Raw genomic sequence first — 56871 nt, forward strand, 5'->3', positions numbered from 1 at the left:
AGCAGACCGATGCGTTCCTCGACACCGCCATCGACGATCCCTGGTATCCGGTGTAGGCGAGCGTCGCGGCGAGGGATGTGGCCTGCGCTGGTCCGACGTCGACCTGACCGACGGACGGCTGTGGGTGCGGCAGCAGGTCATCTCGGTCGCCGGGCAGCTGCACGTGACCGTGCCGAAGACGCCCGCCGGCCGCCGCCAGGTAGCGCTCGACGCTGGTACCGTCCGAGTGCTCGCCAGGCACCGCAAGGCCATGGCTGGGTACGACTCGGACTTGGTGTTCTGCGCGCCGGACGGCGACCTGCTGATACCCGACCTGGTCACAAGACGGCTCCGTGCCTTGGCGGAACAGGTCGGCCTGCCGCCGGTGCGGCTGCACGGGTTACGGCACGACGCCGCCACGTTGCTGCTGGCCGCTGGTACGGAGATGAAGGTGGTCCAGGAACGACTCGGGCACACCCGCTACGCGACGACGGCGGACTTCTACACGACCGTGCTGCCCAGCCTGGATCGCAATGCGGCTGAGGCCGCCGCGGCGCTGGTACCCCCGTCGCGCGGCGTGAAGGAAGTGTGGAACCACACCGGAACCACACACGTGACGGGCTAGAGACGACGCTGGCCTGGGCGGCGTAAACGCCCAGGCCAGAACGGTTCGGTGAGCGCGCTCGGAGGGATTCGAACCCCCAACCTTCTGATCCGTAGTCAGATGCTCTATCCGTTGAGCTACGAGCGCAGACGCAAGTGTCGATTGTAGCGGGTACGTCTCGACACCGGTCAGCGGATTGTCAGGTCGTCACCGCCGCCGGCGCCTGAGTCGGGGCGTCGGTCGACACCTCGGACGCGCCCGTTGCCGGGAGGTGCTTGAGGGTGACGGCCGCGAGGACGGCCAGGGCCAGGAGGGTGACTGCGCTCACCGCCATCGTGATGCCCATGGCCGTCGTGAACGTCGCCTGCGCGGTCACCAGCAGGGCGCGGCCGGCGGCCTCGGGCAGGGTGTCGGCGACCCAGGCGGCGCCGGCGATGCTCTCCCTCGCGGTGCCGACCATGTCGGCCGGCACCGCGCCGGGGATGCCGTCGGCGAGCAGCGTGCGGTAGATCCCGGCGGCGAGACTGCCGACGCCGGCCAGGCCGAACGCCATGCCGAGCTCCTGGCTCGTCTCGGAGATCGACGACGCCGATCCTGCCTGCTCCGGCGGGGCGGATCCGATCACCAGGCCGACGCCGAGTCCGCCGGGCAGGCCCATCCCGAAGAGCGCCAGGGTGAAGCCGCCGATCACGAGTGCGAGGCCGTTGTCGGCGACACCGGCGACCACGAGGAGGCCGGCCGCGGCGACGACCATGCCGAGCGCCATCACGTACCCCGGACGCATGCGCTGGGCGAGGGCCGGGCCGGTCATGATGCCGCCGAGCATCGCGACGGTCGCGGGCAAGGTCGCCAGTCCGGCGAGCAGTGGTGCGAGGCCCTGGACGAGCTGGAGGTACTGGGTGACGAGCAGGAAGGTGCCGCCCATCACGATCCCGCCGAGGAGCATGACCACGAGCACGGCGCTGAACGAGCGGTGGCGGAACAGGCCCAGGTCGAGCAGCGGGTCGGTCAGCCGGCGCTGCCTGGCCACGAACGCGATCCCCATGACGACGCCCGCCACGATGGTCCCGACCGCGATCGGCTGCACGCCGTCCTTGGCGAGGTCCTTGAGGCCGTAGACGAACGGCAGGATCGCGGCGAGTGACAGCGCCACACTGAGTGGGTCGATGCGGCCCGCGGCCGCATTGCGGGACTCGGGCACCAGTCGGGGAGCCGCGAGCAGCAACACGGCCATCACCGGGACGCCGATGAGGAACACCGAGCCCCACCAGAAGAACGCGAGCAGCGCGCCGCCGATCACCGGGCCGAGCGCGCCACCGACCATGATGCAGCTGAACAGCGCGGCGATCGCCGTGCCGCGTTGCCGCGGATCCGTGAACAGGGTGCTCACGAGGGCGAGTGCCGACGGCATCAGCGTCGCGCCGGCGATCCCGAGCAGCACCCGGGCCGCGATGAGCATGCCGGGGCTGACCGAGAACGCCGCGACGATCGAGGCGACGCCGAACGCCGCCGCGCCGATGAGCAGGACGCGCCGTCGCCCGATCCGGTCGCCGAGCGTGCCCATGGTCACCAGGAACCCGGCGACCATGAAGCCGTAGATGTCGGTGATCCAGAGCTGCTCGACGCCGCTCGCGCCGAGGTGCGCGCTGAGTTCGGGCAGGGCGACGAGGAGGACGCTGAGGTCGAGTGACACCAGCAGGGCCGGGAGCGCGAGCACGGCGAGCCCGAGCCACGCGCGTCCCGCAGATGACACGGTGTCGGGGGCTGCTGACGTGTTCATGGTGGTCATCTCCGTCTCCTCAGTTTCGTGCCGGGGCGTCAGACGCCGGGCGCGGTGGTCGGGAAGTGCTCGCTCATCCAGGCCCGCCAGGCGCTTTCCTCGCGCGTCGCGGTGCCGGTGGTGTCGTCGCCGAACAACGAGAGGTGGACCTCGGTCCATGGGCTCGCGCCGTACGTGGCGATCGATGCGAGCCCGGGTGCGGGCTCGTCGATCCGCAGGAGCAGGTCGCTGCGGTGCACGCCGGGCCGTACCTGCTCCACGACCCCCGCGAGCCGCGGGACCCCTGGCCCGTTCGTGTCGGCCGGCTCACCGGACGACACCCCGTCGAGGCCCAGGGTCGTGAGCAGCTCACGCCAGGCCTGCTGCTGTGTCCCGCTCGCCCGACCGAACGCTCGCAGGGATGCGCCGTGCCACCCGGCGAAGTGCGTGAGGTAGAGCCGCAGGCTCTCCAGCGCCGTCCGCATGCCCTCGGCGAGGCCGTCGAGCTCGTCGTCCCACGTCTCGCCCTCGCCGAACCCGCTCATCACCATGCGCACGGCGCAGGTGCCGCCGTCGCGTGCGCGGACGATCCACTCGGTGGCGAGGGCGCCGGCGTCCCCGCCCGCGCGCCAGGACGTCTCGGTGACGAACCGGTGCGGTGGATCCCAGCCGGTGACCGTCCCCGGCTCGCTGAAGCCCGATCCCATGTCGAACGAGAACGCGCCGCCCTCATGCTCCTCGACGCGCGTCGGGTGCAACCACGCGCTGATGCCGGGACCCGTGGCGATCGCCTCCCAGACCTGTTCTGGCGTGCCGGGCACCTCGACCTCGAGGTCGAGGGCGCAGTGTCGGCGGTCGGGGCTGTTCATGAGGTCTCCTCGTCGGTCTCCGGGGAGGGCACGGGGTGGGCGGCCACGACGAGGCGGTGCGTGCGCCCCGCGGGTGCCGACGCGTCGTGGTAGCGCGCGGTCAGTGCGGTCACGGCCTCGCTGAGCTCGTCGGCGAACGCAGCGCGTTCGGTGGTGGAGCGGAAGCGGATCACGGTGTCGATGGTCAGTGTCGCCAGTCGCTTGTCCTGGCGCTCGGCCCTGCGGGCCATCGCCGCGACCTCGCGGATGATGCGCGCGGCCACGGCGATCAGATAGCGCCCGGACATCCGGTCGGACACGCGACGGGGGTCGCTGGCTGCGTCGCCGAGGGCCGCCGGGGACACGACGTACGACGACGCCGTCGCGACGAGTAGCCGCTCGGTGAGCCCGCCCCAGCGGCGCTCCCGCACCTGCTCGACGAGGCCGTGGGCCTCGAGCGAGCGCAGGTGGTAGTTGATCTTCTGCCGACTCAGCCCGGTGCGCGCGGCCAGCGTGGCGGCGGACCCCGGCTCGACGAGAGCGGCGAGCAGGCGTGCCCGCACGGGGTCGAGCGCCACGACCGCGGCGGCCGGGTCATCGATCACTTCGACATCGAACATGTGCGCAAGCAGACCATTGACAAGAATAGTTGTCAAGGGCTGACCTGCAGGGCAGACCCGCGGTTGTGAGCCGCCTCAGCGGTGAGCGAGGTCGCTCAGCACTGCTCGCCTCGCGCGGTGACGGTCGTGATCTCTGACATGCGCTCGGTGATCTCGGCGGGGTCGTCGAGCTCCCCGTAGGCGAGATCCTGAAGGGTCAGCAGGACGTTGTGCCCGTTTCCGGCCTGCCCCGACGCGATCGCATCGACGACGTCGTCGGGCGATTCCGCCGCGGCGATGTGCAGGCTCCGGGCGGCGGAGGCGTCGCCCGGAGCCGCCGAACCGGTGATATCGGCCAGGTCGCCGCCGTCGCGGTGGTCCCCGAGATAGTCCGCGATCTCCTCGGGGGTGGCCTCGCTCCCGAAGATCCGATCCGCGGTGCTCAGGTCGCTGTCGTTGACGCGGTCGGTGACGACCTGGAGGGCTTGGTCGCGGATCTCCTCGACCTGAGCGTCGTCGAAGGTCAGTGTGACGTCGGAGTCGCCGTCGATCCCGCTGGTGTCGGTACCCGACGCATCCAGGAACCCACGCACGTAGTCGTCGTCGATGCCTCTGAGATGGAGCGCATGTGTCGTGTCGACGACCTCGCCCTGCGCGTCCTCCTCGACCGTGGAGACCTGGGTGACACCGTCGTTCCTGCTGACCTGTGAGTAGTCGATGGTGCCATCGGCGTGCTGGGTGGTCTGCATCTGTGCCTCGGTGTCGAGCTGCTCGGCGGACAGCGAGAACCGACCGAGCCGCGCCTCGAACGCCGACGAGTTGGTCGAGGTCGTCAGGTCGGAGATCGTCTCGTCGGCCGTGCCGTCCGCGCCGCTCGCCGGCAGCTCCCCGGTGACCAGGAACCGTTGGTACGCGTCCCAGCCGGCAGGCGTGGTGACGTCGACGTCGACCGTCCTGAGCCTGCCGTCGGTGAACGACGAGGAGGCGCCGATGCCGATGTACGCCTTGTCGAAGCCGATGCCGACGCCTCCAGACCTGCTGATGACGTCCTCGTCGCCGACGCTGATGCGCATCGTGCCGTCACCCAGAGCCTCGATGCTCGAGCTGACCCGCTCGCCCTCCCGGTAGCCGAGGCTGGTCTGGAGGGCGCCGTACGCGACCGCGAGTCCGCTGCCGGTGTAGTCCTCTTCGCCGAGGGTGATCGCCGCGCCGGGCGGGATCGACCGCGGATCGATCGGGCTGACCGGGTCCTCCCCCGCGTCGGCGATCGCGTCGGCGGTCGTCGGATCGGTCGTGACCGAGTAGGTCATCTCGGTGCCCGAGTAGGAGCTCGGGACGATCCCCAGACTCTTCAGCCGCGCGACGACCTCCGTGTTCATCCGGACGTCGGCGGACACGCTGACCGTGACCTTGGCGGCCCCCGAGCCGTCGAGGGAGCAGGAGCCCTTGCTCGCCGTGTACGTGGTGACCGTGGAGTACGGACCGGCTCCGGTGGAGTTCGAGACCGAGTACGAGCCCGGCCACGGCAGGAGGTAGGCGATCTCCCTGCCGTTGCCGATGGCCGGCCCCTGGGTCGGGTAGGCGGCGCCCTCGATGAGGGGCATGGGGGTCGTGGACGACCAGTAGGCTCGCGCGTTGGCGGCGAGAGCGACGTCGACGACGGCGGCCACGTACTCGGACGCGTTACCGCGCAGCGCGGTGGCGTCGGCCGTGTCGCTGAACCGCACCGTGCTCGCGGAGATCCGGTCGAGCAGCGTCGTTGCCACGGTGTCCGCCTGCGCGGCGAATACCACCGCGCCCCTGGCCGCGTTCGTGATGCGCGGGCCGTCGAGTGGTGAGAGTGAGGTCAGACCCTCGCCCGAGAGTGTGAGGTCGTCGTCGAGGGTGACACCCAGGTGCTCCGCCTCCCGCACCGCGGACCGCAGCATGCCTTGCGCGCTGTCCAGGGCCGCTGCCAGCGCCGAGACGATCTCCCTCGCCGCCGACATGCGGAGCGCGCTGATGCTCAGCGCACTGGTGTTGATCGAGACGGTGGTCAACGCCGCGGGTTGACCCTCACCGGTCCATGCCGCTCCGCCGGCGAGAGGCGACTGGACCTCGTCGGTGACCCTCGTGCAGCCCTCGCCGAAGTGCCGGTGAGCCCCACCGAACGACTCAGCGACCTGGTGCAACGCGGAGACGTCGACGTTCAGCAGGCTCGACACTGTGAGACCCATGCGCCGCCACCTTCAGAGGACGGTGACCGGTGAGTGCCGGAACAGGCCCGCACTCACGGTGTCCGTGGCGTCGTAGGTGTTCGCCGTCTGCACGAGCTTGCCGCCGACGCTCTCGACCGCCGCCGACGCCGTTATGCCGTTCGCACGCCAGTAGGTGAGGCAGAACGTCAGTGATCCGTACGCTGCCAGGCCCTCGATATTCGCCGCACCGACGAGATCCTCACCGTCGGCGAGCCTGCCGTCGACCTTGCGGAGCACCGACGCGCCGATGTCGCCGGCCGCCTTGCCCATCGCCGTGACCGCCGGTGGACGCATGGTGACACTCATGAGGCGTTCCCTTCGCGAGGCACGTGAACGGAGGCCTGCGACGCTCGAGCGGTGACCGCGGTTCCCGCCCGCGGGGGTCACCGCTTCGACAGCACGCGTGGTTCGTCGTCCGGTGCCTGGCGGCGCCTGCGGCGGACGAACGACGTCAGGACCGGCGCGACGCACAGCGCCAGCAGGACGAACAGCAGGGTGAGCGACACCGGCCGCTGGACGAAGATGCCGAAGCTGCCGTGGGAGATGATCATGCTCTGCCGCAGCGTCTCCTCGGCCATCGGGCCGAGGACGAGCGCGATCACGGTCGCCGCGGGCGAGAGCCCGAACCGGCGCATCAGGAAGCCGAGGACTCCGCAGCCGAGCATGATGCCGACCTCGACGATGCTCGCGTTGATGCTGAACGTCCCGAGCACGCACAGCACGACGATGATCGGTGCGAGGTAGCGGAACGGCACCCGTGCGATGCTCGCGAACAGTGGGATGCAGAAGATGTTGACGACGAGCAGCATCACGTTGCCGAGGTACATGCTGCCGATGAGGCCCCAGGCGAACTCCGGGTTCTGTTCCATCAGCAGCGGCCCCGGCTGCAGTCCCCACATGAGGAAGCCCCCGAGCAGGACGGCGGTCGACGCCGAGCCGGGGATGCCCAGGGTCAGCAGCGGCACCATCGCGCCCGCGGTGGCGGCGTTGTTGGCCGACTCGGGTCCCGCGAGCCCGGCCATCGCGCCCTTGCCGAAGCGTTCCGGGGTCTTCGAGACGGCCTTCTCCACGCTGTACGACATCAGCGAGGCGACCGTCGCACCCGCGCCCGGGGTGACGCCGGTGAAGAAGCCGAGGATCGAGCCGCGCACGATCGCCCAGCGCGACTCGACCCAGTCGGCCGCGGTCGGCCAGAAGCCGCGACGGCCCGTCCTGACACCGAAGTACGCGAGATTCTCCCGGTGCCCGCCCTGGTACAGCGTCCACAGCACCTCGCCCACGCCGAACAGGCCGATCGCGACGGGGACGAAGTCGATGCCGTTGATCAGCTCGGACGAGCCGAACGTGTAGCGCTGCGCGCCGCCGCCGATGTCGATGCCGACCGTCGCCAGTGCGAAGCCGAACAGCGCCGAGATGACCCCGCGTACCTTGTTGCCGCTGATCACGACGAGCAGGGTCAGCAGCCCGGCGATCACCACGAGGAAGAGCTCGGGCGGACCGAAGCTCGCCGCCACGCGCGCGGTCGCCGGCGCCGCGACGCTGAGCAGCACTGCCCCGATCGTGCCCGCGACGAACGAGCCCACCGCCGCCACGACGAGTGCGGGTCCCGCACGTCCCGCCTTCGCCAGCGGATAGCCGTCGAACGTGCTCGCGACGGTCGCGGACTCGCCCGGGGTGTTGATGAGCACCGAGGTGATGGTGCCGCCGTACATCGCGCCGTAGTAGACGGCGGCGAGCATGACGATGGCGCCCGTCGGATCGAGCCCGAACGTCAGCGGCAGCAGGATCGCGAGCCCGGCCGACGGCCCGAGCCCGGGCATCACCCCGATGATCATCCCGATGCAGACCCCGGCCGTCAGCAGCAGCAGGTTGACGGGCGACAGGACGCCGGCGATGCCGCCGAGGAGGTTTCCGAAGATGTCCATCCGCTAGGCCTCCAGCAGTACGCGTCCGGTCAGAGCATCGGCAGCAGGCCCTTGGGCAGCCCCACGGAGAGGCCGACCTCGAGCAGCAGGTAGGCGGCGGCGGGCGTGCCGAGGCCGACGACGACGATGCGGACGGGATGTCGCCGGTCGAGCAGCCACAGCACGGTGACCATGAACAGGGCCGTGGCGAGCAGGGCACCGAGGGGCAGCAGGAGCACCACGTACGCGACGCCCGCGGCGACGACCAGCAGCATCGTGCGCACGTCCGTGGCCGTGCCGGCACCGTCTCCCGCGGACGGGTCGTCCTCGGTTGCCTTCTCCTTGGCCGGTCGTCGTTGTGCGCGCAGCGCCCACAACGCCGCCGCGGCGCACGCCACGAACGCGGCGCACCCGATGATGCGGGGGAAGAAGCCGGGACCGATCCGGCCGGCGTGGGTGCGCCACTCCAGGCCGAACGCGAGCACCGTGTAGCCGGCGAACAGCACCGCGAGGGCTCCGAGGAAGAGCGTCGCGGAGGGGATCCGGCTCACTTGATCGCCCCCTCCTCCCGCAGGATCCTGGTGAGCTCCTTGCTCGTGGAGTTCAGGTACGTCGTGAAGTCCTTGCCGTACCGCACGTCCTCGGAGAGGTAGTTCTTCGCGACGTAGTCCTTCCACTCCTTGGTCTCGACCACCTTCTTCATGGTCGCGATCCACCAGTCCTGGACGTCCTTGGGCGTGTCGGGAGGCAGGATCATGCCGCGCGGCATCGAGATGAGGCCCTTCAGGCCGAGTGACGTGGCCGTCGGGACGTCCTTGATCACGCCGTGCGGCTTCTTGCCCGTGTAGAGCAGGGCGTTCGTCTTCTTCGCCTCGACCTGCCCGAGCACCTCACCGACGTTGGAGAACGCCGCGTCGAGCGCGCCGGACAGCAGTGCCGTCTGCAGCTGGCCCTCGTCGTTGAACGGGACGTAGTCGATCTTGTAGCCGGACTGCTTCGCGACCTTGGAGTGCAGGATGAAGTCGACGTTGACCGTGCCGATCCCGCCGACCGCGACGGTGCCCTTCTTCTTGGCGAAGTCGACCCACTGCTGCCAGGTCGTAATGCCCGACTTCGGCCGCGTGGTGAAGAGGTAGTCGTCGGTGGCGAACAGGCCGACGGGGGTGAAGTCGGTCGGCTTCCACCCGGTGTCGGCCTGCAGCGGCGTCGTGAGGAACGAGCCCGACGTCGTCGAGATGTTGTACGGGTCACCGCGCTTGCTGAAGAGGTAGCCCCAGCCCGTCGCGCCGCTCCCGCCCTCGCGGTTCTCGACCTCGATGTCGTGCGGGTACAGCTCGTTCTTCTTGATCAGGTCGACGAGGGTGCGCGCCATGATGTCGTTGCCGCCGCCCGGCCCGAACGCGATGGTCCAGTCGAGGTCCTTGCTCGGATAGTCGCTCGTGTCGGATGCGCTCTGGGCGTCGCATCCGACGAGTGCGGTGACGGCGAGCGCCACCGCGACCACCAGACCCCCGAACTTCCGCAGTCTCACGCTCTTTCGCACGATGAACCTCCTCGTTCTGTGCAGGTGCGTGGGCGGCCCGGAACGGCGCCGGCAGAGTCACCGCCAGGTGAAGTCGGGCCTGCGTTTCGCCAGGAAGGCGCGGACGCCCTCGGCGTAGTCGTCGGTGTCGAACGACGAGTTGCGCAGCTGCGTCGTGGCCTCGTCGTCCTCGGTCTGCCCGGCGCAGATCCTGCGCACGATCTCCTTGGTCGCGCGCACGCTGAACTGGGCGCGCGTGGTGACCAGCCGGGCGAAGTCGTACGTGAGCGCCTCGACCTCGTCGACGCCTGTCACCTCGTCGACGAGGCCGAGTCGCGCGGCGGCGGGGGCATCGAGCTGTTCGCCGGACATCAGGATCCATTTGGCCCGCGACGGACCGACGAGGTCGACCAGCCGCCTGGTCGACTCCAGGCTGTAGACCAGGCCGAGCTTGGCCGGCGTGATCGCGAAGCGCCCCCGGTCGTCGCTGAACCGCATGTCGCAGGCGAGCGCGAGGCCGAGTCCGCCGCCGATGCAGTAGCCGTGGATCATCGCGATCGTCGGCTTGCTCAGGCCCTCGAGCGCCCGTTCCGCGGCGGCGACCCGTTCGTTGTAGTGCCGCGCGCTCTCGGCCTCGGCGCGGACGGCCTGGAACTCGGAGATGTCGGCGCCGGACGCGAACGCCTTCGTGCCCGCGCCACGCAGCACGAGGACCGCGATCGACCGGTCGGCGTCGATCTCCTTCAGCAGGTCGGGCAGCGCCCGGTACATCTCGAGCCTGATGGCATTGCGGCTCTGCTCCCGGTCGATGACGAGCGTCGCCACCTCGCCGTCCCGCTCCAGTCGAAGATCGTTGCTACTCATCAGTTCGTGCTCTCCGGTTGCATGTCGGGGTGCTGGTCGTACGCGGCGCCGGACTCGTACAGTCCGGCGATCTCGTCCGCGGTGAGACCGACCTCGGCGAGCACCGACGACGTGTGCTGGCCGAGCCACGGCGCCGGGCCGCGGACGTCGTACGGGAGGCCGCTGAACTTCGTCGGCGGCGCGATCGTGTGCATCGGGCCGATGATCGGGTGCTCGACCTCGGTGACCATGCCGCGCTCCTTGACGTGCGCGTTGTCGAGCGCCTCCGGGTAGGTGAGGACGGGGCCGCCGGGGACGCCGGCGCGGTCGAGCAGCTCGAGCAGCTCGTCGGTGGCGCGCAGCGACGTGATCGCCTCGATCTCGGCCTGCAGCTCGTCGATGTTGGCCATGCGGTCCTCGAGCGTCGCGAAGCGTTCGTCGGTGAGCCACTCGGGCCGGTCGAGGACGCCGGTCACGAGGCGCTGCCAGAGCCGGTCGTTGTTGGCGCCGATCGTCACGAACCCGTCGAGGGAACGGTAGGCCTGGTACGGCGTCGACCGGCGATGCCTGGTGCCGGTCGGCAGCGGCTCCTCGCCGCTCCCGAAGTACGCACCGGACTCCCACACGGTCCACGCGAGACCGGCGTCGACGAGCGAGACGTCGAGGTACTGGCCCTCGCCCGTCCGCTTACGGTGCAGCTCGGCCGCGAGGATCGAGTAGAGCGCCGTCGAGCCGGCGGCGATGTCGTTGATCGCGATGCCGACCTTCGCGGGACGGCCGTCCGGGTGGCCGGTCATCCGCAGGAAGCCGACCATGCCCTGCGCCATGATGTCGAAACCGGGCCGGTCGCGGAACGGTCCGGTCTGGCCGAACCCGCTGATCGAGCAGTACAGGATGTCGGGCCGCAGGGCGCGTACGTCGTCGTAGTCGATGCCGAGCCGGTCGACGACCCCGGGCCGGAAGTTCTCGATGACCAGGTCGGCGCTCTCGGCGAGCTGGAGGAACGCCACCCTGCCCGCGTCCTGCTTGAGGTCGAGCGACACGCTGCGCTTGCTCCGGTTCGGCATACCGAACGGGTAGCTCTCGCCGTTCACCTTCGGGCTCAGCCGGCGCGAGTCGTCGCCCGTGCCCGGCTGCTCGATCTTGATCACGTCGGCGCCGAGCTCGGCGAGGACCATCGTGCAGTACGGCCCGGAGAGGTAGCGGGTGAGGTCGAGGACCCGGAATCCGTCCAGCGGACGCGTTGCCATATTTCCCACCTTATGGGATAGCATCCTGTAGAACAGGAAGCGTAGACGACGTGCGAACGAAGCGTCAATGGCGCGGCACTGGCTGCGCCGGACGGCGGGAGGCGGCGTGACCCATCCGGACCAGGCACCCGCGAGCGGGGGCGGCGTGCAGTCGATCGACCGTGCCGTGGCGGTGCTGCGGTGCTTCGGCCGCCGCACGCCGGAGCTGGGCATCACCGAGATCTCCCGCACCACCGGCCTGTCGACGAGCACCGTGCACCGGCTGCTCTCGGCGATGCAGCACAACGGACTCGTCCAGCCGGCGCCCGGTCGGCGTTACGCCCTCGGCCCGCTGCTCGTCCAGCTGGCACGCAGCGGTGCGTTCCCCACGTCGGTTCTCGACGCCGCGCGTCCGGTGATGCACGAGCTGCGCGACCGGTTCGACGAGACGATCGCGCTGCACGAGCTGCTGGCGTCGAACGACCGCGCCGTCGTCGACCAGGTGGAGAGCCACCAGGAGCTGCGGCGCACGTACACCAACCTCGGCACGCCCATCCCGCTGCCGCTTGGCGCGCCCGGCAAGGTGCTGCTCGCGTACGCGCCCGACGACGTCCGCGAGGCGATCCTGCGCCGGCCGATCCCCCGGGTCACCCCGACCACGGTCACCGACGTCGACGACCTGCGCGCCCAGCTCGAGTCGGTCAGGTCGGACGGCTACGCGATGTCGTTCGCCGAGCGGACGCCCGGGATCAGGACGGTCGCGTCACCGGTGTTCGACCACACGGGACGGGTCGTGGGGTGCGTCAGCATCTGCGGTCCCGAGATCCGCATGCCGCGCTCGCGGATGGACGAGTTGGCGCCGCAGATCGGCGACGCCGCCGCGCGGATCTCCGCACGGCTCGGAGCGACCGGTCAGGACGGGTCCGCGGCCACCCGGGACACGTAGCTCCCTCGGGTCAGTCCAGGCAGAGGCAGAAGGGGTGTCCCGCCGGGTCGAGGAAGACGCGGAACTTCGTCCCCGGCTGGTGCTCGTGCTTGGTCGCGCCGAGATCGAGCACTGCCGCCTCTGCGGCGTCGAGGTCGTCGACGATCACGTCGACATGCATCTGCTGGGGTACGTCCTGGGCCGGCCACCGGGGCCGGGCGTAGGACTCCACCTGTTGGAAGGAGATGCAGTGACCGTAGTCCGCGCGGACGTCGGCCCAGTCGGAGGAGACGTCGACCTTCCAGTCCAGCAGCGCGCCGTAGAACCGCGCGAGGGCGCCGGGATCGGGACAGTCGATGACCAAGCTCGGGAAGCGTGCGATAGCCATGCCAGGCACCGTACGCGCGATTGCGGACGATCGACGTCCGGATAGCACCGCACGTCGACGAGGGTTCGCGTCAGCGGCGCGAGCGGCCTCCGCCCCGCTGCCAGGGGTGCGGTCCGTCGAGCGGCCGGTACTCGACGCCGAGCGCGTCGAGCCGTTCCAGGTGACCGCCCAGCCGCACGGTGAAGTCGTCGTACGACCGGCGCTCGGCGGCCGACCACACCACCTCGGCGAACGCGCACATCCGGGGGAACGCCATGTACTCGACGTGCCGCGCCGTCGGCAGGTACTCGGTCCAGAGCTGGCACTGCGACCCGAGCACGTGCGCGGCCTCCGCCTCGGTGAGCTCGGCGGGGACGGGCTCGTACCCGTACACGCGCTCGAGGGGAAGGGCGGGGCCGCGGATGGCGCGCGGCTCGCGCGGGTCGTCGGACTGGTAGTGGTCGAGGTACGTGTGCGAGCCGGGCGCCATCACGACGTCGTGCCCGGCCCGGGCGGCGGCGATGCCGCCCTCCTCCCCGCGCCACGACATCACGGTCGCACCGGGGGCGAGGCCGCCCTCGAGGATCTCGTCCCAGCCGACGAGCCGGCGGTCGCGTGCGGCCAGCCAGGTGGCCATCTCACGGATGAACCAGCTCTGCAGCTCCTTCTCGTCCGCGAGTCCGCGCTCCGCGATCAGCTGCTGCGCGCGCTTGCTCTTCTCCCACTGGACCTTCGGGCACTCGTCGCCGCCGACGTGGACGTATGTACCGGGGAAGACGTCGAGCAGCTCCTCGTACACGTCCTGGAAGAACCGCAGCGTCGGCTCCTCTGCGTTGAGGACGTTCTCGTTGACGCCCCACCCGGTATGGACGGGTAGTCGCCTGTCGGGGTGGTTGCCCAGCTCGGGGTACGCGGCGATCGCGGCCTGCGCGTGCCCGGGCAGCTCGACCTCGGGCACGACCGTGACGAACCGGTCGGCGGCGTACGCGACGAGCTCGCGCAGGTCGTCCTGGGAGTAGAAGCCGCCGTGCGGCTGGCTGTCGCCGCGCCGCTCTCGGGGCCAGCGCGTCTCGGCCCGGTGCGCGCCGACCTCGGTGAGCCTCGGGTACCGGTGGGACTCGAACCGCCACCCCTGGTCCTCGGTCAGGTGCAGGTGCAGGACGTTCAGCTTGTGCATCGCGAGCAGGTCGACGAAGCGGAACAGGAACGGCTTCGGCATGAAGTGCCTGCCCACATCGAGGTGGGATCCGCGCCAGCCGAAGCGCGGCTGGTCCACGATCTCGACACAGGGCACCTCCCAGCGGGTGCCGGGCAGCGGCGCCGCGCGGAACGCGGCGGCCGGGAGCAGCTGGCGCAGCGACTGGAGGCCGTAGAACACCCCGGCGGCGCTCCCGCCGGTGATCCGCGCCGCGGTCGGCTCGACGGTCAGCTCGTACGCCTCCGCCCCCAGGCGGCCGTCCGTCGCCAGCACCAGCACGTCGGTGTCGGCCGTCCCCGGAGCGAGCGGCAGTGCAGTGGACGGGCCGAGCACGCGTCGCGCGGTCGCGGCCAGGTCGGCGGGACCGGACACGACGGTGTCACCGAAGGTGAACGTGCCGTCGGTCCACCGCACGCTGGAAGGAACAGGAATGATCACGGAGGGCTCCCGCCCGGTTGGGCCACGACGAAGACCAGGCCCGCACAGTAGAGGGCGCGGGTTGTCACGCGGGGGTCCGGGGGTCGTCCCCCGGGTAGATATCGCGGGCCTGTGGGAAGGTGATCGAAGATCACCGAACACCACAGACCAATCCCGCGGAGGCTCCGGGATTTGAACCCGGGAGAGGGCTGTAAACCCTCAACCCGCTTAGCAGGCGGGCGCCATAGACCAGACTAGGCGAAGCCTCCATGACCCCGATGGGGGTCAGGACGAAAGGCTATCAGCGCGGTCATCCGGGCCGCATGTCCGGGAACTGGACGTAGAGGAGCTGGTCGCCGCGGCGGAGCTCGCCGGCGGCGTTGGCCGGGATCGACTCCTCGCGCGAGCCGCGCACGACGGCGATGACGACCTCGGCGACATCGCGGACACCCCGCCCGATCTCGTCCTCGTTGATCGGCCGCTGGCGCAGGTCGAGGCCGGTGCCGTACGAGATGAGGTCCTCGGCGACCGCCGCGATCGTCGGCTTGCGTGCGGCGAGCCCGACGAGGCGTCCGGCCGCCTCCTGGGACGTGATGACCGAACGTGCGCCGCTCTGCTTGAGCAGCGCAACGTTCTCCTCCTCGCGGACGGACGCGGCGATGAACACCGTCTTGCTCTGCTGCCGGACGGTGAGGGTGATCATGACCGCGCTGTTGTCGTCGTGCACGGTGATGAGCACGGCCCGTGCGCGGTCGAGCTCGACCTGGTGGAGCGTCTCGGAGTGCTCGGCGTTGGCCTGGACCGCGGTGATGCCGAGTGCCTGGGCGGAGGCGACGCCTTCGGGCGTCGGGTCGATCGCGACGATCCGGCTCGGGTCGACGCCGTCGGCGATCAGCGTGCGTGCGGCCGCGCGACCCTTCGTGCCGAACCCGCAGATGATCGTGTGGTTGCGCACTTTCGCCCTCCAGCGAGCGACTCGGTACTGCATGCGGCTGCGTTCCGACAGCGCGCTGATCGTGGTGCCGACCAGCAGGATCAGGAACGCGAAGCGCAGTGGCGTGATGACGAGGATGGTGAGCAGGCGCGCCTGCGGGGTCACCGGCACGATGTCGCCGTACCCGGTGGTCGACAGGCTCACGGTCGCGTAGTAGATCGCGCTCAGGAACGTGATCGGCGTGCCCGAGCTGTCCCGGTAGTCGTCCCTGTCGAAGTAGACGAGCAGTGCGGACACCAGGACGATCAGGACGGCGAGGGCGACCCGCCGGGCGATCTCCACCAGCGGCGGACGTTCGCCGCGCAGCGGCAGACGGAGTTCGGACCGGGCCATGGGCAAAGGCTAGTGGTGCGCCCCCTTGCCTCCGGGGACGTGGTCGCCCGAGCCACCACTTCCTCGGACGTCACGCGAGTCAGCTCAGTCGTGCGGGACGGTCTGGACGTCCAGGTCGCCCTCGGCGTAGCGCTGGCGCAGCACCTTCTTGTCGAACTTGCCGACGCTCGTCTTCGGCACGGCGTCGATGAAGGCGAAGTTGTCCGGCAGCTGCCAGCGGGCGAACCGCTCCTCGATCGACGCGCGGAGGTCGACGGGGTCGGTGTCCGCGCCCTCGCGGAGCACGATGGTCGCGAGCGGACGCTCCTGCCACTTCTCGTCGGGGATGCCGACGACGGCCGCCTCGACGACGTCGGGGTGGGCCATCAGGGCGTTCTCCAGGTCGACCGACGAGATCCACTCCCCACCGGACTTGATGACGTCCTTCGACCGGTCGGTGATGGTGAAGTAGCCGCGCGGGTCGATGGTGCCGACGTCGCCCGTCCGCAGCCAGCCGTCGTGGAACTTCGCCTCGTCGTCCTCCTTGTGGTACCGCGCCGTCACCCACGGGCCGCGCACCTCGAGCTCGCCGACCGACTCGCCGTCGGAGGGCATCGCGACGCCCTCGTCACCGGTCAGTCGGTACTCGACCTCGGGCAGCAGCCGGCCCTGGGTGAGCCGGTAGCGCCACCGCTCCTCGCCCTCGGCTTCTCGCGGCGGGATCGCGACGCTCGCGACGGGCGACGTCTCGGTCATGCCCCAGGCATGCCTGATCGGGATGCCGAACTCGTGGTCGAAGCCCTCCATCAGCGACCGCGGCACCGCGGACCCGCCGCAGGGCACCATCCGCAGCGACGACAGGTCGACGTCGTGGCCGCGGGCGTACTGCAGCAGGTCGTTCCAGATCGTCGGCACGGCGCCCGCGACGGTCGGCCGCTCGGCCTGGATCATCGCGGCGAGCGGCTCGCCCTGCAGGAACCGTTCGGGCATGAGCAGGTCGGCGCCGATCAGCACCGCGGCGTGCGCGAGGCCCCAGGCGTTCGCGTGGAACATCGGGACGACGGGCAGCACCCGGTCGAGCGGGTCGAGGCCGAGCGCGTCGCCGCGGCAGATGGCGCTGGCGTGCAGGAAGGTCGACCGGTGGCTGTAGACGACGCCCTTCGGCCGGCCGGTGGTGCCGCTCGTGTAGCACATGCTCGCGGCCTGACGCTCGTCGACGTCGGGCCACTTGAACACCGGTTCCGCGGCCGCCAGCAGGTCGTCGTACCGGTGCACCTCGACGCCGTCGGCCTGCACCGTGGCGAGGTCGGCGTCGCCGACCACCAGCACGTGCCGCACCGTCTTCAGGTGCGGCAGCAGCTTGCCGAACGGCGCGGCGAGCGTGCTGTCGACGATGACGACCTCGTCCTCCGCGTGGTTGGTGACGTAGGCCATCTGCTCGGGGAACAGCCGGATGTTGATCGGGTGCAGCACCGCGCCCATCGCCGGCACGGCGAAGTACGCCTCGAGGTGCTCCTGGTCGTTCCAGCAGAACGTGCCGACGCGCTGGTCGCCGGTGATGCCGAGTGCGCGCAGGGCGCCCGCCAGGCGCGCGGTGCGTTCACCCAGCTCCGCGTACGTGGCGGACCTGGCGCCGTCACCCGTCCAGGTCAGTACGCGCGACTCGCCGTGCACCACCGAGCCCTGACGCAGGATCATCGCGACGGTCAGCGGGACGTCCATCATCGTGCTCTGCATCGCAGGCTCCCTTGCCCAGACGGCGCTGCCCCTGATGATGCCGCACGCCGGGAGCGTTGTCAGTGCCTCACGACAGACGTTGCGCCTTGCTGAGCACCCGCTGGACGATCACCACCACGGCGAGGAACGCGCCGCTCACGACCTGCTGGAACGACGAGTTGAGCGAGCCGACCTGGTTGATCAGGCTCTGGATCACGCCGAGGAGCAGCACGCCCGCCATGGTCCCGGTGAGGCCTCCCGCGCCGCCGGTCAGCAGGGTGCCGCCGATCACGACGGCCGCGATGACGTCGAGCTCCATGCCCACGCCGAGAATCGTCACCCCGGACGAGAGCCGCGCCGCGTTGAGAGCGCCGGCGAGCCCGGCGAGCAGGCCGGACATGAGGTAGACGAGCACCTTCACCCTCGCGACCGGCACACCCATCAGCGCGGCCGCGTCCTCGCTGCCGCCGATGGCGTAGACGTTCTGCCCGAAGCCGGTGCGCTGGAGCAGCACGATGCCGAGCAGGCAGAGCACGACCGTGACATAGACCGGCACCGTGAGGCCGAACAGCGAGCCCTGGCCGAGTGCGGCGAAGGCGTCGCTCTCCACGAGGTACGTGTCGGCGCCCTCGCCGGAGAGCGCGAGCATCAGTCCGCGCATGCCGAGCAGGCCGGCGAGCGTGACGATGAACGGTGCCATCGACGTTCGCGCGATGACGAGACCCTGGACGAGCCCGATCGTGCCGCACACGGCGAGCGGTAGCAGCACCGCGACGACCACGCCGTACCGCGAGCCGTATGCCGCGAGCACGCCGCCGAGCACGAACGACGACCCGACCGACAGGTCGATGCCGCCGCTGACGATCACGAACGTCATGCCGATCGCGATGATGGCGAGGAACGACGACGAGACGAGGATGTTGGCGGCGTTCTGCGTCGTGGCGAACGAGTCGAAGGCAACGGTGCCGATCAGCACGGTGAGTGCGAGCACCAGCAGGGCGCCGTGGTGCTGGAGCAGCTGGCCCAGTCGTTCGCGGCCGGCGCCCTCGCGGCCCCTACCTCCGGCTCGCTCGTCGAGCTCCAGCGCTGGACTCATGCCGCTCGCCTCCCCCGCGCTGCGTACACCGCCGCGAGGATGATGACCGCCTGCACCATCTGGGTCCACGACTGCGGCAGGTTGTGCTTGATCAGCGTCGCCGCCAGCAGCTGCATCAGCAGCGCACCCATCACGGTGCCGAGCACGCGGATGCGACCGCCGGTCAGCGGCGTGCCGCCGACCACGACCGCCGTGATCGCGGACAGTTCCGTCAGCAGGCCGAGCGACGTCGGGTCGCTCGCCTGCAGCCGCGCCGTCGCGAGCACGCCCGCGCCCGCGGCGAGCATGCCGGAGATGACGTACACGGTGACGAGCACGCGGCGGACGGGCAGGCCGGACAGCTCACTCGCAGCCCGGTTGCCGCCGATGGCGACGACCTGCCGGCCGAACGTCGTGCGCTTCACGACGAACGCGACGAGCGCGGTCAGCGCGGCCGCGATGATCACCACGAGCGGCAGCCCGAGCAGCGACCGGCTGCCGAGGCCGATCAGCGTGGGGTTGCGGAACTCGGTCAGCTGCGGGACGAGGACGTTGGCGAGCCCGCGGATGCCGACGAGCAGCGCCAGTGTTGCGACGATCGGCTGCACGCCGACGTACGCGACGAGCAGGCCGCCGCTCGCGCCGACGACGGCGCCCGCGAGCAGCGCGGCGACGATCGCCGCCGGCGCGCCGTACCCGAGGTAGAGCACGACCATCGCGGACGCCAGCGCCATCACCGACCCGACGGAGAGGTCGATGCCCTCGGTGCCGATGACGAGCGCCATGCCGAGCGACAGGATCACGATCGGCGCGACCTGGATGAGCTGGGTGCGGAAGTTCGCGACGTCGAGGAAGTTCGGCGTGAAGGCGATGTTGAACAGCAGCAGGACGACGACCGCGGCGTAGACGCCGTACTCCTGCATCCACGCGAGGACGCGGGTGCGCCCGTCGAGCGCCGTCGTCGCGGTCGCGTCAGCCATCGGTCCCACCCCCCGCCGCGATCGCCTCCATGATGGCCTCCTCGGTCACCTCGGCGCCGGTGAGCTCGCCGACCACCGCACCCTCCCTGAGCACGATGATGCGGTCGGAGCCCTCGACGAGCTCCTCGAGATCGGAGGAGATGAGCAGCACGCCGAGCCCTTCCTCGGCGAGCTCGTCGATCAGCCCCTGCACCTCGGCCTTGGCGCCGACGTCGATGCCGCGCGTGGGCTCGTCGAGCAGCAGCACCTTCGGGTTCGTCGCGAGCCAGCGGGCGAGCAGGACCTTCTGCTGGTTGCCGCCGGACAGCTCGGAGACCCGCTGGTTCGGCGACGACGCCTTGATCCGCAGCCGGCGCATGAACGTCTCGACGATCCGGTCGAGGCGGCCGTCGGAGACGATCCCCGCCCGGGACAGCCGGGGCAGCGCGGCGAGCGCGATGTTCTCCCGCACCGACAGCGTGGGCACGATGCCCTCGGCCTTGCGGTCCTCCGGCAACAGGCTGACGCCGGCGCGGATCGCCGCGGACGTCGAGCCGCGACGCAGCGGGCGGCCCGCCACGACGACCGTGCCGTCGTCGACCGGCAGCGCGCCGACGATGGCCTTGGCGGTCTCGCTGCGGCCCGCGCCGAGCAGGCCACCGAGGCCGACGACCTCACCCGGCCGCACCGAGACGGACACGTCCTGCAGCACGTGCCGTCGCGTCAGGGCCGATGCCTCGACCAGCGGACGGCCGTCTGCTCCACTGTGCTCGCCGGTGAACTTGGTCGCCCCCTCCGACCGGACGACCGACAGGTCACGGCCGAGCATGACCGCGATCAGCCGCAGCCGGTCGAGGCCGGCGATCGGCCCGGTGTGCGCCACCCGCCCGTCGCGCAGCACGGTGACCCGGTCGCAGACGCGGTACAGCTCCTCGAGCCGGTGGCTCACGTACACCACGGCGATCCCCTGTGCGCGGAGCTCGCCGATGACGCCGAAGAGGGTCTCCACCTCGCGCGGCTCGAGCGCCGACGTCGGCTCGTCCATGATGACGACCCTGGCGTCGGCCGAGACAGCACGCGCGAGCGCCACCATCTGCTGCGCGCCCATGCCGAGCGTGCGCAGCGGCCGGCGGACGTCGGTCCTGATGCCGTACCCGGACAGCACCCGTTCCGCCTCGGCGTTCATCCGCGCGACGTCGATGACCCCCAGGCGGCCGCGTGGCTCCCTGCCCAGCAGCAGGTTGTGCGCCACGCTCATCTGCGGGACGAGGTTGACCTCCTGGTAGATCGTCGAGATGCCGGCGCGCTGCGCCTCGGGCGGGGTGGCGAACGCCACCGCCTGCCCGTGGTGGCGCAGTTCGCCGCCGTCCGGCTGGTACACGCCGGTGAAGACCTTGATCAGCGTCGACTTGCCCGCGCCGTTCTCCCCCACCAGCGCGTGCACCTCGCCGGGTTCGAGGCGGAACGAGACGTCGTCGAGTGCGAGGACCCCGGGGAACCGCTTGGTGATCCCCAGGGCCTCAAGCACCGGCTCGGCCGTCATCAGTAGGCCTGCCCCACGCTCTCCTTCGCGTTCTCCTCGGTGTACTCGCGGTCGCTGATGATGATCTTCTCGGGGATGGCCTCGCCGTCGACGAACTTCTGCGCCGTCTCGAACGCGAGCGGGCCGAACCGCGGGTTCGACTCGATCACCGACGAGAGCCAGCCGTCGACGATGCTCTGGACCGCGGCGCGGGTGCCGTCGACCGACACGATCTTGACGTCGCCCGCCTTCTTGCCCGCGCCCTTGAGCGCGGTAACCGCACCGAGCGCCATCTCGTCGTTCTCGGCGTAGATGCCACCGATGTCCGGGGTCGACTGGATCAGCTGCTCGGTGACCTGCTGGCCCTTCTCCCTGGCGAACTCACCGGTCTGCTCGAAGCCGATCTTCACCCCCGGCGCCTTCTCCTTCATCCGGTCCTTGAACCCCTTCGTCCGGTCGGTCGTGACGTTGTTGCCCGGAGCGCCGAGCAGGATCGCGACCTTGCCCTTGCCGCCGAGCGCCTCGATCATCTGGTCGGCCGCACGCTTGCCCTGCTCGTAGAAGTCCGAGCCGATGAACGTCAGGTAGTCCGCGCACGGGTCCGCGTTGATCTGCCGGTCGATGGTGATGATCGGGATCTTCTTCGCGGATGCCTGCTTCAGCACCGGATCCCAGCCGTCGGAGTTGAGTGGCGCGATGACGAGCAGCTTGGCGCCCTGGGCGATGAGCTGCTGGACGTCGGAGATCTGCTTGGAGAACTGCGACTGCGCGTTGGTCACCCGCAGCTTCTCGATCCCGAGCTTCTTCGCCTCGTCCCTGATCGACTTGGTCTCGGCGATGCGGAACGGGTTCGCCTCCTTCTCCGACTGCGAGAAGCCGACCACGTCCTTCTTCAGGTCGATCTTCTGCCCGCCGAACTTCTCCAGCGTGCACGTCGAGCCGGTCGCGCCCGTGCTCCGAGCGACCTGCTTGCCCTCGGTGCCGTTCGACGTGGGCTCGTTGCCCGCGTTCTCCCCCTTGGCGCACGCGCCGGCGAGGAGGACGACGGCGAACGCCATCGCCGCGACTCCGGACTTCCTCATCATGGTTGGTCTCCCTCGCAGCTCACCGGAGCGCCGTCGATGGCCGACTGGTTCGCTCGTCTCACCTGGTCCACGTGCGGCTTGGTCACCGCGCGGTCGTACGTCATCAACCCGTTCAGCTCCGTCTCGACGTCGGTGGTCTGGGTGTAGATGGCCGCGCTCAGGCCGCGGCAGGATCTCAGCTCCCGCAACCGCTCACCCATCTCGGCGTAGTGCGCGGTGAGCGCGTCGGGGTCAGGCTCGACGGCGTACCCCCAGCCGCCGCCCGACCAGGTGTGGCCGAGCACCGGCAGGCCGAGCCCGCCGTACTCGCCGAGGACGGACGCACGCGTCGCGCTCGGCTCCGCGGGAGTGCCGGGTCCCGGGTAGATGTGGTGGTCGATCACGTCGCCGTTGCCGCCGTCGACCGCGCCGCAGCAGTTGACGCCGCTCATGTTGTCCACGAGACGTGACGGGTCCCAGCCCTTGACCAGGTCCGCGATGCGCGCCTGGTCGTACTGGCCCCAGCCCTCGTTGAACGGCACCCACATCACGATCGAGGGATGGCCGCGGTGCTGGTCGACCATCTCCCGCAGCTCGGCCTCGTACTGCGTCCTGTCGGCGGCCTCCGGTGCACGCGACATCGACGGCATGTCCTGCCACACCAGCAGGCCCAGCCGGTCGGCCCAGTGGTACCAGCGGTCGGACTCGACCTTGACGTGCTTGCGCACCGCGTTGAAGCCCAACCGCTTCGTCTCGGTCAGGTCGTACTTCAGCGCCTCGTCGGTCGGTGCGGTGTAGATGCCGTCCGGCCAGAAGCCCTGGTCGAGCGGTCCGAGCTGGAAGACGGGCTTGCCGTTCAGGGTCATCCGCTTCTCGCCGTCGACGTCCTCGACGGCGACGGTGCGCATCCCGAAGCTCCCGGTGACCCGGTCACCGCTCGCCAGCCGTACCTCGAGGTCGTAGAGGAACGGTCGCTCGGGCGACCAGAGCTTCGGCTCCGGCACGGGGAGGCTGAGCTCGCTGCCGACCCGGCCGGTCGCCCGTCCGACCACCCGGTGGCCGTCGCGCGCCGTCACGACCACCGACTGCCGGCCCGCGTCGGCGGCGTTCACGGACACCCGCAGCGCCTGCTTCGCGACGTCCGGCGTGGTGTCGACCGACGTGACGTGCGCGCGCCTGACCGGCTCCATCCAGACGGTCTGCCAGATGCCGGAGACCGAGGTGTACATGATGCCGCCGGGCGTGAGGCGCTGCTTGCCGACGGCCTGACCGCCCTGGTCGGTCGGGTCGTACACGCCGACCACGAGCTCCTGCCTCCCGTGTCGCTTCAGCGCCTTCGTCACGTCGACGCTGAACCGGTCGTAGCCGCCCTTGTGCACGCCGACGCGTGTGCCGTTGACGTACACAGTCGACTGCCAGTCGACCGCGTCGAGGTGCAGCAGCAGCCGCTGGCCGTGCCACGACGGCGGGACGGTGAACGTCCTGCGGTACCACATCCGGTCCTCGTGCCTGGTGACGCCGGACAGCACCGATTCCACCGGGTACGGAACGACGATGCGCTCGTCGAGGGTGCGGCCGAATGGCGGCGCCTCACCCGCGTCGGCGGCGGCGAACTGCCACCGGCCGTTGAGGTTCTGCCACTGCGTGCGCGCGAGCTGCGGCCGCGGGTACTCGGGCAGCGGCCGGTCCTGGTCCACGTCGTCGGCCCAGCGGGTCGTGATCGTGTAGGTGGAGCCGTTGACCACGTACGCGTGGGTGAACGCGTCGACCGGCGTTCCGTCTGCCGTGGCGACACCGCCCTCGCCGTCGTACGAGGCGCGCACGCCGTTGCCCGCCTGCTTCGGCACGGGGTGCTCGAGCGACAGCGTGACGACGCTGTCGTCCTCCGGGTCGCGCGCGGCCGCCGTGACCGGCCAGGCCGTGCCCCCGACGGTGAGAGCGACGTGCTCGGCGGCGTCCGCGGGCAGCGGTGCGAGCGCGGTGCCGAAGTCGAGTGCGACGGTGTCGCCGGAGGGGGACACGGCGGCGGTCTCGGGGCCTGGCGGGTCGAAGCCGTCAGGAAGCGTGAACGCGCCGGCGGGCACGATCGTCTTCGGCTGGCTGTCGCTCTGCCACCGCATGCGCAGGTGCGAGCCGCCCTCGTGCTCGAAGTACTCGACCTTGACGTCGTACGCGCGGCCGGCCTCGAGCTCGATCGGCTCGCTGACCTTCTCGACGTCCCAGACGTCCTCCCAGTTGTCGATGGCGAGCTCGCCGTCGATCCACAGCCGGAAGCCGTTGTCGCCGATCATCGAGAACGTGTAGGCCTCGGAGTGCTCCGGCCGCAGCCGTCCGGTCCAGCGGACGGCCACGGCGTCGACCTGTCCGGTGAGCGTGCGGAAGGTGCCCTCGAGGTCGGGGAACTCGATGTTCGGGTCGACGACCGACGCCTTCAGCTCGTGGAAGTCGAACGTGCCCGGCGCCGAGCTGACGTAATAGTCGCCGCGCAGGCCACCACGCTCCGCCGCCGGCGCGGCCGATGCGGAGGCGGCGACGCCGAGCTGGACGAGCGTGGCGAGCAGGGCGACGACGAGCAGGAGCGGGGTGCGGCTGCGTGCGGTAGCGACCATGCGGGCCGATCCCTTCTCCGCGAGTCCGCCCCACTCCGGAAACGGACACATCTGAACGCGCAATCGCCACAATGAAGCATCACATCCGACCGAAGTCAATACCGTTCGATCACTTTCGATCAGCCAGCCGATCACGAACGGTCTGGGTCACCGCGTGCACGCCCAGCGGTGGACGCGCCTCGCCCGCGGCTCGCCGACTGACTACGATCGGACTGGCCAGAAGCGGTCCGTTCGGCAGAGGTGGGCGCGTGGGAACCAGGAGTGAGTCCCCCGGCGAGGCCCGACGGCCGGTGTTCGCGGCGGAGCGCAGGCAGCGCATCCTCGAGGTGATGCGGACCAACGGCGCCGTGTCGCTGCGCGAGCTCGCGCACGCGGTGCAGTCCTCCGAGGTCACCGTCCGGCGCGACCTGCGGGTGCTCGAGGGCGAGGGCCTGCTCAACCGGCACCACGGGGGTGCGACCCTGCCGGGCGCGCTGTCGCGGGAGGCCACCTACACGCAGAAGGCACAGGTCGCCGCGGCGGAGAAGGCGGCGATCGCGGAGCTGGCGGCGTCGCTCGTCGAGGACGGCGACGCGATCGTCATCGGCGCCGGCACGACGACGCAGGCGTTCGCCCAGCAACTGCTGCGGCACGGCGAGCTCGCCGTGGTGACCAACTCGCTGCTCGTCGCCGAGGCACTCGGCGGCGCGCCGCGCATCGAGGTGGTCCTCACCGGCGGCACGGTGCGGGGCGCCATCCACGCGCTCGTCGGCAGTGCCGCGGAGCGCTCGCTCGCGGAGCTGCGGGTGCGCAGGGCGTTCATCTCGGGCAACGGGCTCACTCCCGACCGGGGCCTGTCGACACCGAACATGCAGGTCGCCAGCGTCGACCGCGCGCTCGCGGCCGCCGCCGAGGAGATCGTCGTGCTGGCCGACCACACCAAGATCGGCGTCGACACGATGGTGCAGACCGTGCCGACCGACGAGATCGACCACCTCGTGACCGAGGACGCCGCCCCGCGCGAGGTGCTCGACGAGCTCGCCAACCGTGCCGTCCGCCTGCACGTGGCCCGCCTGCCCACCTGACGACCGTCGCGTAGAGGAGGGTTTACGGACCCTCGCCCGTGCGGGATCATGCGGGGCACAGGGGCGTGCAAGGAGGCAGGCCGTGGCCGATCAGGGCCCGATCCTCGAAGCGGCCGGCGTCGTCGTCGACTTCCCCGGTACCCGCGCCCTCGATCACGTGTCGTTCGCCCTCGGCCGCGGCGAGGTGCACGCCCTCGTCGGCGAGAACGGCGCGGGCAAGTCGACACTCGTCAAGGTGCTCTCCGGCATCCACCGGCCGACCGCAGGCACCCTCCGCGTCGACGGTGCGCGGGTCACGCTCTCGTCACCTCCCGACGCACGACGCGCGGGCATCGGCACCGTCCATCAGGAGACCAACCTCGTCCCGCAGATGAGTGTGGCGCGCAACCTGTTCCTCGGCCGCGAGCCGCGCCGGCACGGTCTCCTCGACTGCGCCGAGATGAACGCGCGGGCGCGCGCGGCGATCGAGCCGTTCGGCCTGCACGTCGACGTCCGCCGCCCGCTCGGCTCGTTCCCGGCGGGCGCGCGGCAGCTCGTCGCGTCCGCGTGGGCGATCTCGACGGGGGCGCGGGTGGTCGTGCTCGACGAGCCGACCGCGAGCCTGGAGCCGGACGAGGTCGACCGGCTGTTCGCCGCGATCGAACGGCTGCGCGACGAGGGTCGGTCCGTGGTCTACGTGAGCCACCGGCTGCAGGAGATCGAGCGCATCTGCGACCGCGTGACCGTGCTCCGCGACGGGCGCGTCGTTCACACCGGTCCGCTGGCCGGCGTCGACCGGCTGCGCCTCGTCTCGCTGATGCTCGGCCAGGCGGCCACGGCGAGCGTGACCGTGCTCGGCGGAGTCGCCACCGAGCCCGCCGACCCGCCGATCCTGCGCGCGACCGGACTCACCCGCAGGCACGTCCTCGACGGGGTGTCGCTCGACCTCCGTCCCGGCGAGGTGCTCGGTCTCGGCGGCCTCCTGGGGGCCGGACGCAGCGAGACCGCGAAGGCGATCGCCGGTGCCATGCCGCTCGACGCGGGCCAGGTCACCGTGTCCGGCACCCGGCTGCGCAGGCGGTCGATCTCCGGCGCCATCCGCGCGGGTGTGAGCCTGCTGCCCGAGGACCGCAGGAGCGACGGCATCATCGCGACACTGTCCGTCCGCGACAACATCGTCCTCGCGGCCCTGCCCCGGCTGTCCCGAGCGGGGATCGTGTCCAACGCCAGGCTCGACCGCATCGTCGAGACGTTCATGACCCGGCTGCGGATCAAGGCGACGAGCCCGCACCAGCCCGTCGCGGAGCTGTCGGGAGGCAGCCAGCAGAAGGTGCTGCTCGCGCGGTGGCTCGCGATGAACCCGCGGGTGCTGATGCTCGACGAGCCCACCCGTGGCATCGACGTCGGCACGAAGGTCGAGGTGCAGGCGCTGATCGACGACCTCGCGGTCGACGGGCTCGCGGTGATGCTGATCTCGTCCGATCTGGAGGAGCTCGTCGGCAACTGCGACCGCGTCGTCGTCCTGCGCGAGGGCGCTGTGGTCGGCGAGCTGACGGGCCAGGAGGTCACGGAGTCGAGCATCATGAGTGTGCTCGCCGCAAGCTGACCCGGCAGCTAGTCCGCGATCTCGATCGGGCCCTTGGTCAGCGTCACGTCGAGCTTGCCGGCCTCGATCGCGCTCGCGAGGTCGCCGCCCTCGCTCTTGGAGAAGCCCGGCAGCCGTACCGTGCCGTTGGTCGTGGGCTCGGCGACGGGTGTCGCGCTCAGCACGATGCCGCCGTAGACGACCGCGAGCCGTTGGGCGTCTCCCGACGCCCCGGCCATCGTCGTCGTGGTCTTCTTCAGGGTCTCCCTGTGCTCACCGTCGAAGTGCATCTCGATGGCGAGCGCCCCGGTGCCCGCCTTGTCCGGGCGCACGCTCGACGACGCCACGTCGTTGCCCGTCAGCGCGGGCTCCTCCAGCTGGTACCAGAGGTGACGCTCCCGGTCGCACGCGTAGCCGTCGGGCGGCTTGCGGCACTGCCCCGTGTCCTTCACCGGGCCCTCGCCGACGACACCTGAGCTGGTGACGCCACCGAAGCCGAGTACGGGTCCCTGGTCGGGCAGCGACTCCAGCTCGGGCCGCTCGCTCTCCGGCACCGCCACGGTCATGGTGTCGTCGTGCACCCACCACCGCGCGTCCGCGGCCCTGCCCATGTGCATGCGGAACACGATCGACTTGGCCATCGCCTCCTGCTCGTCACCGCTGACGTCGCCGTCGATCGTGTACGTGACGTACGCCCATCCGGACGGGACATGGGGGCCGTGCAGCTTGTCGAGGAAGACGACGATGCCGAAGATGCCGCCGGCCACGAGACCGATGAGGACGATGAAGCTACCGAGAGCGAACACCAGATTGGCCCGGCTGCGCATCGGCAGACCTCCCCGGTGGATGCTGCGGCACCGCCAGCGTCGCAACCAGGTGTACCCGGCGTCAACTCGTGAGGTGACGGCGGGACTGCACGACGCGGAACCGCCCTGCGACGAACGCGCCGTCGGTGAGGCTCGCGTTGGCCGCGGGGTTGGCGCCCGTGGCGTGGAAGTCGGAGTAGGCCGACGACTGGTTCACGAACACCCCGCCGGTGAGGTTGCACGACAGGGCGACGCCGCCCTGCAGCGCGGCCTCCTCGACGTCGGCGAGTACGTTCTCGTCGGTGGAGTACACCGACGCGGTGATGGCACCGCGGTCGCGGGTGGTGTCGCGGAACAGCTCGACACTCTGCGCGGTGTCGTCGGTGGCGATGACGAACGCGATCGGCCCGAACCACTCCTCGTTGATCGCGCCCTCGCCCGCGTCGACGCCGACCAGGTGCGGCGTGCGGACGGTCGCGCCGGCGAACTCCGGGTGCGTGACCGTGCGGGACGCCAGCACCTGGCGGCCGATGCCGCGGACCTTGTCGAGCCGCTGCAGCACGCCGTCGTTCACGATCGCGCCGAGCACGCCGACCGCGCGCGCCTCGTCGCCGAGCAGCTTGTCGACGCCCTGCGCGATGCCCTGCGCGACGTCGTCGAACGACAGGTGTCCCTGGTCGGTGTCGATGCCGTCGCGGGGTACCAGGATGTTCTGCGGGGTCGTGCACATCTGGCCCGAGTACAGCGACAGCGAGAACGCGAGGTTGCGGCACAACCCCTTGAAGTCGTCGGTGGAGTCGACGACGACGGTGTTGACACCCGCCTTCTCCGTGTAGACCAGCGCCTGGCGCGCGTGCTGCTCGAGCCACTCGCCGTACGCCGTCGAACCGGTGAAGTCGACGATGCGCACCTCGGGACGCGTGGCCAGCGTGGACGCGAGTCCCTCCCCGTCGCGCTCGGCCGCGAGGGTGACGAGGTCGGCCGAGAAGCCCGCCTCGGCGAGCACCTCGCGTGCGACGGCGACCGTGATCGCGAGTGGCAGGACGGCGCGTGGGTGCGGCTTCACCATGACCGGGTTGCCCGTCGCGAGGCTGGCGAACAGAGCCGGGAAGCCGTTCCAGGTCGGGAAGGTGTTGCAGCCGACGAGCAGGGCGATGCCGCGCGGCACGACGTGGAACCGCTTCGTCATCCGCAGCGGGTCGTGCTTGCCCTGCGGCTTCTCCCAGACCACCTCGGCCGGCGTGCGGGTCATCTCCGCGTACGCGTACGCGACCGCTTCCAGCCCGCGGTCCTGCGCGTGCGTGCCGCCGGCCTGGAACGCCATGACGAACGCCTGCCCTGTCGTGTGCATGACGGCGTGGGCGAGCTCGAAGCTCCTGGCGTTGAGCCGGTGCAGGATCTCCACGCACACCGCGGCGCGGGTGTCGGGACCGGCGTCGCGCCACTCCTTCATGCCCGCGGCCATCTCGACGAGCAGGGTGTCGACGTCCGGGTGCGGATAGGTGACACCCAGCTCGATGCCGTACGGCGACCGCTCGTCGCCCACCCAGCCGTCCGTGCCGGGCTGGTCGAGCGGGAACCGCTCGCCGAGGTACGCCCGGAACGCCTGCTCGCCCTCCGCCGCGGCTGTCTCGCCGTAGACCCGGCCGCTCGGCGACTCGGGGAACGGGCTCCAGTGCGTGCGTTCGCCGATCGCCCGCACGGCCCGGTCGAGCGTCTCGCGGTGCTTGTCGTACAACGGGTGCGGCATCGTCGGCTCCTGCCGGTTCGTAGACGGTCGTGGATCGCGGCTGCTACCAGGCATGGAATCCCCGGCCCGACTTCTTGCCCAGCTCGCCCCTGGCGACCATGTCGCGGAGCAGCTGGGGCGGCGTGAACCGTGGGCCGAGCGTACGGGTGAGGTGCTCGGCGACGGCGAGACGCACGTCGAGCCCGACGAGGTCGGTCAGCCGTAGCGGGCCGATGGGCCAGCGGTAGCCGAGTCGCATCGCGGTGTCGATGTCCTCGGCGGAGGCGACGCCGTCCTCCAACATCCGGATCGCCTCGAGCCCGACGGCGACGCCGAGTCGGCTGGTGGCGAAGCCGGGGCTGTCGCGCACCGTGACTGGCGTGAGGCCGAGTCGCTCGACCCGCGCCTGCGTACGGGCGACCACGGCGTCGTCGACGCGGTCGTGCCGGACCACCTCGACGAGCGCCGACGCCGGCACCGGGTTGAAGAAGTGCATGCCGACGAGGCGTTCCGGACGGTCGAGCGCGTCAGCGATCTCGGCAACGGGCAGCGCACTGGTGTTCGTGGCGAGGTCGGCATCGGGCAGGGCCCGCTCGGCGGCGACGAGCATCCGTTGCTTGAGGCCGACGTCCTCGGGGACGGCCTCGACGACGAGGCGGGCGCGGTGGCCGAGGTCGTCGAGCGAGGTCGTGGTGCGCAGGTCGGCGACGAGGACGTTGGCGGTGACCCCGTCGGGGAGCTTGCCGAGCTCCTCCGCCTTGCGCACCGAAGCGGCGACGCGCTCGCGCGCCAGGTCGGCGGCGTCCGCGCCGGACTCCACGATCGTCACCGGGGAGGCGGCGGCGAGGAAGACGTGGGTGATCCCCGCGCCCATGGTGCCTCCACCGATGACCACCACATGCTCGTCGTGTCGTCTCACGTGTCGTACTCCAGTCGTACGGTCGGGGTCACGGGGTGGGACTGGCAGGTGAGCACGAACCCCTGCCGGAGCTCGTCGTCCTCGAGCGCGTAGTTCTGGTCCATCCGCACCTCGCCCTCGAGCAGCCGGGCGCGGCAGGTGCCGCAGACGCCGCCGCGGCACGCGTAAGGTGCGTCGCCGCGCTCTCTCAGCATCGCCTCCAGGACGGGCATGTCGTGCTCGCCGAGCGTGAACGTCGTGGCGCGGCCGGCGAGGACGGCGGTCACCGTGCTGCGGTCACCGGATACGCTCGCCGGCGCGGGTGCGGGCGGTGTGGGTACGGCGTCCGCGTGGAACAGCTCGACGTGCACCCGCGTGGCCCCGCGGTCGCGCAGCAGCCCGCGCAGGTCGCGCACCATGGCGAACGGCCCGCAGCAGAACCACTCGTCGACCGACTCGGCGGGGCACAGCGCGTCGAGGAGGCGGCCGAACCGGTCCGGGTCGAGCCGGCCGGAGAACAGCTCGACCTGCTGCGGTTCCCGCGACAGCACGTGCACGACCGCGAAGCGGTCGGGGTACCGGTTCTTCAGGTCGGACAGCTCCTCGACGAACATGACCGACCGGCTCGTCCGGTTGCCGTAGAAGAGTGTCACCGAGCTCGCCGGTTCGACCGCGAGCGCCGTGGCAGCGATCGACAGCAGCGGCGTGATACCGCTGCCCGCCGCGACGAGCCCGTAGTGCACGGCGCGGCCGGGATCGAGCGCCGGCGTGAACCGTCCCGTCGGCGTCATCACCTCCAGGGTGTCGCCGGGTCGCAGCCGCTCGCCGACGTACGACGAGAACGCGCCGCCCGGCAGCCGCTTCACCCCGATGCGTAGTACGCCGGACCCGGCGGGCGTGCAGAGCGAGTAGCTGCGCCTCGTGTCGTCGCCCGCCGCGAGGCAGCGCACGTTGACGTGTTGGCCGGCCTCGTACGCGAACGCCTCAGCCAGCTCGCCGGGCACGTCCAGCGTCACGGCGTACGCGTCGTCGGTCAGCGGCTCGACGGCGGCGACCCGCAGCTCGTGGAACACCGGCGCGTGCGGCCTCACCTGGGCGGGCGTGGCGGTGGTCATCTACAGGGCCTTCAGCGCGTCGAACGGCTCCGCGCACGCGCGGCAGGCATGCAGCGCCTTGCACGCGGTGGACCCGAACCTGCTGGTCTCGCGGGTGTCGAGCGACCCGCAGCGGGGGCAGCGCACCGAGAGCGGCACGGTCACCGGGGTGCCGGCGGTCGCGGGGCCTGGCGGCGCGACGCCGTACGCGCTGAGCTTGCGCCTGCCCTCGTCGGTCAGCCAGTCGGTGGTCCAGGCGGGGCTGAGCACGGTGCGCACCCGCACGTCGGTGTAGCCCGCGCCGTGCAGGGCACCCTCGATGTCGGCGCGGATCGCCTCCATGGCCGGGCAGCCGGAGTAGGTCGGGGTGATGACGACCTCGACGGCTCCGGCGGCGTCGACGGTGACGTCGCGGAGCACCCCGAGGTCGGCGATGGTCAGCACCGGGATCTCGGGATCGACGACCTCGGCGGCGACGTCACGTGCCTTCGTCGCGGTCACCATGTCGCCCCCGGGTGGGCGCGGTGCAGCGACTGCATCTCGGCGAGCAGGTGTCCGAGGTGCTCGGTGTGCAGGCCTCGGCGGCCGGCGCACCGTGCCGGCGGCATCTCGGGACGTTCGAGCGTCGCCTCGCGCAGCACCTCGCCGACGCCCGCGTCCCACGCGGCCCGCAGCCCCGACACGTCGACGCCCACGCCGTCCGCGGCGAGGCGCGCCACCAGGGCGTCGGCCTCGAACATCTCGTCGACGTACGGCCAGACGTACGCGAGCCCGGCCTGGAGCCGCTCGTGGCTCTCCGCGGTGCCGTCGCCGAGCCGCAGTGTCCACTGGGTCGCGTGGTCGCGGTGGTACGCGACCTCCTTCACCGCCTTGCCCGCGACACCCGCGAGCGTCGCGTCGACCGACCGCGCGAGCTCGCCGTAGAGCAGGTGCTGGTACACGGAGAACAACAGCTGCCTGGCGATCGTCCGACCGAAGTCGCCGCGTGGCAGCTCCACGATCTGCAGGTTGCCGAACGCGCGGTCGTCGCGCAGGTACGCCAGCGCGTCCTCGTCGCGTTCCGCACCCTCGACCTCGCCCGCGTACGCCAACAGGGTGCGGGCCTGGCCCAGCAGGTCGAGCGCGATGTTGGCCAGCGCGACGTCCTCCTCGAGCTCGGGTGCCCGCGCCACCCACTCGGCCAACCGGTGCGAGAGCACCAGCGCGTCGTCGCCGAGCCGGAGCGCGTACGCCGCGACGTCCGGCATCTCCCCGGCAGGCGACACGCCGGTCTCGGCGAAGAACGGCGACTTCATAGTGCCTCCACGCGACCGCTTCGTCGCAGCTCCTTCGCTCACAGGTGCTCGACCCCTTCGGGCACCGTGTAGAAGGTCGGGTGACGGTAGACCTTGTCGTTCGCGGGGTCGAAGAACGGGTCCTTCTCGTCCGGCGACGAGGCGTGGATCGCGGCCGCCGGCACGACCCACACGCTCACGCCCTCGCTCCTGCGGGTGTAGACGTCGCGGGCGTTGCGCAGCGCCATCACCGCGTCGGGTGCCCGCAGGCTGCCGACGTGCTGGTGCGACAACCCGCGCCGGCTGCGCACGAACACCTCCCAGAGCGGCCAGCCGGCCATCACGCCACCGCCTCGACGGTGCGCCGCTTGTCCGCGTACGCCCGTGCCGCCTCGCGGACCCACGCGCCGTCCTCGTGTGCCGTGCGCCGCTGGGCGATCCGCTCCCTGTTGCAGGGGCCGTTGCCCTTGATCACCGCGATCAGCTCGCTGTAGTCGGGCTCGGTGAAGTCGTAGTGGCCGGTGTCGGCGTTCCAGGCGATGCCGTTGTCGGGCAGCGTCAGTCCGAGCACCTCGGCCTGCGGCACCGTCATGTCGACGAACCGTTGGCGCAGGTCGTCGTTGCCGAAGCGCTTGATCCGCCAGGCCATCGACTGCTCGGTGTGGGCGGAGTCGGCGTCGGGCGGGCCGAACATCATCAGCGACGGCCACCACCAGCGGTCGACGGCGTCCTGCGCCATCGCGTGCTGCGCAGGGGTGCCGTGGCCGAGCGTGTGCAGGATCTCGAACCCCTGCCGCTGGTGGAACGACTCCTCCTTGCAGATCCGCACCATCGCGCGGCCGTACGGCCCGTACGAGCAGCGACACAACGGCACCTGGTTGGTGATCGCGGCCCCGTCGACGAGCCAGCCGATCGCGCCGATGTCGGCCCAGGTGAGCGTGGGGTAGTTGAAGATGCTCGAGTACTTCTGCCGGCCGGACAGCAGCAGGTCCTGCAGGTCGTCGCGGTCGGCGCCCAGCGTCTCGGCGGCCGCGTACAGGTAGAGGCCGTGGCCGGCCTCGTCCTGGACCTTGGCGATGAGGATCGCCTTGCGGCGCAGTGACGGCGCGCGGGAGATCCAGTTGCCCTCTGGCTGCATGCCGATGATCTCGGAGTGGGCGTGCTGGGCGATCTGCCTGATCAGCGTCGCCCGGTACGCGTCGGGCATCCAGTCACGCGGCTCGACCCGCTCGTCGGCGGCCACCCGCGCGTCGAACTCGACCTGCCGCTCCGTCACGAACCCGCTCCTCACCCGTCGGAAGGTGGTCTCCACCATAGCGCCCGACCGAACGTTCGGTCTATGGTCGTCGGATGGCCATCGCAGCGCGCGAGCGCTACACCCCGGAATCGCTCCTCGCGGTCGCCGTCGAGGTGTTCAACGAGCGCGGCTACGACGGCACGAGCATGGAACACCTCGCCCAGGCGGCCGGCATCACGAAGTCGTCGATCTACCACCACGTGCGCGGCAAGGAGGACATCCTGCGGCTCGCGCTGGAGCGGGCCACGGGGGTGCTCTTCGGGGCGCTCGACGAGCCGGGCGCGACCACCGGACGTGCGGTCGACCGGCTCGAGCACGTCCTGCGGCGTGCCGCTGAGGTGCTGATCGAGGAGCGGCCGTTCGTCACCCTGCTGCTGCGGGCGCGCGGCAACACCGACACCGAGCGGTGGGCGCTGGAACGCCGCCGCGACCTCGACAGCCGGGTCGCCGACCTCGTCGCCGAGGCCGCCGCCGACGGCGACCTGCGCGACGACGTCGACCCGCGGCTCGCCACCCGCCTGCTCTTCGGCATGGTCAACTCGATCAGCGAGTGGTACCGCGAGGGCCAGGGCACGGCCCAGCCCGACGCGATCGGAGCCGCCGTCGCCACCCTCGCCTTCGACGGACTGCGCAGCCGCTGACCACCGCACCCCGGCCCGGCCCGCCGGGCGCGCCGCCGGGGAGGTACTCTTTCGTGGGCCTGCCTGTGCGAATGGCGGCCGTCGTCTCCCCTTACGTGCAGGAGTGAAGTCATGGCTGGTGAACCGAGGTCGAAGACCGCCCGGCAGGCTGTACGCGCCGGTGGCGCGGCCGGCGGTGGCGGCAGTCTGACCTTCCTGGGCGACCACAGGTACCTGGTCCCGCTCAACAGCGGCAAGCACGCCTACGTCCGCAACCTCACCACGGGCAAGACGCGGCGCCTCAAGACGAGCTCCGACGCCTTCGTCGACGAGATCCGTCAGCTCGTCGAGGCCGGCCACGGCGGCAAGCTCCGCGGCGAGTTCGAGCAGCTGGCGAAGGACCACCCCACCCACGGCTGGGACGACACCGCCAAGCGCCTGGTAGACGCCTCCGTCTTCGAGAACTGACCCTGCGGCGCCCCGTCGGGGTCAGTCACTCAATGGGCGCCACACTCGGGCCATGGAGACGACTCGCCGGACCCCGAGTTCCGGGTCGTCCCCGAATCGTGTCGCGAGCTGGTCGAGCGTGTTCACCGCCTCCCCGGCCTGAGGCAGGAGGCGACCAGTGCGGCGCCGTGCCGTCGCAGCCATGCTTCGGTCTGGCCGAACGCCACCAGTCGCTCGATCACGTCGTTGCGGGTCGACTGGCCGCGCCGGTAGCGGCCGTACCGCCAGACCAACGCGCTCGCCGCCCGGAACCGCAGCAGTGACGGGATCGCGGTGATCTCGGTCTCCGTGAGTCCCACGACCTCGTCGTACCCACGCAGGAACGTGGTGGCGCGTTCGACGTCGTCGGTGTCGAGGCAGCCCGTCTGGGTCAGCGCGCCGGTGGCGTCCTTGACCCGCAGGTCGATGCCGACGAGCTCGAAGTCGAGCAGGGCCGCGACCTCGCCCCCGCGCATGATCACGTTGGACAGGCCCATGTCCTGGTGGATCACCTGCACCGGCACCTCGTCGCGCAATGCGGCACAGGCGGCGTCGATCGCCGGCAGCTCGGCGAGCAGCTCGTCGTATCCCTCGCCTGCCAGCTCGCGGCACATCGTCGCGAGGTCACCGGCGCCCGGGTGGGTCGCCGCGAGGTCGCGCCGCCAGTCGTAAGGCACCAGCGTGTCCGGCGTTGCGGCAAGCGCCACGTCGAGGTGCCCGAGCGCCGTGCCGATGCGCGTGAGCGCGTCCGGCACCGGCTCCGGCCGGACGCCCTCGATCCAGGCGAACACCGCCGCAGGCCCGTACGGCGTGGTGACCCAGGTACGCCCGTCGTCGGTCGGCACCGGCGTCGGCACCGCGAACGGCAGCTGCCGGTCCGCCAGGAACGCGAGCATCGCGTGCTCCCCGGCCACCCGGTCCTCGTCGAGGTTCTGGTACAGCCGGACGACGACCCTGCGGTCGCGCAGGTCGACCACCCGTACCCAGTTGTTCGTCCCCCGCTCCGGCGCCGCGACGTGCACAGGGTCACCGAACTGCCACGCGCTGAGCACGACGGCGAGGTCGGGTTGGACGTTTCTCATCGACCGACAACCTAACGGCCGGCCGCGACGTGAGAACGTGGTGAGCATGGCATCTCGAGGGCGGTACGGCGACGGTCCCGGGGACCCGCGGCGACGCGACCCGGAGCCGACGAGGATGATGCCCGGCCAGCAGCGCCGAGCCTCCCAGCCGCACGCCGACCCGGACGACGGCGCCTACTACTCGCGTACCTACCATTCCTCCCGGCTGCGGCGCCCGGGAGACCGTCGTGGCGAGCGCCAAGGCGGCGGCCGCCCTCCGAAGCGCCCGCGCGACCGCAGGCCCCGCCGCGGGCGCACCGCTCGCATCGTCATCGGCGTGCTGCTCCTGGTCGTGGTGATCGTCGCCCTCCCGTACGCGATCGTCCTCGGCGTGACGTACGGCAAGCTGAACCGCATCGACGTGCTCCAGGACTACGCCGGGCGGCCGGCGAAGACGCCCGGCCAGGACTGGCTGCTCGTCGGTTCGGACAGCCGCGAGGGCCTCAGCAAGAAGGAACAGCGCGAGCTGCACACCGGCCACACCGCCGGTCGCCGCGCCGACACGATGATGCTGCTCCACATCCCCCGGGGCGGCGGCAAGCCGACGCTGGTGAGCTTCCCGCGCGACTCGTACGTCCCGATCCCGGGCCGTGGCCGGATGAAGCTCAACGCCGCCTACGCCATCGGCGGGCCGAAACTCGCCGTGCGCACGATCGAGCAGGTCACCGAGATCAGGATCGACCACTACATGGAGGTCGGCTTCGCTGGCTTCGCGGGCGCCGTCGACGCTGCCGGCGGGGTCGACATCTGCGTCAAGCGGACGATGAAGGACCCGAAGCAGCACATCACGTTCAAGAAGGGCTGCCAGACCATGGACGGCAAGACCGGACTCGCCTACGTCCGGTCGCGCTACGACGACCCCCGCGGTGACTTCGGCCGGGTCGAGCGGCAACGCGAGTTCCTCGGTGCCCTCTTCTCGGAGGCGGCGTCACCGGCCACGCTGCTCAACCCGGTCCGGGCCGGCAGGATCGCGTTCGCGAGCGCCGAGGGCCTCACCGTCGACAAGAGCGACGGCCTCATCGACCTCTTCTCGCTCGCCAGGGCGATGCGCAAGGCCTCCAGTGGTGGCGTCAAGACCCTGACCGTGCCCGTCGCCGGCACGGAGTCCGTGGCCGGGCAGGGCAGCGTGGTGCGCTGGGACCGACCGAAGGCGCGCAAGCTCTTCTCCCAGCTCCGCAACGACCAGCGCGTCACGGTCAAGGGCTGACGCCGCCGAGGTGCTTGGTCGCCTCCCGGACCGACAGCGGCGCCATGGCGTCACGGTGCCGCTCGACGTACGCGCGCGCCCACGCGGGATCGGTCTTCGCGTACTCCCGCAGCGCCCATCCGATGCCCTTGCGCACGAAGAAGTCCCGGTGGTCGAGGTTGGCCCGCACGCAGTGGTCGAGCAGCGCGAGGTCGGTGGCGTGCTTCGCCTTGATCTGCGCGATGATCGCGGTGCGCCGCCGCCAGAGGTCGTCGTCGCGCGCCCACGCGCGCAGCACTGGCGTGACCTCCGCGGGGTGCGCGAGCAGGATCGGACCGACCCGGCGGATCGCGACCTCGTCGACGAAGTCCCACCAGGCGCCGCTGACCACGAGGTGCTCGTACAGCGCCATCGCGTCCGGATCCTGGTACCCCGCGTACGCACGGTCGCCGGTCAGCGCGATGCCCGCGTAACGCTCCTCCCGGTACGCCGCGTCGTCCCACAGTCCGCGGACGGCGCTCTCCCAGGCCGGCCGGTCGGGCAGCGGGTGTGCCGGGAACACCTCCCGGCACAGAGCGCGCACACCCGGTGACGGTACGCCGCGGTACGGCATGGTCGACTTCATGTACGCCTGCATCTGCGGCGCCCTGGCCGGGTCCGCCCGGTCGGCCAGGCCCCGCCTGACCGCGGCGATCAGCGCACGCGCTGGTGTCGTCGGTCCGGCCATGCGCTGAACGCTATGTGCGAGGCCTGACAGGGCCCTGTTCGGGCCGTGTACGAGGGACGACCTGGGCCTTTTCAACGTTGTCGGCGCTTCGCTAGCCTGCTGGTGTGGCGATGATTCGCCACCGGTCACGAGGCCGGTCGGAACTTCCGGCGAAAGTTCCTGTCGTTCTTCGTGGTCAGGCCCGGGCTTTCCTGGTGTCGTTGACGCCAGGTCGGGTGGAGGCGCCGAGCCGGTCGAAATTTGCCGGGGAGATCCGGGAACCAGACCGCTCGGTCCGCAGTCTGAGTCGGCGATTGCAGGGGGAACCCGGAAGGGGCCTCCACAGGGCGGGAACCCTGGAAGCCATGAGGAGGCAGAGCACGATGGGCATGATGTCGGTTGAGGCAAGCGGCGTCGGTATCGGTGGCCAGAAGACGTTCGTCACCGCAGCGGACGTCCAGCAGCAGGTCAAGGGAATCGTCGCGACCTACGAGGCCACCGGTGGGAACTGGTCGGGCAACTCGCACGCGGCGTTCTCGCGGGCGATGTCCGCACTCGTCGAGCACGGCGGGCAGCTCGGGGTCAACCACGGCAGGATCTCCGAGGGCCTCGGGATGACGCAGAAGCACACCAACACGGCGGACGACACGAGCCAGTCCGAGATGTCGAGCGTGGAGTCGGGCGCCAGCAGCATCAACACCCAGATCAACATCGGCACCTGACGAACGGGGACACGACGCCATCATGGACATGATCAAGTTCAACTCGGCCACCATCTCGACCGCCGAGGAGGAGATGTTCCGCGCGCTGAACAAGCTGAGCGAGACCTGCTCCAACCAGCAGGGCAACGACGGTCAGATGTTCGGCCTCTGGCAGGGCGACCAGGGTGTGCCCGCGGCTCTGCACACCACCAAGCAGCAGAACTCGGCGTTCGAAGCGGTGAACAAGTCCGTCGGCGACTGCAAGAACGCCCTCGGCACCACCGGCACCAACGTCAACACGATGTTCAGCCAGGTCAACGGCCTCTGGGGCGCCTAGTACTACCCTCGGGCCGATGACGCCGAACGAGAACCAACCGCACGACCCCACCGGGCAACAGCCGGTGGGGTCGTCGGCGTATGTGGGAGGCCGCCCGTCCCGCGGCACCAGGCCCACCCAGCAGAGCGCGGACGCGGCCGCGGTCGAGGGCGAGGCCCTGCGCCGCCGGCAGCTGCGGGCCGCCCTGTGTCACGGCACCGACAGGTCGTGGCGGGACAAGAACCGCGCCTGGCCGGCCTTCGTCGTCGGCGTGCTGGTCGCACTGGTGATCTGCGCGGGACTCGGGGTGCAGGGCGCCTTCCACAAGCAGCAGCGCCTCGACCGCGAGGAGAAGCAGAAGCAGGAGCAGAAGCAACAGGTGCGCACGGTCACCGCGTCACCCGGCGCCACGTCCACCGGTGGGAAGAAGAACGGCAGGTCCATCCAGCCGACGGCGACCGGTACCCGCGCGACGAAGACCGACGGCAAGGCAACGAGGCCGGCCGAACCGAACGGCTGACCGCCTCCTACTCCGCCGGCAGCCGCTCCCCGGCCTTGGCCACCTGCACCTGGACCGGCGGATGCGTGCGGCGCGCCCAGACCGCCCGCCCGACGGGCAGCTTCTGCGGCCGGACGCCGCAGACGAGCGGCCCCTCCATCCGGTCGCCGCTGAACATCAGGCCGGGTGTGCTCAGGTCGGTCATCCGCTGCAGGAACGGGTCGTAGATCGCCCGGCCCGCGCCGCCCATCCGGCGGGAGACCAGCAGGTGGAATCCGATGTCACGGCCCTGGGCCATGTACTCGGAGATGTGCAGGAGCGGGTTGTTGCCCGACGTGGCGACGAGGTCGTAGTCGTCGACGACCATGAACACGTCGAGGCCCTTCCACCAGCTGCGCTCGCGGAGCTGCTGCGAGGTGAGGTCGGCGGGCGGCAGGCGCTTGGCCAGGCTGCCGGCGAGCTCGCGGCAGACCTTCTCGGTCGCCGGTCCCGACGTGCAGTAGGCGACCTGGAACTCCTTCGGCACCACGTCGAGCAGCGAGCGGCGGTAGTCGACCATCACGAAGCCGATGTCGGTCTTCTGCTTGCCGACGAGCAGCTGCCGGATCAGCACCTCGAGTGCGTTGGTCTTACCCATCTCGGTGTCGCCGAAGACGAGCAGGTGCGGGTCGGCGCCCTGCAGGTCGACGAATGCGGGGCCGAGCGCCTTGTCCTCGATGCCGACCGCGACCGCGGGCGGGTAGGCGTCGCCCGGTGGTAGGTCCTTCAGCGGCACCTCGTGGGGCAGGACGCGGATGGGGGGTGCGCCGGTCTCGGGGTAGCGGCGGGTGACGAGCTGCACCGCCGCGCGCTGGCCGTCGGCCAGGTCGGCCTCGTCGGCGACGCCGTCAACCCGCGGCAGCGCACCTTGGAACAGCAGCTTGTCCTGCATGACGCCCTTGCCGGGGGTCTCCACGGTGACGTTCTTGGTCAGCTCGCGGTCGATGGTCGCGTCGTAGGCCTCGTTCATCCGCATCTCGACGCGTCCGGAGATCGCGTTCTGGACGTTCGGCCGGACGTTGTGCAGGGTGATGGCCGTGATCACGAGGTGCACGCCGTACGCGAGTCCGCGGCCGGCGATCTCGGCGATGTCCTGGTCGATCTCCTCGAGCTCCTCCTTGAACGCGCCCCAGCCGTCGATGACGAACACGACGTCGCCGAGGAGGTCGTCGTCGAACCGGTTGCCCTGGGCGCGCCAGCGGCGCCAGCTGACGGCGGAGTCGAGGCCGGCCTTGCGGAACGCCTCCTCGCGGCGGTCGATGAGACCGATCATCTCGTTGATCATCCGGCGCACACGGGGGATGTCGATGCGAGCCGCGACGGTGCCCACGTGGGGGAGGTCCTCGAGCGCGCTGTATCCGCCGCCGCCGAAGTCGGCGACGTAGAACGCGATCCCGTCGGGTGGGTGCAGGAAGGACGCGCTCAGGATCATCGTGCGCACCAGCATCGACTTGCCGGACTGGGGCGCACCGACGATGAGCATGTGCCCCTGGCCGCCCGCGAAGTCGATGACGAACGGCCGCTGTCGCTGCGCGCGCGGTTCGTCGATGAGGCCGAGGACGGCCCCGGCCACGAACGGGCGGGGTGCGCCCTGCTTCAGCAGCGGCCCGAGGAGGGGGTCGAGGGTGAGCTTGGCCGGCATCGGGTCGAGCCAGACCTTGTGCACCGACAGCCGGCTGCTCGCCAGCCGGTCGACGATGACGTCGAGAACCGTGGGGTCGCTGACGTTGCCGGTCTCGTCCTTCTCCTGCGGCGCGGCCTGCTTGCCGAGCGCCTCGAGTCGGCGCTGGGCGAGGAGGCCGATGCCGTTGACCGAGGTGTACGGGACCAGCGGCGGCGAGATCGCCGTGGCGGCGGTGAGGTCGGTGACCGGCTCGTACGTGCCGGAGACGTACGCGGCCTTGAACCGCTCGTAGACGGTGGTGTCGACCTGCAGGTAGCCGGAGCCGGGCTCCGGCGGCAGGTGGTACGCGTCGGGGGTGCCGATGGCCTCGCGGCTCTCGGACTCGGAGAAGGTGCGGAGCCCGATGCGGTACGAGAGGTGGCTCTCCAGGCCGCGGATCTTGCCGGTCTCGAGACGCTGGGTGGCCAGCAGGAGGTTCATGCCGATGCTGCGGCCGATGCGGCCGATCGCGACGAACAGCTCGGCGAAGTCGGGCTTGGCGGTCAGCAGCTCGCTGAACTCGTCGATGATGACGAGCAGGTAGGGCAGCGGCGGCATGTCCGGGTGCTGCTCGCGGGCGCGGTGGTACGTCGCGACGTTGGGCAGGTTGCCGGCCTGCTTGAGCAGCTCCTGCCGGCGCATCATCTCGCCGTAGAGCGCGTCACGCATACGGTCGACGAGCGCGAGGTCGTCCTGCAGGTTGGTGATCATGCCCGCGAGGTGCGGCAGGTTCGACGTGCCCGCGAAGGTCGCGCCGCCCTTGTAGTCGACGAGCACCATCGAGAGCAGCTCGGGGTGATGCTTGATGGCGAGCGAGCTCACCAGGGTGCGGAGGAACTCGCTCTTGCCCGAGCCGGTAGCGCCGACGACGAGTCCGTGCGGCCCCATGCCGCCGGCGGCCGACTCCTTGAGGTCGAGGACGAGGGGGCGTCCCGTGCCGGTGAGTCCGATGGACACCCGCAGCAGGTCGCGGGGCTGCAGGTGGGTCCAGACGGAGAACGGGTCGATCGTGCCGACGTCGGTGACGCCGAGCACGTCGGGCAGCTTGACCTCGCTGCCGAGGACCGACTCGGGCGCGTCGTCGGCGGCGAGCCGGAGCGGGGACAGCCGCCTGGCGAGTGCGGTGGCCAGGCCGATGCTCGGCTCGTCCGGCGCGAAGACGGTGGTGGAGCCGTCGCGACGCTGGAGGAAGCCTGGGCCGTGCGAGGGGACCACGGCCCGCAGATCGACGTGGCCCGGCTCGGCGCGCTGGTCGTTGACGAGCTGGACGACGTGGATGCCGAGCTCGTGCAGCGGGACGGTGGCGTCGGGTGTCTGGAGGCCGTTGTGACTCGGCACGTGCTCGCCGTCGACGACGAGCAGGAGGTGCGTGCGCACGCTGCGCTTGCCGCGGCTGAGCCGGTGCTCTTCCACGCGTCGTTCGATGTCCGCCTCGAGCATGACGTTCATGTCCTGCACGGTGGCCGCGACGAGCCGGCCGGGCAGCAGGCCGTCGTCGATCTGCGGGCTCTGCACGTGCGGCAGCCACTTGGCGAAGTTCCACGTGGCCTCGGTGCGCTGCGAGCGGACGATGGCGATGCGGAGGTTGTCGGGCGCGTGGAACGCCGCGGCCTGGCAGAGCAGCGTGCGCAGCAGCGCGCGTCCGCGGTTCCACTCGCCGATCACGCTGATGACACCGAGGTCGGCGACGTCGAGCGTGATCGCCTGATGCTCGAGCGACGTGCGGCGTTCGACCAACTGCCGTGCCGCGGCCAGCGACACGGGCTCGAGGACCTGCATCGGGTTGTCGTCGTCGGCGAACTTCACCCGCAGCGCGAGCGGCACGTTGCCGGACCCGGCGCGGGTGGAGAGGAAGTCCTCGTCGTCGAGCCGGCGTTCCCAGCGCCGTGACTCGTCGCCGACGAGGTCGACGAGGCGCTCGGGCTGCGGCTGGGTCCAGTCACCGCGCTCGCGCTGTGCCGACACCGACGACCTGAGCCGCTGGCGTACGCCGTCGATGTAGTCGAGGTACTGCTCGCGCTCCATGCGCAGCTTCTTCTTCGGGCCCGAGCGCTGTGCCCAGAACATGAGGCCGCCCATGGTGATGGCCGCCATGAAGACGAGCAGTCCGATCGCGACGAACAGCGGCCGGTGCAGGTTGGTGAAGACCACCAGCAGGGAGCCCGTCCCGCCCATGACGGGCATGCCGATCATGGCGAGCTGCTGCCCCGGCGGTGTCGGGTTCTCGACCTTCGGCGGTGAGATCAGCTCGATCTGGTCGGCCTCGACGTGGGGGAGCGGCATGCGCGCCGGCCGATGGATGACGCTGACACCCATGCGTCGTCCTTACCAGTAGGGTCCGTTCCGAAAGCGACGCTCTAGAGTATCCACGGGCGGGACGTCCCGCGGGGCGGCGCGGCAGAGGAGGGGACGGTCCGGCGGATGGCTCTCGGCTTCAGCACGGTCAGCGTCGTCACGGCCGAACGCCGTGTCGACCTGGCACTCCCGAGCGGAGTGCCCGTGGGCGAATGGTTCCCCGAGCTCCTTCGCCTGTGCGACGCGCGAAAACAGGGACAGGGCGCCGACTGGGTGCTGGGTCCCGTAGGCGGACCGACGATCGGGTTCGACACCACCCTCGAGGCGTCCGGCATCAGCGACGGCCAGGTGCTGCAGCTGCGGCCGGCCGAGAGCGACGGCATCGTCGCGTACGTCGACGACTTCGTCGACACGGTCGCCGACCGGGTGGACGACAAGACCGATCGCTGGACCAAGAACACGTCGGCGTCGTTCACCACGCTCGTTGCATCGGCCGGGCTGCTGCTGATGCTGTACACCACCTTCAGCCGTGGCGGCGCGGGCGTGCTCTCGTTGTTCTTCGACCTCGTCGTGTCCGTCGCCCTCGCCCTCGCCGCCGCGATGTGGGCGCGACGCGAGCACGTCTTCGGTGCCGGCGTGCTCGCCGTCACCGCGCTGGTGTGGTGGACCGCCACCGGTGTCCTGCTCGGTGGCTATCTCGGCGGAGACATGTTCGGTGTCGCCCTGGGTGCCGTCGGGTTCGCGATCGGCGGCGGTGTCCTCCGGGTCTCGGCCGAGCGCCTCGCCGGTCCCGCGGCGTTCGCCTGGTCGGTCAGCGCGCTGCTCGCCGTCTCCGCCGTCGCCGTGCTGCTCGGCGTCCCGCTCGTCGCCGTGCTCTGCGCGCTCGTCGTGCTGTGCGTGCTCGTCCTCGGCATCCTGCCGCTGACGGCGCTCGGCGCCGGCGGGCTCGCCGCGATGGACTACCGGATCAGGGCCGGGCAACGGCTCGCCAGCTCGGCGATCGAGCGCGCGGTGTGGCGCGCGTCGGGGATCCTCGGCTGGACGCTGACGGGCGTCGGGCTCGTCGCGACCGGCGTCGCCGGCTACGTCGCCCTCAACGGCGACACCTGGCCGCGGGTGCTGGCCGGGCTCGCGGGCGTGGCGCTGCTGCTGCGGTCGCGGGCGTACACCCGGCGGGCGCACGCCGTCCCGGTACGCCTCGCGGGCTCCGCCGTCGTCGCCGCGATGTTCGCGCGCCTGGTGCTCGACCGCGAGCCGGGCGAGGTGCTCCTCGTGGTCCTGCTCACCGCCGCGCTCATCGGGCTGTCCCTGCTCAGCGTGGTTTCGGTCAACGACGTGTTGTCCGCCCGCCTGCGGCTGCTCGGTAACTACGCTGAGATAGCCATCGTCATACTGTTGGTGCCGGTTCTCATGCAGATCTTCGGCCTGTTCGCCTGGATCAAGGATCTCGTCGGCACCTAGAAGAGATAGGGACGGGGGGAAGCATCGTGGAGCAGAGCGGACCGGACGAGTCCGGTGCCGCGCCCGGTGCTGCCCAGGTGTCTCCCGACGTCGCCGAGGAGCTGCGGCGGATGGGCCTCGATCCGGCGGCGATGGGGGTGCCCACGGGACCCCCATCGCCGCAGGCTTCCGCCCAGCGGCCACCACCCGGTCAGCGGCAGCCGCCGCCCGGTGGCCGGCCGCCACCGGGCCGGCAGGTCCATCCGCACAACCAGAGCCCGGGCGGAGGTCAGCCCCCGCGCGCGCCGGGACAGGTCGGCCCGGGCGTCAACTCGCAGAAGTTCCCCGAGCAGCAGGGCAGCTCCCACACCCAGGTCCCGCAGCCGAGCAGCTGGGCCACCACGTCGGCCACGGGCGGTGCCGGCGGACCGGCCTCGGTCGCCGGCGCGATGCCGCAGTCCGTGCGCCGAGGCGGCCGCACCGGCCTGCGCGGACTCGGGAACGTCAACAGCGCGGGGCGCGCGATGGCCCAGGCCGCCGTCATCGAACGCGCCTCCGCCCGGCTGCGCGGCGCCCGCCGCGTGGCGTTCCTCAGCTTCAAGGGCGGCGTCGGCAAGACGACGGTCACGGCCCTCGCCGGACTGGCGCTGAGCAGCGTGCGTCGCGGCGGGGTGGCCGCGCTCGACGCCGACCCGGACCGCGGCACGCTGGTCCGCCGGCTCGACTCGGTGCAGCCGCCGTCGATCCGCGACTTCCTGTGGCGCGTGTACCAGAGCCCGCAGTCTGATCCGCGCCTGCTCGCCCACGCGACGCCCAGTGGGTTGCTCGTCCTCGACTCGGCACGGTCGCCGATCCTCGTCGACGCCCCCACACCCAAGGAGCTGTGGTGGGCGGTACGCACGCTCGAACGCACGTGCCCCGTCATCCTGCTCGACTGCGGCACCGCGCTCACCCACCCCGTCACCGCGACCATGCTGAAGTCGGTCGACGCCGTGGTCGTGGTGACGACGCCCTCCGACGACGCGGTCGCCGCATGCTTCTCGACGCTGGGCTGGCTCGAACGCAACGGCTACGAGCAGCTGGCGAAGGAGGCCGCCGTTGCCATCACCGACGTCCGCAAGTCGCGGTTCGACCGGCGCCTCCACGCCGACGTCCGGCGGGAGCTCGGTCAGCGCGTGCAGACGGTGCTCGGGTTCGGCTTCGACGCCGGCCTCGTCCGTGGCGGCGTCATCGAGCTCGACCGGCTGTCGGTCACGACCCGGGAGGCCGCGCTCGAGGCGGCCGCCTGGGTCGTCAGCGGCCACGCCCGCTGAGACATCGAGCTGCCCCGCCAGGTCACGGGGGACGGCCTGGCGGGGCAGTGGTTCGAGGATAGTCGCGGGGTGGCCGGAGTGGGTCATGATTCCGTAACCAAAGTCATCGAATTCCGGCTTCGGTTACCGCGCCAGCGGCAATGGTCTTGTGGCGAGGTCGCGCTGTGTCCAGGGTCGGTAACCGTGCGACGAGGCACGGGGGTCGGAGAAGGGGCAGCTACCGGATGACGCCTGAGGAGCCGATCCCCGGCGATCGGCACGACCCCGTGCGCGCGTACGAGACCGGCCGCACGACCGCCTACGCCGCGCGAGGCGACCAGCGGTTCTCGTACTGCCTGTACGTACCCGAGCAGCGGCCGCAGGGACGCCGTCCGCGTCTCGTGGTGCTGGTCCACGGCACCGAGCGCGGCAACGTCAGGTACCGCGACGCGTTCGCCGAGTTCGGCGAGCGGCACGGCTGCGTGATCCTGGCGCCGCTGTTCCCCGCCGGCATCGACGAGCCCCGCGAGCTGCACAACTACAAGTTCATCGAGTACCGCGGCATCAGGTACGACCAGGTCCTGCTCGACATGGTCGACGAGGTCGCCGAGCGGTACGACGTCGACGCCGACCGCTTCCTGCTGCACGGGTTCTCCGGCGGCGGGCAGTTCACCCACCGCTTCCTCTACCTGCACCCGGACCGGCTCGCCTGCGCGTCGATCGGCGCACCGGGACGGATCACCCGGCTCGACGACGGCCAGCCGTGGTGGCTGGGCACGCAGGGATTCGGGGAGCGGTTCGGCCGGGAGCCCGACATCGAGACGATGCGCACGGTCGCGGTGCAGATGGTCGTCGGCGACCGCGACGTCGAGGGCTGGGAGATCAACAACCCCGGGCACTCGAACTGGATGGACGGCGCCGAGAAGGCGGGCGCGACGAGGGTCGAGCGGTTGCGGACGCTCCGCGAGAACTACCTCGAGAACGGCATCGGGGTGCGCTTCGACCTCGTGCCCGGCGTGGCCCACGAGGGGCAGCAGGTCCTGCCGGTGGTGCGGGACTTCTTCCGGATGGTCCTCCTCGACCCGCGCGCGACCTGTGGGAGGTGACGGCGTGCGAGACCGGCAGAGCGCAGGAGCTGAGGAGCGAATCGCAGGTAGGGGTCGCGGTGATGGCTTGACCTCGGCGGACGTAGTCGCGACACCTGCCGGAGGTGAGCGACGAAGCGGGCGCGGGCAAGCACAGGCAATCCCGGCGCCGAGCAGGCGTTCCGTGCTCCGCGGCGGAGTCGCCGCGGCGTTCGCGCTCGGGGGCATCGCGACGGCGGGGGCCTGCGCGCCGCCCGAGGGGGCGGTCGGACCGCCTGCGCGCAAGGAGCCGCGTCCGGGCTACTACCCCGCCGACTACGACCGGATCGTCGAGGCGTCCAAGAAGGAACGCGAGCTGACGATCTACTCGAACATGGACTCCTACAACTGGCAGCCGGTCATCGAGGGCTTCCAGCGCCACTACCCGTGGATCGAGAAGATCAGCTCGACCAACCTCGGCAGCGGCGAGGTCTTCCAGCGCTACTACGCCGAGTCCTCGCGCGGGAACACCAGGACGAGCCTGATGGTGAGCGGCGCTCCGCAGAACTGGAGCGACATGTCGCGCGACAAGCGGGTGGCCGACTACCGGTCGCCCGAGCTGTCCCGGCTCCCCGACTTCGGCCGGCCGCTGAGGGGCGTGTACACCTTCTCGGCCGACGTGATCGTGCTGGCGTACAACAAGATCCTGATGGAGGCGAGCGAGCGGCCGAGCAGCCTGGCCGAGATCGTCGAGCTGACCGAGCGGGAGCCCGACAGGTTCCGGCACATGATCACCACGTACACGACCAACGCCAGCTTCGGCCTCGCGATCCACCGGGCCTACAACCTCTGGCTGCAGCGGGGCGGCAAGGACCCGTGGGAGACGTACGACGCCCTGCTGCCGTTCACCCGCGCCGAGGAGTCGTCGGGCCCGATGCTCGACAAGATCGCCTCTGGCGAGTACCTGCTCGGCTACTTCATGTCGAGCACCATCGTGTTCCCGCAGCAGGTGCAGGTCGGCAAGGCCGTGGGGTGGAGCTACATCAGGGACGCCTCGCCGCTGTTCCTGCGCGGCATGGGCGTGCCGGCACGGTGCCCGCACCCGAACACCGGCCGGCTGATGCTCGACTACATCCTCTCCCACGAGGGGCAGGTCAACGTCGGACGCGGCGGCTTCACCCCGTACCGGGAGGACGTGACCACGAAGGAGACACCGCACACGTACACGAGCATCACCGAGGAGGTCGGCGCGGACAACATCGTGCTCATCGGCTACGACCAGGGCACGGAGAAGGAGCAGGAGGCCTTCAGCGAGGAATGGGTGAAGAGACTTGGCTAGCCAGCAGGTGATGTCCTCACCCGGCGACTCGGTCGCCCCGCCGCGCTACCGGCGCCTGCTCGGTCGCACGCGCGAGACCTGGATCCAGTATGCGACGCTGGTCGTCGTCCTGCTCCTGGTGCTCGCGCCGCTCGTGCCGACGCTCATCCAGTCTTTCCTCAGCGAGGCGATCTTCGCCGACGACAAGGCGTTCACCGCGGGCAACTACGGGCGCATGTTCACCGAGGCCGACTTCGGGCAGGTGATCGTGAACAGCCTCCAGCTCGCGGCCCTCACCACGGTCATCGCGATGGTGCTGTCCGTCGCGCTCGCCGTCGTGCTCATCAGGATCCGCATCCCCGGCGGGGGCGTGATGAGCAACATGCTGCTGTGGCCGATCTACATCTCGCCACTCGTGCTGGCGTTCGGCTTCATCATCATCTACGGTCCCGCGGGCTACGTCAGCAAGGCCGTCAGCCTCGTCACCGGCGAGGTGCCGTGGAACCTCTACACGATTCCCGGTATGGCCGTCACCTCGGCGGTCGCGTACATCCCGCTCGGCTACCTGTACTGCTCCAACGCCCTGCGTATCGCCGACACCTCGCTGGAGAACGCCGCGCGCACGTGCGGCGCCCGCCCGTGGCGCGTCATCTGGTCGGTGATCCTGCCGATGCTGCGGCCGCCGATCATGTACGCGTCGCTGCTCATCTTCACCGCGGCGCTGGAGGAGCTGAGCATCCCGCTGCTCTACGGCAGCCCGGTCGGCATCGACACGTTCGCGAGCTTCATCTTCACCCGCGGCCTCACCCAGGCGAACCCCGACTATGGCATCCTCGGGGCGTCGTCGATCTTCGTGCTGCTCATCCTCGGTGTGCTGGTGACCATCCAGGCGCTCGTACTGCGCAACAGCCGGCGGTTCGTCTCCGTGCGGGGCAAGGCCTCGCGCGAGCACCGGTTCGAGGTCGGCCGGGGGCGCTGGGTGGCGTTCGCGCTCGTCGTGCTCTACCTGGTGCTCGGCCCGCTGCTCCCGCTGTTCGGGCTCGTCGCCCGCGCGTTCACCCAGGTACTCTCGCCGCTGGTGTCGCCGTTCGAGGTGTTGTCGCTCGGCAACTTCCAGGTGATCTTCGGCTACCGGCAGTACGTCGGCGCGATCGGCAACAGCCTCTTCATCGCCCTCGTCGGGGCGATCCTGACCACGCTGCTGATGGCGGTCGCGGTGCTCGTCGCGCGGCGCTCGAACTTTCGGTTCGCCCGCCCCGTCGAGGTGACGGCGCTCGCGCCGCAGGCACTCCCCGGCACGATCCTCGGTCTCGGGTTCTTCTGGGCGTTCCTGTTCATCGCGCCGATCAGCTGGGTGCAGGGCACGGTCCTCGCCCTGATCATCGCGTTCAGCGTCCGCGCGTTCCCCCAGGCGTTCGGGGCCATCGCGCCGATGGTCATGCAGATCAGCGAGGAGCTCGACCAGGCCGCCCGCTCGGTCGGGGCCGACTGGTGGCGCACCTTCAGCCGCATCCTGCTCCGGCTGGTCACGCCCGCCCTGCTGTCGAGCTTCGTCCTGCTCTTCGTACAGATGTTCAAGGAGTTCTCGCCCGCGGTGTTCCTGGGCAGCGCGGACAGCGAGATCATCGGCACCACGGCCCTGACCCTGTGGCAGAACGGCAACACCGGTGCGGTCGCCGCACTGTCCTGCATCCAGATCGCGATCATCGCGATCGTCGTCTTCGTCGCCGGCAAAGTCCTGAAGGTGCGGTCCCATGCCTGAGCTCACCGTCAAGAACCTCGCCAAGCGGTTCGCCGCGACCAAGGCACTCGACGACATCACGTTCACGGTGAAGGACGGCGAGTTCTTCACGTTGCTCGGACCCAGCGGGTGCGGCAAGTCGACGACGCTGATGAGCATCGCCGGCCTCGAGCGCCCGGACGCCGGGTCGATCGCCGCCGGCGACACCGTGTTCGTCGACACCGAGAAGAACACCAACCTGCCGCCGGAGGAGCGCAACCTCGGCATGGTGTTCCAGTCGTACGCGCTCTGGCCGCACATGACCGTCGCGGCCAACCTCGAGATGCCGCTCAAGCTGCGGAAGATCCCGAAGGCCGAGCGCGACCGGCTGATCAAGGACGCCCTCGTCCAGGTGGGCCTCGACGGGTACGCCGACCGCTACCCGCACCAGATGTCCGGTGGCCAGCAGCAGCGTGTCGCGCTCGCCCGCGCGATCGTGTACTCGCCGACCGTCCTGCTGCTCGACGAGCCGCTGTCGAACCTCGACGCCAAGCTCAGGGAGCGGGCGCGCACCTGGCTCAAGGACCTCCAGCAGAAGGTGGGCATCACCACCGTCTACGTCACCCACGACCAGGTGGAGGCACTGACGCTGAGCGACCGGATCGCCGTGATGAGCGAGGGCGAGATGCTGCAGGTCGGCACGCCCGAGGACATCTACGAGTGGCCGAGCAGCCCCGAGGTCGCCGATTTCGTCGGGCGCTGCAACTTCTTCCCCGCCACCGTGGTCCGATCCGCCGACGGGCACGTCGACGTCCGCATGGGGTCGGGTGATGCGACGCTTCGCGTATCCTCGGACCAGAGTTTCGACGCCGATGCCGCCGTCACCCTCGGGATGCGTGCCGAGCGGCTGCGCGTGCGTCCGGCCGGCGAGACCGTCCCCGACGGCGCCAACGTCCTGCCGGTACGGCTGGTCAAGAGGTCGTTCGCCGGCAGCCGGTACGAGTACGAGGTCACGTTCGGCGACCGGCGCGTGGTGGTGGAGACCGACGACGCGGTGGACGGCGACGAGCTGTTGCTCGACGTCCCCTCGACCGGTGTCTACGTCTTCGCCGGCACGTTCACCGGATCCGGTGCGGCGAGGACCCAGGACGAGGACGGTGAATGACGGCGACCACATTGCCGCTGGACGGTGTACGGGTTCTCGACCTGAGCCGGCTTGTCGCGGGGAACCAGCTCAGCATGCTGCTCGGCGACTTCGGCGCCGACGTCGTCAAGGTGGAGCAACCCGGGAAGGGTGACTCGCTGCGGGCCTGGCGGGTGGCCGGCCAGGAGGTGCACTGGAAGGTCTACGGGCGCAACAAGCGCAGCATCACGCTCGACCTCAAGCACCCGCGGCTGCGTGAGCTGCTGCTGCGCCTCGTCGACGACGCGCAGGTCTTCGTCGAGAGCTTCAAGCCGGGCACGCTCGAGCGGCTCGACCTGGCGCCGGCCGAGCTGTTGGCGCGCAACCCGCGCCTGGTCGTCGTCCGGGTCTCCGGGTGGGGGCAGTCGGGGTCGATGTTCGAACGTCCCGGGTTCGGCACCCTCGTCGAGGCGATGAGCGGTCTCGCGGCGATGAACGGGTTCGAGGACCGCGAACCGGTGCTCCCGCCGGGGGCGCTGGCCGACATGGTCGCCGGGACGTACGGCGCGTTCGCCGTGACGATGGCGTTGCGGCACGCGGAGGCGAGCGGCGCAGGACAGGTCATCGACCTGTCGCTGTTCGAGCCGCTGTTCTCGGTACTCGGCCCGATGGCCGCCGTGCACGCGCTCACCGGCGACGTACCGAAGCGCACGGGCAGCAGGTCGCGGACGTCGGCGCCGCGCAACGTGTACCCCAGCAGCGACGGCGGGTACGTCGCGCTGTCCGGCTCGACGCAGGTGATGACCGAGCGGCTGTTCCGCGCCATCGGTCGTCCCGATCTCGTCGACGACCCGAGGTTCGCCGACAACACCGCGCGGTTGGCGCACATCGAGGAGCTCGACGCCATCGTCGGCGGCTACTTCGCGCAGCACACGCTGGAGGACAACGTCGCGCACATGCACGAGGCCGGGGTCACCGTCGCGCCGGTGAGCACCATCGACCAGCTCGTCGACAGCGAGTTCTTCCGCACCCGCGGTGTGCTCGTCGACGGGCCCGACGCGTACGGACCCGATCCGGTGCCCATGCACGCGGTCGTCCCGCGGCTCGGCCTCACCCCCGGTGAGGTCAGGCTGCCGGCACCGCGACTCGGGCAGCACAACGAGGACATCCTCAGGCCGCTCGTCGACGAGGACGAGTGGAAGCGGATGGTGACGGAAGGTGTGATCGACGCGTGAGCCCAGGTGCGACTCCAACCCCGCCGGTGTGGCGGTCCCTGCTGTACGTCCCCGTCAACCAGCGACGCTTCGTCGACAAGGCGCACACGCGTGGCGCGGATGCGATCCAGCTCGACCTCGAGGACAGCATCGCCCCGGCCGAGAAGGACGAGGCGCGCACGAAGCTCCCCGACGCGGTCGACCGTGTGGCCGCGCACGGCATCGACGTCGTGGTGCGGATCAACCGCCCGTGGCGGATCGCCGTACGCGACGTCGAGGTCGCCGTCCGTCCCGGCGTCCGCGCCCTCGCCCTGCCCAAGATCGCCTCGGCCGACCACGTCCGCATGCTCGACGAGATCGTGACCGAGGTCGAGGCGCAGGCGGGCATGGCCCCGGGCTCGGTCGGCTTCATCGCGATGGTCGAGACGGCCGACGCGCTCTTCAAGGTGCGGGAGATCGCGGGCGCGGGGCCACGGGTGTGGGCCCTGACGCTCGGCAGCGAGGACCTCGCCACGTCACTCGGCATCGAGCCGCATCCCGACCTGCTGTCCAGCCACAAGATGTCGCTCATCGCCGCCGCCCGCGCCGCCGGTGTCTGGCCGCTCGGACTCGTCGGCACGCTCGCGGACTTCAAGGACCTCGACGGGTTCCGCGCGATCGCGCGTCACTCCCGTCGGGCGGGCTGTGTCGGCGCGAGCGCGATCCATCCGGTCCAGGTGCCGATCCTCAACGAGGAGTTCAGCCCCGACCCGGAGGCAGTCGCCCGGGCGCGGCGCCTCGTCAGCGCGTACCAGGACGCTCATGCGCGCGGGGTGGGAGCGATCGAGTTCGAGGGCGGCATGATCGACGAGCCCCTCGCCGAGCGTGCCCGTGCCCTCATCCGCCTGCACGAGGCCGTCGCCGCGCGCGGCTAGGTCAGCCGGCCACCAGCGCCATGAACTGCGGGACCGTCAGCGCCTCGAACGCGTCCTGGTCGAGGCACTGGTCGACGATCCCGGTCGCGCGCCGCCGCGGGAACCGGGTGGCGACGTTGTCGCGGAACTTCCGTTCCAGCAGTGGGATGCCCTCGGCGCGGCGCACCCGGTGGCCGAGGGGGTACTCGACGGCGACGGTCCTGGTGGCCGAGCCGTCGGCGAAGACGACGCGGACGGCGTTCGCGATCGACCGCTTGTCGGGGTCGAGGTAGTCGCGCGTGTAGGCGGGGTTCTCGGTGACGGTCATCCGGTCACGGAGCGCGTCGATGCGCGGGTCGGCGGCGGCTGCGTCCTCGTAGTGGTCGGCGGTCACCGTGCCGTGCAGCAGCGCGGTCGCCACGATGTACTGCAGGCAGTGGTCGCGGTCGGCGGGATTGTGCAGCGGCCCGGTCTTGTCGATGATGCGGATCGCCGACTCGTGGGTGCGGATCTCCACCCGCTCGATCTCGGCCAGCCGCGGAGCGACCTCGGGGTGCAGGGTGACGGCCGCCTCGAGCGCGGTCTGCGCGTGGAACTCCGCGGGGTAGGAGATCTTGAACAGGACGTTCTCCATGACGTACGTGCCGAGCGGCCGCGCGAGGGTGAGCTCCGCACCGCCGAGGACGACGTCGTGGAAGCCCCAGGTGGGTGTCGTGAGCGCTGCCGGGTAGCCTATCTCGCCGGCGAGGACGAGCATCGCCAGCCGCACGCCGCGGCTGGTGGCGTCGCCCGCCGCCCACGACTTGCGCGGACCGGCGTTTGGCGCGTGCCGGTAGGCGCGCAGCGTGCCACCGTCGCAGAGTGCGTGCGAGACCGCGTCGGCGATCTGGTCGCGGTCGCCGCCGAGCAGCGAGGTGGCCACGGCGGCCGACGCGAGCCGTACGTAGAGCACGTGGTCGATGCCGCGCCGGTTGAGCGAGGTGTCGAGGGCCAGCACGCCCTGGATCTCGTGCGCTTTCACGGTCGCGGCGAGCACGTCGCGCATGGTCAGCGGCTGCCGGCCGCTCGCCAGGCGGGTGTGCGAGGCGTACGCGGCGGCGGCCAGGATCGCGCCCACGTTGTCCGACGGGTGGCCCCACTCGGCGGCCAGCCAGGTGTCGTTGTAGTCGAGCCAGCGGACCATCGTGCCGATGTCGAACGCCGCCTTGACGGGGTCGAGCACGTACGAGGTGCCGGGCACCGGGACGCCGCCGGGCACCACCGTGCCGGGGACGACGGGACCGATCAGCTTCGCGCACTCGGGATAGCGCAGGGCGAGGAACCCGCAACCGAGTGCGTCGACCAGGCTGGCGCGCGCGGTCCGCAGCGCGAGCCCGCCGCCGATGGTCGTGTCGGCGACGTAGTCGGCGACGGTCCGCAGCAAGGGATCGGGAGCGGGGCGGGTGACGGGGGCGTTCATCGGTGTCCAGCCTATGCTCCCGGGTGTGCCGATCATCGTGGTGCTCGAGGGGGCGGCAGACGATCGCTGCGTCGTCCGGCTGTCGCCGATCGCCGAGCTGTCTGCGGCGTTGCACGCGCTGAACGAGATCGACCACCATCCGCGCAGCCGTCAATGGGCGGACGCGGTCGCCGGCGCCGTCGACCGTGATCTCCTCGAACGCGCGGCCGCGTGGGCGCCGCTGTGGGGATCATTGCGGGCGCGCTTCCTGCTCCCGCTGGACGACCGCACCGATCGCACGCTCGACAAGGAGCTCGCCGACGTCGAGGCGCTGGGCGTCGCGCACCTCGTCGCCATGTGCGCCGAGGCCATCGTGGACCGCGACCGGACTCTCAGGTACGACCGGCTGAGCCGCGACGCGACGGTGGTGCGGCAGTTCCTCGACCGTGCGGCTCACCTCTCGCCCGAACGGCTCGCGCTCGCCAAGCGGCTGGTCGACGACCCGGTGTCCCTGCGCCACGACCTCGTCGCGTTCCTGCGCGCGTTCGCGTCGACCGGGTTCGAGCGCGAGTGGCGCTCGCTGGAGTCGGCGCTGCGCCAGGACGCACGACGGCGCTGCCACGACCTCGAGCGGCGCGGCCTGGGCGTCATCGCGGACCTGACGACCACGGCACACGAGCACGCGCGTCCGCGCCGGATCGTCTTCGACAAGCTGTACGACGGCACCGCCAAGGTCGCCGACCAGGTCTGCCTGCTCGTGCCGTCGGTCCACGTGCGCCCCCACGTGACCATCAAGCACAACGCCGGGCTGCCGATCGTCATCCAGTACGCCGTCGGCGGGACGGACGACGTCTCGTACGACGTGGTCAGGAAGCGGATGCTGACGCTCAGCGACCCGATCCGCATCCGGATGTGCCGGTGGATCCTGCGCGAACCGCACACCACGAGCGACCTCGCCCGCCGGATGGGGATGTCGGAACCGCAGGTCTCCCGGCACCTCAGGCGGCTGCGCGAAGCCGGGCTCGTCCGGACGAGGCGGGAGGGACGGCTGGTGTTCTACACCCTCGACGCCGAGTCGATCCAGCGGCTCGGCGGCGATCTCCTCGACGCCCTGCGCCGCTGATGAGGACGCCGGCGGACCTGTTGCTTGACGGCGCGCGCCCGCACTCTGCACTGTGACTTCTAGGGCGTGTCTCCTCATGACTGTCCAGTACGAGCTCGTCCTCCGCCACCGCCACTGACCGCCCTGGACGCCGCTCGCTCCGAACGCCGTAAGGAGACACGCCCTGGATGTCTGCCTCCGGTGGTCCGCCAAGCTCCGCGAGCCTG

At 70.8% G+C, this 56871-nt stretch carries 51 protein-coding genes and 2 tRNA genes (1 of these 53 only partly in view); 20 read left to right on the forward strand and 33 right to left on the reverse strand.

All coding sequences use genetic code 11. From position 1 onward, the window contains the following. Positions 1-604 (forward strand): tyrosine-type recombinase/integrase (locus tag GEV10_01900; protein ID MQA77231.1); only part of this gene is annotated, 604 nt, incomplete at its 5' end. Between the two features lie 53 nt (positions 605-657). On the opposite strand, the gene GEV10_01905 is transcribed toward GEV10_01900, so the two are convergent. The 11 genes from GEV10_01905 to GEV10_01955 form a co-directional block, all read right to left on the reverse strand. Then, positions 658-730: transfer RNA gene (locus tag GEV10_01905), tRNA-Arg, on the reverse strand. Positions 731-782: 52 nt separating this feature from the next. Next, complete coding sequence (locus GEV10_01910) at positions 783-2372, reverse strand: MFS transporter (protein ID MQA77232.1); 1590 nt, start codon at positions 2370-2372, stop codon at positions 783-785. A gap of 29 nt (positions 2373-2401) precedes the next feature. Next, on the reverse strand, positions 2402-3211 hold the full coding sequence (locus tag GEV10_01915; GenBank protein MQA77233.1) for an SRPBCC domain-containing protein: 810 nt from the start codon (positions 3209-3211) through the stop codon (positions 2402-2404). Beyond that, positions 3208-3810, reverse strand: coding sequence for a helix-turn-helix domain-containing protein (locus GEV10_01920; protein MQA77234.1), 603 nt, complete (start codon positions 3808-3810; stop codon positions 3208-3210). Before GEV10_01920 ends, GEV10_01915 begins: the two co-directional genes overlap by 4 nt. Positions 3811-3905: 95 nt before the next feature. After that, positions 3906-6005, reverse strand: coding sequence for a hypothetical protein (locus GEV10_01925; GenBank protein ID MQA77235.1), 2100 nt, complete (start codon positions 6003-6005; stop codon positions 3906-3908). A 12-nt stretch (positions 6006-6017) separates the two neighbouring features. After that, complete coding sequence (locus tag GEV10_01930; GenBank protein ID MQA77236.1) at positions 6018-6332, reverse strand: hypothetical protein; 315 nt, start codon at positions 6330-6332, stop codon at positions 6018-6020. A 77-nt stretch (positions 6333-6409) separates the two neighbouring features. Then, positions 6410-7951: a tripartite tricarboxylate transporter permease gene (locus tag GEV10_01935; protein ID MQA77237.1), complete on the reverse strand. Its 1542-nt coding sequence runs from the start codon at positions 7949-7951 to the stop codon at positions 6410-6412. 29 nt (positions 7952-7980) lie between these two features. Beyond that, positions 7981-8481, reverse strand: coding sequence for a hypothetical protein (locus GEV10_01940; GenBank protein ID MQA77238.1), 501 nt, complete (start codon positions 8479-8481; stop codon positions 7981-7983). Continuing rightward, positions 8478-9302, reverse strand: a complete 825-nt coding sequence (locus tag GEV10_01945) for a tripartite tricarboxylate transporter substrate binding protein (GenBank protein MQA77239.1) — start codon at positions 9300-9302, stop codon at positions 8478-8480. The genes GEV10_01940 and GEV10_01945 overlap by 4 nt, the downstream gene beginning before the upstream one ends. Positions 9303-9530: 228 nt before the next feature. Then, a complete protein-coding gene (locus tag GEV10_01950) occupies positions 9531-10316 on the reverse strand; it encodes an enoyl-CoA hydratase (GenBank protein MQA77240.1) in 786 nt (261 codons plus the stop codon). After that, positions 10316-11545 carry a CoA transferase gene (locus GEV10_01955; GenBank protein MQA77241.1) on the reverse strand — a complete coding sequence of 410 codons (1230 nt, stop codon included), beginning with the start codon at positions 11543-11545 and terminating at the stop codon, positions 10316-10318. The genes GEV10_01950 and GEV10_01955 overlap by 1 nt, the downstream gene beginning before the upstream one ends. A gap of 67 nt (positions 11546-11612) precedes the next feature. Between GEV10_01955 and GEV10_01960 the strand changes: the two genes are divergently transcribed. Next, the gene (locus tag GEV10_01960) at positions 11613-12470 is read left to right on the forward strand and encodes a helix-turn-helix domain-containing protein (GenBank protein ID MQA77242.1); all 858 of its coding nucleotides are present in this window, start codon (positions 11613-11615) and stop codon (positions 12468-12470) included. 10 nt (positions 12471-12480) lie between these two features. Here GEV10_01960 and GEV10_01965 read toward each other — a convergent pair whose 3' ends face one another. From GEV10_01965 to GEV10_02010, 10 genes are all read right to left on the reverse strand, one after another. Beyond that, complete coding sequence (locus tag GEV10_01965) at positions 12481-12837, reverse strand: VOC family protein (GenBank protein MQA77243.1); 357 nt, start codon at positions 12835-12837, stop codon at positions 12481-12483. A 70-nt stretch (positions 12838-12907) separates the two neighbouring features. Continuing rightward, a complete protein-coding gene (locus tag GEV10_01970; protein ID MQA77244.1) occupies positions 12908-14452 on the reverse strand; it encodes a family 20 glycosylhydrolase in 1545 nt (514 codons plus the stop codon). 156 nt (positions 14453-14608) lie between these two features. Next, positions 14609-14700 (reverse strand) — tRNA-Ser (locus tag GEV10_01975). A 41-nt stretch (positions 14701-14741) separates the two neighbouring features. Then, positions 14742-15758, reverse strand: a complete 1017-nt coding sequence (locus GEV10_01980) for an Ion channel protein (GenBank protein MQA77245.1) — start codon at positions 15756-15758, stop codon at positions 14742-14744. Between the two features lie 84 nt (positions 15759-15842). Beyond that, positions 15843-17474, reverse strand: coding sequence for a long-chain-fatty-acid--CoA ligase (locus GEV10_01985; GenBank protein MQA77246.1), 1632 nt, complete (start codon positions 17472-17474; stop codon positions 15843-15845). 67 nt (positions 17475-17541) lie between these two features. Next, positions 17542-18549 (reverse strand): ABC transporter permease, encoded by a 1008-nt coding sequence (locus GEV10_01990; protein MQA77247.1) that lies wholly within the window; start codon positions 18547-18549, stop codon positions 17542-17544. After that, positions 18546-19508 carry an ABC transporter permease gene (locus GEV10_01995; protein ID MQA77248.1) on the reverse strand — a complete coding sequence of 321 codons (963 nt, stop codon included), beginning with the start codon at positions 19506-19508 and terminating at the stop codon, positions 18546-18548. The genes GEV10_01990 and GEV10_01995 overlap by 4 nt, the downstream gene beginning before the upstream one ends. Next, a complete protein-coding gene (locus tag GEV10_02000) occupies positions 19501-21030 on the reverse strand; it encodes an ATP-binding cassette domain-containing protein (protein ID MQA77249.1) in 1530 nt (509 codons plus the stop codon). Before GEV10_02000 ends, GEV10_01995 begins: the two co-directional genes overlap by 8 nt. Next, complete coding sequence (locus GEV10_02005; GenBank protein ID MQA77250.1) at positions 21030-22094, reverse strand: substrate-binding domain-containing protein; 1065 nt, start codon at positions 22092-22094, stop codon at positions 21030-21032. Before GEV10_02005 ends, GEV10_02000 begins: the two co-directional genes overlap by 1 nt. Beyond that, positions 22091-24682, reverse strand: coding sequence for a glycoside hydrolase family 2 (locus GEV10_02010; GenBank protein MQA77251.1), 2592 nt, complete (start codon positions 24680-24682; stop codon positions 22091-22093). Before GEV10_02010 ends, GEV10_02005 begins: the two co-directional genes overlap by 4 nt. Before the next feature lie 71 nt (positions 24683-24753). Between GEV10_02010 and GEV10_02015 the strand changes: the two genes are divergently transcribed. Both GEV10_02015 and GEV10_02020 read left to right on the forward strand, forming a co-directional pair. Beyond that, a complete protein-coding gene (locus GEV10_02015; GenBank protein ID MQA77252.1) occupies positions 24754-25746 on the forward strand; it encodes a DeoR family transcriptional regulator in 993 nt (330 codons plus the stop codon). Between the two features lie 82 nt (positions 25747-25828). Next, a complete protein-coding gene (locus GEV10_02020; GenBank protein ID MQA77253.1) occupies positions 25829-27331 on the forward strand; it encodes an ATP-binding cassette domain-containing protein in 1503 nt (500 codons plus the stop codon). Between the two features lie 8 nt (positions 27332-27339). Here the strand turns inward: GEV10_02020 and GEV10_02025 are convergent, their stop codons facing one another. From GEV10_02025 to paaA, 8 genes are all read right to left on the reverse strand, one after another. Beyond that, positions 27340-28137 (reverse strand): hypothetical protein, encoded by a 798-nt coding sequence (locus GEV10_02025; GenBank protein ID MQA77254.1) that lies wholly within the window; start codon positions 28135-28137, stop codon positions 27340-27342. A gap of 61 nt (positions 28138-28198) precedes the next feature. After that, positions 28199-29866, reverse strand: coding sequence for a phenylacetic acid degradation protein PaaN (gene paaN / locus GEV10_02030; protein MQA77255.1), 1668 nt, complete (start codon positions 29864-29866; stop codon positions 28199-28201). A 43-nt stretch (positions 29867-29909) separates the two neighbouring features. Next, the gene (locus GEV10_02035) at positions 29910-30719 is read right to left on the reverse strand and encodes a 3-hydroxybutyryl-CoA dehydrogenase (GenBank protein MQA77256.1); all 810 of its coding nucleotides are present in this window, start codon (positions 30717-30719) and stop codon (positions 29910-29912) included. A gap of 41 nt (positions 30720-30760) precedes the next feature. After that, positions 30761-31858: a phenylacetate-CoA oxygenase/reductase subunit PaaK gene (paaK, locus tag GEV10_02040; GenBank protein MQA77257.1), complete on the reverse strand. Its 1098-nt coding sequence runs from the start codon at positions 31856-31858 to the stop codon at positions 30761-30763. Next, the gene (paaJ, locus tag GEV10_02045; GenBank protein ID MQA77258.1) at positions 31859-32341 is read right to left on the reverse strand and encodes a phenylacetate-CoA oxygenase subunit PaaJ; all 483 of its coding nucleotides are present in this window, start codon (positions 32339-32341) and stop codon (positions 31859-31861) included. Then, positions 32335-33084, reverse strand: a complete 750-nt coding sequence (paaC, locus tag GEV10_02050) for a phenylacetate-CoA oxygenase subunit PaaC (GenBank protein ID MQA77259.1) — start codon at positions 33082-33084, stop codon at positions 32335-32337. The genes paaJ and paaC overlap by 7 nt, the downstream gene beginning before the upstream one ends. Positions 33085-33170: 86 nt before the next feature. Beyond that, positions 33171-33452 carry a 1,2-phenylacetyl-CoA epoxidase subunit B gene (locus GEV10_02055; GenBank protein MQA77260.1) on the reverse strand — a complete coding sequence of 94 codons (282 nt, stop codon included), beginning with the start codon at positions 33450-33452 and terminating at the stop codon, positions 33171-33173. After that, positions 33452-34426, reverse strand: a complete 975-nt coding sequence (gene paaA / locus GEV10_02060; GenBank protein MQA77261.1) for a 1,2-phenylacetyl-CoA epoxidase subunit A — start codon at positions 34424-34426, stop codon at positions 33452-33454. The genes GEV10_02055 and paaA overlap by 1 nt, the downstream gene beginning before the upstream one ends. Before the next feature lie 35 nt (positions 34427-34461). On the opposite strand from paaA, the gene GEV10_02065 reads away from it, so the two are divergent. Both GEV10_02065 and GEV10_02070 read left to right on the forward strand, forming a co-directional pair. Continuing rightward, the gene (locus GEV10_02065; GenBank protein ID MQA77262.1) at positions 34462-35049 is read left to right on the forward strand and encodes a TetR family transcriptional regulator; all 588 of its coding nucleotides are present in this window, start codon (positions 34462-34464) and stop codon (positions 35047-35049) included. Positions 35050-35160: 111 nt separating this feature from the next. Further along, on the forward strand, positions 35161-35496 hold the full coding sequence (locus tag GEV10_02070) for a hypothetical protein (protein MQA77263.1): 336 nt from the start codon (positions 35161-35163) through the stop codon (positions 35494-35496). Between the two features lie 122 nt (positions 35497-35618). Here the strand turns inward: GEV10_02070 and GEV10_02075 are convergent, their stop codons facing one another. Beyond that, on the reverse strand, positions 35619-36644 hold the full coding sequence (locus GEV10_02075) for a phosphotransferase (protein MQA77264.1): 1026 nt from the start codon (positions 36642-36644) through the stop codon (positions 35619-35621). 256 nt (positions 36645-36900) lie between these two features. On the opposite strand from GEV10_02075, the gene GEV10_02080 reads away from it, so the two are divergent. Then, positions 36901-37842, forward strand: coding sequence for a LytR family transcriptional regulator (locus GEV10_02080; GenBank protein MQA77265.1), 942 nt, complete (start codon positions 36901-36903; stop codon positions 37840-37842). On the opposite strand, the gene GEV10_02085 is transcribed toward GEV10_02080, so the two are convergent. Next, complete coding sequence (locus tag GEV10_02085; protein ID MQA77266.1) at positions 37832-38548, reverse strand: DNA alkylation repair protein; 717 nt, start codon at positions 38546-38548, stop codon at positions 37832-37834. The genes GEV10_02080 and GEV10_02085 overlap by 11 nt on opposite strands. 344 nt (positions 38549-38892) lie before the next feature. Here GEV10_02085 and GEV10_02090 point away from each other — a divergent pair, with 344 nt between their 5' ends. The 3 genes from GEV10_02090 to GEV10_02100 are packed head-to-tail and all read left to right on the forward strand — an operon-like array spanning position 38893 to position 40064. Continuing rightward, on the forward strand, positions 38893-39249 hold the full coding sequence (locus GEV10_02090; protein MQA77267.1) for a hypothetical protein: 357 nt from the start codon (positions 38893-38895) through the stop codon (positions 39247-39249). A gap of 22 nt (positions 39250-39271) precedes the next feature. After that, the gene (locus GEV10_02095) at positions 39272-39565 is read left to right on the forward strand and encodes a hypothetical protein (protein MQA77268.1); all 294 of its coding nucleotides are present in this window, start codon (positions 39272-39274) and stop codon (positions 39563-39565) included. Between the two features lie 16 nt (positions 39566-39581). After that, positions 39582-40064 (forward strand): hypothetical protein, encoded by a 483-nt coding sequence (locus GEV10_02100; protein ID MQA77269.1) that lies wholly within the window; start codon positions 39582-39584, stop codon positions 40062-40064. 7 nt (positions 40065-40071) lie between these two features. Here the strand turns inward: GEV10_02100 and eccCa are convergent, their stop codons facing one another. After that, positions 40072-44061 carry a type VII secretion protein EccCa gene (gene eccCa, locus GEV10_02105; protein MQA77270.1) on the reverse strand — a complete coding sequence of 1330 codons (3990 nt, stop codon included), beginning with the start codon at positions 44059-44061 and terminating at the stop codon, positions 40072-40074. A 105-nt stretch (positions 44062-44166) separates the two neighbouring features. Between eccCa and eccD the strand changes: the two genes are divergently transcribed. The 8 genes from eccD (at position 44167) to GEV10_02145 (ending at position 54125) form a co-directional block, all read left to right on the forward strand. Further along, complete coding sequence (gene eccD, locus GEV10_02110) at positions 44167-45501, forward strand: type VII secretion integral membrane protein EccD (GenBank protein ID MQA77271.1); 1335 nt, start codon at positions 44167-44169, stop codon at positions 45499-45501. 26 nt (positions 45502-45527) lie between these two features. Then, on the forward strand, positions 45528-46793 hold the full coding sequence (locus GEV10_02115; protein ID MQA77272.1) for a hypothetical protein: 1266 nt from the start codon (positions 45528-45530) through the stop codon (positions 46791-46793). A gap of 224 nt (positions 46794-47017) precedes the next feature. Beyond that, on the forward strand, positions 47018-47878 hold the full coding sequence (locus GEV10_02120) for an alpha/beta hydrolase (GenBank protein ID MQA77273.1): 861 nt from the start codon (positions 47018-47020) through the stop codon (positions 47876-47878). 163 nt (positions 47879-48041) lie between these two features. Beyond that, the gene (locus GEV10_02125; GenBank protein MQA77274.1) at positions 48042-49175 is read left to right on the forward strand and encodes a hypothetical protein; all 1134 of its coding nucleotides are present in this window, start codon (positions 48042-48044) and stop codon (positions 49173-49175) included. Positions 49176-49185: 10 nt separating this feature from the next. Next, positions 49186-50916 (forward strand): ABC transporter permease subunit, encoded by a 1731-nt coding sequence (locus GEV10_02130; protein MQA77275.1) that lies wholly within the window; start codon positions 49186-49188, stop codon positions 50914-50916. Then, positions 50909-52039 carry an ATP-binding cassette domain-containing protein gene (locus GEV10_02135; GenBank protein MQA77276.1) on the forward strand — a complete coding sequence of 377 codons (1131 nt, stop codon included), beginning with the start codon at positions 50909-50911 and terminating at the stop codon, positions 52037-52039. The genes GEV10_02130 and GEV10_02135 overlap by 8 nt, the downstream gene beginning before the upstream one ends. Continuing rightward, entirely contained in the window at positions 52036-53232 is a 1197-nt protein-coding gene (locus GEV10_02140; GenBank protein MQA77277.1) for a CoA transferase, read from the forward strand. The genes GEV10_02135 and GEV10_02140 overlap by 4 nt, the downstream gene beginning before the upstream one ends. Beyond that, on the forward strand, positions 53229-54125 hold the full coding sequence (locus tag GEV10_02145; protein ID MQA77278.1) for a CoA ester lyase: 897 nt from the start codon (positions 53229-53231) through the stop codon (positions 54123-54125). Before GEV10_02140 ends, GEV10_02145 begins: the two co-directional genes overlap by 4 nt. Before the next feature lies 1 nt (position 54126). Here the strand turns inward: GEV10_02145 and GEV10_02150 are convergent, their stop codons facing one another. After that, positions 54127-55563, reverse strand: a complete 1437-nt coding sequence (locus tag GEV10_02150) for a bifunctional 2-methylcitrate dehydratase/aconitate hydratase (protein ID MQA77279.1) — start codon at positions 55561-55563, stop codon at positions 54127-54129. A 13-nt stretch (positions 55564-55576) separates the two neighbouring features. On the opposite strand from GEV10_02150, the gene GEV10_02155 reads away from it, so the two are divergent. Together GEV10_02155 and GEV10_02160 are read left to right on the forward strand one after the other, a co-directional pair. Continuing rightward, positions 55577-56665: a metalloregulator ArsR/SmtB family transcription factor gene (locus tag GEV10_02155; GenBank protein MQA77280.1), complete on the forward strand. Its 1089-nt coding sequence runs from the start codon at positions 55577-55579 to the stop codon at positions 56663-56665. A gap of 167 nt (positions 56666-56832) precedes the next feature. Beyond that, positions 56833-56871: the 5' portion of a helix-turn-helix domain-containing protein gene (locus GEV10_02160; protein MQA77281.1), read on the forward strand. It continues 762 nt past the right edge of the window; 39 of the gene's 801 nt are visible here — the first part of the coding sequence; the start codon lies at positions 56833-56835; its stop codon lies beyond the right edge, outside the window.

The organism is Streptosporangiales bacterium (assembly GCA_009379955.1).
GTDB lineage: Bacteria > Actinomycetota > Actinomycetes > Streptosporangiales > WHST01 > WHST01.

Coding starts and splice junctions, on each gene's coding strand:
- GEV10_01965 (MQA77243.1), bottom strand. CDS start 12,837: ATGGCTATCGCACGCTTCCCGAGCTTGGTCATCGACTGTCCCGATCCC.
- GEV10_02075 (MQA77264.1), bottom strand. CDS start 36,644: ATGCTCACCACGTTCTCACGTCGCGGCCGGCCGTTAGGTTGTCGGTCG.
- eccCa (MQA77270.1), bottom strand. CDS start 44,061: ATGGGTGTCAGCGTCATCCATCGGCCGGCGCGCATGCCGCTCCCCCAC.
- GEV10_01955 (MQA77241.1), bottom strand. CDS start 11,545: ATGGCAACGCGTCCGCTGGACGGATTCCGGGTCCTCGACCTCACCCGC.
- GEV10_01990 (MQA77247.1), bottom strand. CDS start 18,549: ATGAGTCCAGCGCTGGAGCTCGACGAGCGAGCCGGAGGTAGGGGCCGC.
- GEV10_01945 (MQA77239.1), bottom strand. CDS start 9,302: ATGGCGCGCACCCTCGTCGACCTGATCAAGAAGAACGAGCTGTACCCG.
- GEV10_01995 (MQA77248.1), bottom strand. CDS start 19,508: ATGGCTGACGCGACCGCGACGACGGCGCTCGACGGGCGCACCCGCGTC.
- paaK (MQA77257.1), bottom strand. CDS start 31,858: ATGACCACCGCCACGCCCGCCCAGGTGAGGCCGCACGCGCCGGTGTTC.
- paaC (MQA77259.1), bottom strand. CDS start 33,084: ATGCCGGACGTCGCGGCGTACGCGCTCCGGCTCGGCGACGACGCGCTG.
- GEV10_02065 (MQA77262.1), top strand. CDS start 34,462: ATGGCCATCGCAGCGCGCGAGCGCTACACCCCGGAATCGCTCCTCGCG.
- GEV10_02015 (MQA77252.1), top strand. CDS start 24,754: ATGAAGCATCACATCCGACCGAAGTCAATACCGTTCGATCACTTTCGA.
- GEV10_01930 (MQA77236.1), bottom strand. CDS start 6,332: ATGAGTGTCACCATGCGTCCACCGGCGGTCACGGCGATGGGCAAGGCG.
- GEV10_01985 (MQA77246.1), bottom strand. CDS start 17,474: ATGCAGAGCACGATGATGGACGTCCCGCTGACCGTCGCGATGATCCTG.
- GEV10_01915 (MQA77233.1), bottom strand. CDS start 3,211: ATGAACAGCCCCGACCGCCGACACTGCGCCCTCGACCTCGAGGTCGAG.
- GEV10_02085 (MQA77266.1), bottom strand. CDS start 38,548: ATGGCCGGACCGACGACACCAGCGCGTGCGCTGATCGCCGCGGTCAGG.
- GEV10_02095 (MQA77268.1), top strand. CDS start 39,272: ATGGACATGATCAAGTTCAACTCGGCCACCATCTCGACCGCCGAGGAG.
- GEV10_02120 (MQA77273.1), top strand. CDS start 47,018: ATGACGCCTGAGGAGCCGATCCCCGGCGATCGGCACGACCCCGTGCGC.
- GEV10_02155 (MQA77280.1), top strand. CDS start 55,577: ATGCTCCCGGGTGTGCCGATCATCGTGGTGCTCGAGGGGGCGGCAGAC.
- GEV10_02100 (MQA77269.1), top strand. CDS start 39,582: ATGACGCCGAACGAGAACCAACCGCACGACCCCACCGGGCAACAGCCG.
- eccD (MQA77271.1), top strand. CDS start 44,167: ATGGCTCTCGGCTTCAGCACGGTCAGCGTCGTCACGGCCGAACGCCGT.
- GEV10_02055 (MQA77260.1), bottom strand. CDS start 33,452: ATGGCCGGCTGGCCGCTCTGGGAGGTGTTCGTGCGCAGCCGGCGCGGG.
- GEV10_01950 (MQA77240.1), bottom strand. CDS start 10,316: ATGAGTAGCAACGATCTTCGACTGGAGCGGGACGGCGAGGTGGCGACG.
- GEV10_02090 (MQA77267.1), top strand. CDS start 38,893: ATGAGGAGGCAGAGCACGATGGGCATGATGTCGGTTGAGGCAAGCGGC.
- GEV10_02135 (MQA77276.1), top strand. CDS start 50,909: ATGCCTGAGCTCACCGTCAAGAACCTCGCCAAGCGGTTCGCCGCGACC.
- GEV10_01980 (MQA77245.1), bottom strand. CDS start 15,758: ATGGCCCGGTCCGAACTCCGTCTGCCGCTGCGCGGCGAACGTCCGCCG.
- GEV10_02000 (MQA77249.1), bottom strand. CDS start 21,030: ATGACGGCCGAGCCGGTGCTTGAGGCCCTGGGGATCACCAAGCGGTTC.
- GEV10_02150 (MQA77279.1), bottom strand. CDS start 55,563: ATGAACGCCCCCGTCACCCGCCCCGCTCCCGATCCCTTGCTGCGGACC.
- GEV10_01920 (MQA77234.1), bottom strand. CDS start 3,810: ATGTTCGATGTCGAAGTGATCGATGACCCGGCCGCCGCGGTCGTGGCG.
- GEV10_02005 (MQA77250.1), bottom strand. CDS start 22,094: ATGATGAGGAAGTCCGGAGTCGCGGCGATGGCGTTCGCCGTCGTCCTC.
- paaN (MQA77255.1), bottom strand. CDS start 29,866: ATGCCGCACCCGTTGTACGACAAGCACCGCGAGACGCTCGACCGGGCC.
- GEV10_01910 (MQA77232.1), bottom strand. CDS start 2,372: ATGACCACCATGAACACGTCAGCAGCCCCCGACACCGTGTCATCTGCG.
- GEV10_02070 (MQA77263.1), top strand. CDS start 35,161: ATGGCTGGTGAACCGAGGTCGAAGACCGCCCGGCAGGCTGTACGCGCC.
- GEV10_01935 (MQA77237.1), bottom strand. CDS start 7,951: ATGGACATCTTCGGAAACCTCCTCGGCGGCATCGCCGGCGTCCTGTCG.
- GEV10_02130 (MQA77275.1), top strand. CDS start 49,186: ATGTCCTCACCCGGCGACTCGGTCGCCCCGCCGCGCTACCGGCGCCTG.
- GEV10_01960 (MQA77242.1), top strand. CDS start 11,613: ATGGCGCGGCACTGGCTGCGCCGGACGGCGGGAGGCGGCGTGACCCAT.
- GEV10_02140 (MQA77277.1), top strand. CDS start 52,036: ATGACGGCGACCACATTGCCGCTGGACGGTGTACGGGTTCTCGACCTG.
- paaJ (MQA77258.1), bottom strand. CDS start 32,341: ATGGTGACCGCGACGAAGGCACGTGACGTCGCCGCCGAGGTCGTCGAT.
- paaA (MQA77261.1), bottom strand. CDS start 34,426: ATGGTGGAGACCACCTTCCGACGGGTGAGGAGCGGGTTCGTGACGGAG.
- GEV10_02025 (MQA77254.1), bottom strand. CDS start 28,137: ATGCGCAGCCGGGCCAATCTGGTGTTCGCTCTCGGTAGCTTCATCGTC.
- GEV10_01925 (MQA77235.1), bottom strand. CDS start 6,005: ATGGGTCTCACAGTGTCGAGCCTGCTGAACGTCGACGTCTCCGCGTTG.
- GEV10_02035 (MQA77256.1), bottom strand. CDS start 30,719: ATGGGCGCGGGGATCACCCACGTCTTCCTCGCCGCCGCCTCCCCGGTG.
- GEV10_02010 (MQA77251.1), bottom strand. CDS start 24,682: ATGGTCGCTACCGCACGCAGCCGCACCCCGCTCCTGCTCGTCGTCGCC.